The organism is Spirochaetota bacterium (assembly GCA_025061835.1).
Taxonomy (GTDB): domain Bacteria; phylum Spirochaetota; class Brevinematia; order DTOW01; family DTOW01; genus SKYB106.
Window position 1 is genome coordinate 57,672 of record JANXAC010000004.1, and the last position, 55,464, is coordinate 113,135.

Annotated in this window: 48 protein-coding genes, 2 tRNA genes and 1 other RNA gene (1 of these 51 cut by a window edge); 33 read left to right on the top strand and 18 right to left on the bottom strand. The window is 35.3% G+C overall.

Features of this window, described 5'->3' with window-relative positions; all coding sequences use genetic code 11:
• From NZ579_02680 to mnmA, 4 genes are all read left to right on the top strand, one after another.
• Positions 1-194, top strand: partial view of a hemerythrin family protein gene (locus NZ579_02680; protein MCS7298855.1) — the end only. The gene continues 226 nt to the left of window position 1, outside the view; only the last 194 of its 420 coding nucleotides appear in the window; the start codon falls outside the window, past its left edge; the stop codon is at positions 192-194.
• Between the two features lie 72 nt (positions 195-266).
• The gene (locus NZ579_02685; protein ID MCS7298856.1) at positions 267-1,550 is read left to right on the top strand and encodes a dihydroorotase; all 1,284 of its coding nucleotides are present in this window, start codon (positions 267-269) and stop codon (positions 1,548-1,550) included.
• 74 nt (positions 1,551-1,624) lie between these two features.
• Positions 1,625-2,527 (top strand): radical SAM protein, encoded by a 903-nt coding sequence (locus tag NZ579_02690; GenBank protein MCS7298857.1) that lies wholly within the window; start codon positions 1,625-1,627, stop codon positions 2,525-2,527.
• Positions 2,528-2,590: 63 nt separating this feature from the next.
• Positions 2,591-3,643: a tRNA 2-thiouridine(34) synthase MnmA gene (gene mnmA, locus NZ579_02695; protein ID MCS7298858.1), complete on the top strand. Its 1,053-nt coding sequence runs from the start codon at positions 2,591-2,593 to the stop codon at positions 3,641-3,643.
• 49 nt (positions 3,644-3,692) lie between these two features.
• Here mnmA and NZ579_02700 read toward each other — a convergent pair whose 3' ends face one another.
• Positions 3,693-4,568: a flagellin gene (locus tag NZ579_02700; GenBank protein MCS7298859.1), complete on the bottom strand. Its 876-nt coding sequence runs from the start codon at positions 4,566-4,568 to the stop codon at positions 3,693-3,695.
• A gap of 334 nt (positions 4,569-4,902) precedes the next feature.
• On the opposite strand from NZ579_02700, the gene grpE reads away from it, so the two are divergent.
• Together grpE and dnaK are read left to right on the top strand one after the other, a co-directional pair.
• On the top strand, positions 4,903-5,679 hold the full coding sequence (grpE, locus tag NZ579_02705) for a nucleotide exchange factor GrpE (GenBank protein ID MCS7298860.1): 777 nt from the start codon (positions 4,903-4,905) through the stop codon (positions 5,677-5,679).
• Between the two features lie 41 nt (positions 5,680-5,720).
• Positions 5,721-7,652 (top strand): molecular chaperone DnaK, encoded by a 1,932-nt coding sequence (gene dnaK, locus NZ579_02710; protein ID MCS7298861.1) that lies wholly within the window; start codon positions 5,721-5,723, stop codon positions 7,650-7,652.
• 53 nt (positions 7,653-7,705) lie between these two features.
• On the opposite strand, the gene NZ579_02715 is transcribed toward dnaK, so the two are convergent.
• Entirely contained in the window at positions 7,706-8,641 is a 936-nt protein-coding gene (locus tag NZ579_02715) for an aldo/keto reductase (protein ID MCS7298862.1), read from the bottom strand.
• A 154-nt stretch (positions 8,642-8,795) separates the two neighbouring features.
• On the opposite strand from NZ579_02715, the gene NZ579_02720 reads away from it, so the two are divergent.
• Both NZ579_02720 and NZ579_02725 read left to right on the top strand, forming a co-directional pair.
• Entirely contained in the window at positions 8,796-10,007 is a 1,212-nt protein-coding gene (locus NZ579_02720; protein MCS7298863.1) for an argininosuccinate synthase, read from the top strand.
• A gap of 107 nt (positions 10,008-10,114) precedes the next feature.
• Positions 10,115-12,013 (top strand): hypothetical protein, encoded by a 1,899-nt coding sequence (locus tag NZ579_02725; GenBank protein ID MCS7298864.1) that lies wholly within the window; start codon positions 10,115-10,117, stop codon positions 12,011-12,013.
• Here NZ579_02725 and rnc read toward each other — a convergent pair.
• From rnc to NZ579_02740, 3 genes are read right to left on the bottom strand one after another with little or no spacing between them, the layout of a single operon-like run.
• Complete coding sequence (gene rnc, locus NZ579_02730; GenBank protein MCS7298865.1) at positions 12,010-12,750, bottom strand: ribonuclease III; 741 nt, start codon at positions 12,748-12,750, stop codon at positions 12,010-12,012. The genes NZ579_02725 and rnc overlap by 4 nt on opposite strands.
• Positions 12,750-13,781, bottom strand: coding sequence for a UDP-3-O-(3-hydroxymyristoyl)glucosamine N-acyltransferase (gene lpxD, locus NZ579_02735; GenBank protein MCS7298866.1), 1,032 nt, complete (start codon positions 13,779-13,781; stop codon positions 12,750-12,752). The genes rnc and lpxD overlap by 1 nt, the downstream gene beginning before the upstream one ends.
• 8 nt (positions 13,782-13,789) lie before the next feature.
• On the bottom strand, positions 13,790-14,356 hold the full coding sequence (locus NZ579_02740; protein ID MCS7298867.1) for an OmpH family outer membrane protein: 567 nt from the start codon (positions 14,354-14,356) through the stop codon (positions 13,790-13,792).
• A 353-nt stretch (positions 14,357-14,709) separates the two neighbouring features.
• Between NZ579_02740 and NZ579_02745 the strand changes: the two genes are divergently transcribed.
• The 5 genes from NZ579_02745 (at position 14,710) to NZ579_02765 (ending at position 18,356) form a co-directional block, all read left to right on the top strand.
• A complete protein-coding gene (locus NZ579_02745; GenBank protein MCS7298868.1) occupies positions 14,710-15,210 on the top strand; it encodes a phosphatidylglycerophosphatase A in 501 nt (166 codons plus the stop codon).
• Between the two features lie 221 nt (positions 15,211-15,431).
• A complete protein-coding gene (gene murB / locus NZ579_02750; GenBank protein MCS7298869.1) occupies positions 15,432-16,376 on the top strand; it encodes a UDP-N-acetylmuramate dehydrogenase in 945 nt (314 codons plus the stop codon).
• Positions 16,377-16,441: 65 nt separating this feature from the next.
• Positions 16,442-17,464 (top strand): VWA domain-containing protein, encoded by a 1,023-nt coding sequence (locus NZ579_02755; protein MCS7298870.1) that lies wholly within the window; start codon positions 16,442-16,444, stop codon positions 17,462-17,464.
• Positions 17,465-17,505: 41 nt separating this feature from the next.
• Entirely contained in the window at positions 17,506-17,925 is a 420-nt protein-coding gene (locus NZ579_02760; protein ID MCS7298871.1) for a chemotaxis protein CheW, read from the top strand.
• A 44-nt stretch (positions 17,926-17,969) separates the two neighbouring features.
• The gene (locus NZ579_02765) at positions 17,970-18,356 is read left to right on the top strand and encodes a hypothetical protein (protein ID MCS7298872.1); all 387 of its coding nucleotides are present in this window, start codon (positions 17,970-17,972) and stop codon (positions 18,354-18,356) included.
• A gap of 104 nt (positions 18,357-18,460) precedes the next feature.
• On the opposite strand, the gene NZ579_02770 is transcribed toward NZ579_02765, so the two are convergent.
• Complete coding sequence (locus NZ579_02770; protein MCS7298873.1) at positions 18,461-21,064, bottom strand: hypothetical protein; 2,604 nt, start codon at positions 21,062-21,064, stop codon at positions 18,461-18,463.
• Between the two features lie 465 nt (positions 21,065-21,529).
• On the opposite strand from NZ579_02770, the gene NZ579_02775 reads away from it, so the two are divergent.
• On the top strand, positions 21,530-23,017 hold the full coding sequence (locus NZ579_02775) for a UDP-N-acetylmuramoyl-L-alanyl-D-glutamate--2,6-diaminopimelate ligase (protein ID MCS7298874.1): 1,488 nt from the start codon (positions 21,530-21,532) through the stop codon (positions 23,015-23,017).
• A 394-nt stretch (positions 23,018-23,411) separates the two neighbouring features.
• On the opposite strand, the gene NZ579_02780 is transcribed toward NZ579_02775, so the two are convergent.
• Positions 23,412-26,024 (bottom strand): GH116 family glycosyl hydrolase, encoded by a 2,613-nt coding sequence (locus tag NZ579_02780; protein MCS7298875.1) that lies wholly within the window; start codon positions 26,022-26,024, stop codon positions 23,412-23,414.
• 157 nt (positions 26,025-26,181) lie between these two features.
• Here NZ579_02780 and lysS point away from each other — a divergent pair, with 157 nt between their 5' ends.
• From lysS to secG, 4 genes are all read left to right on the top strand, one after another.
• Positions 26,182-27,915, top strand: coding sequence for a lysine--tRNA ligase (gene lysS / locus NZ579_02785; GenBank protein ID MCS7298876.1), 1,734 nt, complete (start codon positions 26,182-26,184; stop codon positions 27,913-27,915).
• A gap of 187 nt (positions 27,916-28,102) precedes the next feature.
• Positions 28,103-28,174, top strand: a tRNA-Gln gene (locus tag NZ579_02790).
• A gap of 2 nt (positions 28,175-28,176) precedes the next feature.
• Positions 28,177-28,249: transfer RNA gene (locus tag NZ579_02795), tRNA-Arg, on the top strand.
• Between the two features lie 13 nt (positions 28,250-28,262).
• Positions 28,263-28,619, top strand: a complete 357-nt coding sequence (gene secG / locus NZ579_02800) for a preprotein translocase subunit SecG (protein MCS7298877.1) — start codon at positions 28,263-28,265, stop codon at positions 28,617-28,619.
• On the opposite strand, the gene NZ579_02805 is transcribed toward secG, so the two are convergent.
• Together NZ579_02805 and NZ579_02810 are read right to left on the bottom strand one after the other, a co-directional pair.
• On the bottom strand, positions 28,606-30,486 hold the full coding sequence (locus NZ579_02805; GenBank protein MCS7298878.1) for a hypothetical protein: 1,881 nt from the start codon (positions 30,484-30,486) through the stop codon (positions 28,606-28,608). The two genes, secG and NZ579_02805, sit on opposite strands and share 14 nt — an antisense overlap.
• Positions 30,449-31,135: a septal ring lytic transglycosylase RlpA family protein gene (locus tag NZ579_02810; protein ID MCS7298879.1), complete on the bottom strand. Its 687-nt coding sequence runs from the start codon at positions 31,133-31,135 to the stop codon at positions 30,449-30,451. Before NZ579_02810 ends, NZ579_02805 begins: the two co-directional genes overlap by 38 nt.
• 337 nt (positions 31,136-31,472) lie before the next feature.
• On the opposite strand from NZ579_02810, the gene NZ579_02815 reads away from it, so the two are divergent.
• Together NZ579_02815 and NZ579_02820 are read left to right on the top strand one after the other, a co-directional pair.
• On the top strand, positions 31,473-32,849 hold the full coding sequence (locus NZ579_02815) for a 2-isopropylmalate synthase (GenBank protein ID MCS7298880.1): 1,377 nt from the start codon (positions 31,473-31,475) through the stop codon (positions 32,847-32,849).
• Between the two features lie 31 nt (positions 32,850-32,880).
• Positions 32,881-33,654: a hypothetical protein gene (locus NZ579_02820; GenBank protein MCS7298881.1), complete on the top strand. Its 774-nt coding sequence runs from the start codon at positions 32,881-32,883 to the stop codon at positions 33,652-33,654.
• Here NZ579_02820 and NZ579_02825 read toward each other — a convergent pair.
• From NZ579_02825 to NZ579_02835, 3 genes are read right to left on the bottom strand one after another with little or no spacing between them, the layout of a single operon-like run.
• A complete protein-coding gene (locus NZ579_02825) occupies positions 33,651-34,496 on the bottom strand; it encodes an ATP-binding protein (GenBank protein ID MCS7298882.1) in 846 nt (281 codons plus the stop codon). The two genes, NZ579_02820 and NZ579_02825, sit on opposite strands and share 4 nt — an antisense overlap.
• Positions 34,489-35,043 carry a CDP-alcohol phosphatidyltransferase family protein gene (locus tag NZ579_02830; GenBank protein MCS7298883.1) on the bottom strand — a complete coding sequence of 185 codons (555 nt, stop codon included), beginning with the start codon at positions 35,041-35,043 and terminating at the stop codon, positions 34,489-34,491. Before NZ579_02830 ends, NZ579_02825 begins: the two co-directional genes overlap by 8 nt.
• Positions 35,040-35,732: a hypothetical protein gene (locus tag NZ579_02835; GenBank protein ID MCS7298884.1), complete on the bottom strand. Its 693-nt coding sequence runs from the start codon at positions 35,730-35,732 to the stop codon at positions 35,040-35,042. The genes NZ579_02830 and NZ579_02835 overlap by 4 nt, the downstream gene beginning before the upstream one ends.
• A gap of 233 nt (positions 35,733-35,965) precedes the next feature.
• On the opposite strand from NZ579_02835, the gene flhB reads away from it, so the two are divergent.
• From flhB to NZ579_02860, 5 genes are all read left to right on the top strand, one after another.
• Positions 35,966-37,084 carry a flagellar biosynthesis protein FlhB gene (gene flhB, locus NZ579_02840; protein ID MCS7298885.1) on the top strand — a complete coding sequence of 373 codons (1,119 nt, stop codon included), beginning with the start codon at positions 35,966-35,968 and terminating at the stop codon, positions 37,082-37,084.
• A gap of 123 nt (positions 37,085-37,207) precedes the next feature.
• Positions 37,208-37,588 (top strand): ParB N-terminal domain-containing protein, encoded by a 381-nt coding sequence (locus tag NZ579_02845; GenBank protein MCS7298886.1) that lies wholly within the window; start codon positions 37,208-37,210, stop codon positions 37,586-37,588.
• On the top strand, positions 37,509-39,341 hold the full coding sequence (locus NZ579_02850; protein ID MCS7298887.1) for a hypothetical protein: 1,833 nt from the start codon (positions 37,509-37,511) through the stop codon (positions 39,339-39,341). The genes NZ579_02845 and NZ579_02850 overlap by 80 nt, the downstream gene beginning before the upstream one ends.
• 576 nt (positions 39,342-39,917) lie before the next feature.
• The gene (locus NZ579_02855) at positions 39,918-40,100 is read left to right on the top strand and encodes a hypothetical protein (GenBank protein ID MCS7298888.1); all 183 of its coding nucleotides are present in this window, start codon (positions 39,918-39,920) and stop codon (positions 40,098-40,100) included.
• 10 nt (positions 40,101-40,110) lie between these two features.
• Positions 40,111-40,509 (top strand): hypothetical protein, encoded by a 399-nt coding sequence (locus tag NZ579_02860; protein ID MCS7298889.1) that lies wholly within the window; start codon positions 40,111-40,113, stop codon positions 40,507-40,509.
• On the opposite strand, the gene NZ579_02865 is transcribed toward NZ579_02860, so the two are convergent.
• Positions 40,506-40,769 carry a hypothetical protein gene (locus NZ579_02865; GenBank protein ID MCS7298890.1) on the bottom strand — a complete coding sequence of 88 codons (264 nt, stop codon included), beginning with the start codon at positions 40,767-40,769 and terminating at the stop codon, positions 40,506-40,508. The two genes, NZ579_02860 and NZ579_02865, sit on opposite strands and share 4 nt — an antisense overlap.
• 202 nt (positions 40,770-40,971) lie before the next feature.
• Entirely contained in the window at positions 40,972-41,424 is a 453-nt protein-coding gene (gene ybeY / locus NZ579_02870; protein ID MCS7298891.1) for an rRNA maturation RNase YbeY, read from the bottom strand.
• Between the two features lie 260 nt (positions 41,425-41,684).
• Between ybeY and sufC the strand changes: the two genes are divergently transcribed.
• The 3 genes from sufC to NZ579_02885 all read left to right on the top strand — a co-directional run bounded on the left by sufC (position 41,685) and on the right by NZ579_02885 (position 45,258).
• Positions 41,685-42,461 (top strand): Fe-S cluster assembly ATPase SufC, encoded by a 777-nt coding sequence (sufC, locus tag NZ579_02875; protein MCS7298892.1) that lies wholly within the window; start codon positions 41,685-41,687, stop codon positions 42,459-42,461.
• Positions 42,462-42,483: 22 nt separating this feature from the next.
• Entirely contained in the window at positions 42,484-43,920 is a 1,437-nt protein-coding gene (sufB, locus tag NZ579_02880; protein MCS7298893.1) for a Fe-S cluster assembly protein SufB, read from the top strand.
• A gap of 63 nt (positions 43,921-43,983) precedes the next feature.
• A complete protein-coding gene (locus tag NZ579_02885; protein MCS7298894.1) occupies positions 43,984-45,258 on the top strand; it encodes a SufD family Fe-S cluster assembly protein in 1,275 nt (424 codons plus the stop codon).
• Between the two features lie 15 nt (positions 45,259-45,273).
• On the opposite strand, the gene NZ579_02890 is transcribed toward NZ579_02885, so the two are convergent.
• Positions 45,274-46,281: a GNAT family N-acetyltransferase gene (locus NZ579_02890; protein MCS7298895.1), complete on the bottom strand. Its 1,008-nt coding sequence runs from the start codon at positions 46,279-46,281 to the stop codon at positions 45,274-45,276.
• Between the two features lie 129 nt (positions 46,282-46,410).
• Between NZ579_02890 and NZ579_02895 the strand changes: the two genes are divergently transcribed.
• Complete coding sequence (locus NZ579_02895) at positions 46,411-47,994, top strand: hypothetical protein (GenBank protein MCS7298896.1); 1,584 nt, start codon at positions 46,411-46,413, stop codon at positions 47,992-47,994.
• Positions 47,995-48,080: 86 nt separating this feature from the next.
• On the opposite strand, the gene NZ579_02900 is transcribed toward NZ579_02895, so the two are convergent.
• Both NZ579_02900 and bcp read right to left on the bottom strand, forming a co-directional pair.
• Positions 48,081-49,367 (bottom strand): adenylosuccinate synthase, encoded by a 1,287-nt coding sequence (locus NZ579_02900; GenBank protein MCS7298897.1) that lies wholly within the window; start codon positions 49,365-49,367, stop codon positions 48,081-48,083.
• Positions 49,368-49,553: 186 nt separating this feature from the next.
• Positions 49,554-50,024: a thioredoxin-dependent thiol peroxidase gene (gene bcp / locus NZ579_02905; protein ID MCS7298898.1), complete on the bottom strand. Its 471-nt coding sequence runs from the start codon at positions 50,022-50,024 to the stop codon at positions 49,554-49,556.
• 130 nt (positions 50,025-50,154) lie between these two features.
• On the opposite strand from bcp, the gene NZ579_02910 reads away from it, so the two are divergent.
• From NZ579_02910 to folE2, 4 genes are all read left to right on the top strand, one after another.
• A complete protein-coding gene (locus NZ579_02910) occupies positions 50,155-52,182 on the top strand; it encodes a hypothetical protein (GenBank protein ID MCS7298899.1) in 2,028 nt (675 codons plus the stop codon).
• A 496-nt stretch (positions 52,183-52,678) separates the two neighbouring features.
• Positions 52,679-53,098, top strand: a complete 420-nt coding sequence (locus NZ579_02915) for a secondary thiamine-phosphate synthase enzyme YjbQ (protein ID MCS7298900.1) — start codon at positions 52,679-52,681, stop codon at positions 53,096-53,098.
• A gap of 1 nt (position 53,099) precedes the next feature.
• Entirely contained in the window at positions 53,100-53,777 is a 678-nt protein-coding gene (locus tag NZ579_02920) for a DUF4159 domain-containing protein (protein MCS7298901.1), read from the top strand.
• Positions 53,778-54,132: 355 nt separating this feature from the next.
• Entirely contained in the window at positions 54,133-54,900 is a 768-nt protein-coding gene (gene folE2 / locus NZ579_02925) for a GTP cyclohydrolase FolE2 (protein ID MCS7298902.1), read from the top strand.
• Here the strand turns inward: folE2 and ssrA are convergent.
• Positions 54,900-55,242: a transfer-messenger RNA gene (gene ssrA / locus NZ579_02930) on the bottom strand. The genes folE2 and ssrA overlap by 1 nt on opposite strands.
• Positions 55,243-55,464: the final 222 nt, after the last annotated feature.

Below are 55,464 nucleotides of genomic sequence, written 5' to 3' on the forward strand. Positions count from 1 at the left end.
TCCTAGATATTCAAAAAATGCAACATCAATTTTTCGTTATGGAAGCCAGAAAACTTAAGTTTGACCTAAAAACAAAAGGTTTGACCAGTGAGCTAATTCAAAAATCTCAAAAGATTCTCGTTGAATGGATAAAATCCCATATATCTGGTATGGATAAAAAGATAAAAGATTGTGTTCATAAATCCAACTCTTGAAGGAATTGACATAGTTTCTATAAGGAACATAAAATGAAAAATCAAGGTATTGTTATTTAGAATGAGATATGTATGGGCGATATTCTGATAAAGGGTGGGAAGGTTTTTTGTTATAAAAATGGTATTGATGGTGAGGAGTTGGATATTTTTATTTCAGACGGTAAGGTTGTTGAGGTGGGTAGAAACCTGAAATGTAAGTATGAGATAGATGCGAGAGGTATGTATGTATTTCCGGGTTTCATTGACTTACATGTTCACTTGAGAGAGCCGGGTGGTGAGAACAAGGAGACGATAGATACTGGCACGAGGGCTGCAGCGAAAGGTGGTATAACGACAGTTGTCGCTATGGCTAACACTACACCTAGAATAGATAGTCCAGAGGTTTATTTTGATGTCATAAGTAGAATATCAAGGAAGGCTGTTGTGAATGTTATACAGTCAGGTAATGCTACTAAGGGTATGGAAGGAAGAGAAATAACAGAGATGGGATTAATGAAAAATTTAGGATGCTATATATTCACTGATGATGGAAAGCCAATATCTGATGCGAAGGTTATGCACAGGGTTCTTACATACGCAAAAAACTTTGACGTTTTGGTCTTTGAACATCCGGAGGAGGTATCTTTATCTGAAAACGGAGTTATAAATCAAGGCAGAAAGTCTCTAGAACTCGGGCTACAAGGAATACCAAATTGTAGTGAGAGTATAGCAGTCGCAAGAAATATACTACTTGTTCAAGAAACAAATTCTTATATTCATCTTCAACACATATCAACGAAGGAATCTGTTGAACTAATTAGATGGGCTAAGAAGGAAGGAATAAATATAACATCAGAGGCTACTCCACATCATCTTATACTTACGGATGATAGTATAACATCACATCTTGACACTAACAAGAAGATGAATCCCCCGCTTAGAAGTGAGGAAGATAGAAGAGCGTTGGTAGAGGCTTTGAAAGATGGAACTATAGATGTTATAGCAACGGATCACGCACCACACACGAAGTTTGAAAAATCTTTAACTATACAGGAAGCACCATTTGGAACGATAGGTCTTGAGACAGCGCTACCTGTGTTATATACCTACCTTGTGAAAACCAATGAGATTAGCTTGCTTCAGCTTGTAAAGTTGTTTTCTTACAATCCTTCAAGAATTCTAAGACTTAAAGATAAAGGACATCTTTCGGTAGGTAGTGATGCGGATATTACTATATTTGACCCAAACAGTGAGAGTATTATAGCAGAAGATTTTTTTGTGTCAAAGAGTAAAAACTCCTGTTTCATAGGTTTGAGAGTGGAGGGTAAAGTAAGATACACAATCTGTTCTGGTAAGTTAGTTTGGAGTGATATTTGAGAGCTTATTTTAGATGTTCCAGAGTTACGTTTTTTAATTTGAAACCTATCTGGTGGTAGGTATTAAATAGTTTTATGGGGTTTGTTCCTTCTTATCTAAACTTGAGTAAGTCCGAGATAGGAGAAAGGATAGATGAGTTATTTGAGTTTTTAAATACTTGTAGAGTTTGTCCTAGAAATTGTGGTGTTGATAGGGTTGGTGGTAAGAAGGGTTTTTGTAAAGTGGGTTATTATCCTATGGTCTCATCTTATTCGCCTCATTTTGGTGAGGAAGATGTGCTCGTTGGAGTAAGAGGGTCTGGGACTATATTCTTTACGGGTTGCAATATAGCATGTGTGTATTGCCAAAATTACCAGATATCTCAACTTATGAGGGGTGTGGAGGTAGATTTTGAAACTCTCGCAAATATGATGATTAAACTGCAAGAATTAGGTTGTCATAACATAAATTTTGTCACTCCTACGCATCAAGTTCCTCAAATAGTTAGGGCAGTTGGTATAGCGATTGAGAAGGGTTTGAGAGTTCCTCTGGTTTATAACTCAAGTGGATACGATTCTGTTGAGGTTTTAAAACTCTTGGAAGGTATATTTGACATCTACATGCCAGATCTGAAATATTCCAACAATAACTTTGCTGTTAAATACTCGTATGCTTCTAACTACTTTGAGGTTGCTAAGTCTGTTGTAAAAGAGATGCACAGACAAGTTGGAGACTTAATAGTAGAAAATGGTATTGCTGTTAGAGGATTGATTATCAGACATTTAGTGTTACCTGAAGGGATAGCAGGTTCTTATGAAATTTTGAGGTTTATTGCTGAGGAAGTATCTTTGAATACTTTCATAAATATAATGGATCAGTATAGACCTCTTTTTAAAGCATACAAGTATGAGGAGTTGAAAAGAAGAATATATCTGGATGAATTCTACGATGTTTTAAATGTGGCTAGGGAGATGGGATTTAAGAGGATATATTTTTAGTGAGATGTGTTTTTGATGGTTAGACTAATGTTTAGCAGGTTAAATTTATTATATTTATAACCTATGTCTATTGTTTATGTAGGAATGAGTGGTGGGGTTGATAGTAGTGTTTCAGCGTTTCTTCTCAAGGAGTGGGGATATGATGTGAGAGGTATAACACTAGTCCTGTCAGGAGTTGAAGGGGAAAGAAAGTGCTGTTCAATTGACGAGGTTAAATACGCCGAGTATGTGTGTAGATATCTAGGGATACCGCACGAAGTCATAAGTGTGAAAGAATTATTCAAGACAAAGATAATAAATCCTTTCATCAGAGAGTACAGTTTAGGTAGGACACCTAATGCTTGTGTAAATTGTAATTTATACTTCAAATTTGGATACATTCTTGAGTATGCATTATCAAAAGGAGCAGATTTCATTGCTACCGGTCATTACGCGAAGGTTGAGAGTATTGATGGTCAGTATGTTCTAAAAGAGGCGAGGGATAAAATCAAGGACCAGTCATACTTTCTAGCAAGGCTTACAAAGTTCCAGCTCTCTAAGGTAATCTTTCCTCTTTCTGACTTAACAAAGGAAGAGGTAAAACTTATAGCAAAAGAGGCCGGATTACCTCTTAAGCCTCACCAAAGGGAAAGTCAAGACTTGTGTTTTGTTCCTGGTGATGATATAAATAGATTTCTGCTAGATCAGGGAATAGTTAAAAATCAAGGTTTGATCCTTGATGATACTGGTAATATTGTTGGTAGTCATGAAGGGATACAATTTTACACGATAGGACAGAGAAGGGGATTAAGGGTTCGTGTTGGTAAAAAAGTTTATGTAAAATACAAGTATCTTGATAGTAATACTTTGGTTGTTTCCGAAAATGCGGATTTTACAGGTCTTATTGGTTCTAAGTTGAATTGGATATGGAATAAACCTGTTCAAGGTGGTTTGTTTAGTGTTAAGATTAGATACAGGAGTAGTGGTGAGTTAGCGAATGTTGAAATACTAGATGGAGAAAGAATTAAAGTTACGTTCAGGGAGAAGCAATTCGGTGTCACACCAGGACAACTTGCCGTTCTTTACTCTGGTGATACCGTTGTTGGAAGTGCTTTTATAGATGAATCTATAGACTAAAATTTACTGGTAGTATCATTTGAAAAGAGGGGGTTATTACCCCCATATATTAACCTCTAAGTAATCCTAGTATAGCTTGTGGTCTAGCATTAGCTTGTGCTAGTAGTGATAGACTTGCGTTAAGTAGTATCTGGTTCTTGGTAAATTCACTTACTTCGTAAGCCATGTCTGTATCTCTAATTCTTGATTCTGCTGCCTGCATGTTTTCGTATCCTGTTAGCAATGATTTTGCTGCGTACATAAGCCTATTCTGATAAGCACCTAGGTCTGCTCTTTGTTTGTTCACTCTTGAAAGTGCTCTGTCAATTAAACCTATTGCTGCGTTTGCTTTATCAGGTGTTGATAGTGCTATGAAAGAAGCGGTTAGAGGGTTACCAACAGGGTTCTTTAGTCCAAGTCCTTGTGAATTCATCGTTCCGATATAGAGTTGAATTCTTTGATCCATGTTGGCTCCAATATGCAACCACATACTTGCAGTTACATTGTTCTCACCAGTGAACTTAGCGAACCTACCTGTTAGTAAGTTCATCCCGTTGAATTGGGCATGAGAAGCAATTCTGTCTATCTCTGCTATAAGAGCTGATACCTCAACCTGAATATAGAGTCTGTCTTCATCGGTGTAAATACCGTTTGATGCTTGAACTGCAAGTTCTCTTAGCCTTTGAAGCACATTGGTTGTTTGCTCAAGATATCCCTCGGCGACTTGGATGAATGAGATACCATCTTCAGCGTTCATTTCGGCTCTTCTAAGCCCTCTAATTTGAGCTCTCATCTTCTCAGACACTGCAAGACCGGCAGCATCATCACCTGCTTTGTTGATTTTCATTCCAGATGACAACTTCTCAATGTTGCCATCTACATCCCAACCTTTGATCTTAACCATTCGGTTGGCAAAAATTGAACTGATGTTATGGTTGATTATCATACACATCCTCCTTGATGTATTTTCACTAGGCGTCCTTGCCTAGCATTTCATTTATATTCTCGTTATCTGACCAAAAACCTTTAGTTTTTCATAAGTGTATATTTTATACACAATAGGTATTTTTTATATACCAAATTTTCACTCACTAGATATAATTTAAGGTTCATAAATTTTTTGACAAGGTTTATATCGTAGAAAATTAGAAAGTCTATTTGTATCTGTAGTTAATAATCCTGGTAGCAAGTTATATTAAAAACAGTATTTATCAATCAAGATTGTCTTTAGCAAATTTGGCACATAGTTTGTATATTTATAGGTGTAGGTGGAGGATTGAATGCAAGAGAGGGAAAGGTTTGAGGAACATCATAATACTGAGGATGCTAGACCTGAAAAATATGTTGAACACGATATAAACAAGGAAACTACAGAGATGAGTTTAGAACAACAGGACCAAAGCGCTATCTCTGATGAGAGTCAAGGAATGTCTTCTTCTGGTGCTGCTGGGAAAGACAGTGCTAGACCGGAAGTTTCTGAGAAGGTTAAGAAAATAAAAGATTTCATAATCTCTCTTAAGAGGGAGATTGATGAGAAGGATAAGAAGATAAAGGAGTATGAAGAACTGATAAAGAGGATTGCTGCAGATTTTGATAACTACAAGAAGAAGGTAAATAAGGAAAAGGTGGAGTATGTGAGATTTGCTACTAAAGATTTGGTTCTTGATTTACTGCCAGTTATTGACAACTTTGATAGAGCTGTTGAGATGATAAACAGTGCGAATATTGATGGAACTGCTAAGGATCTGTTTGTAGGAATACAGCTTATTCACAAGGAACTTTTGAATGTTTTAATGAAATATGGTGTTGTGAAGGTTGATGTTGAAGGAAAGATCCTTGATCCAAACATAAGTGAGGTTATAGAGGTTGAAGAAGTTGAAGTTCAGAATGAGGAGGATAAGGATATTGTTTTGAAGGAGTATCAGAAGGCTTATAAGATGTATGATCAGGTGATAAGGTCTGCTAAGGTTAAGGTTCAGAAGAGAAGGAAAAAGTTAGAAAATAAGTCTCAAGATGAAAAGGAGACTGGGAGTGGGGGTGTATCTTCCTCCTCGTAGTACATACGGGGAGGCGTCTTTTTATTTTTTGGGAGGTATGTATGGCTCAAAAGATTATAGGTATTGACCTTGGAACAACAAACTCTGTTGTTGCGGTGATGGAAGGTGGAAAACCTGTTGTTATACAGAATCAAGAAGGTAGCAGGACTACTCCTTCTATTGTTGGATTTACTCAAAAGAATGAGGTTCTGGTTGGTGCTCCTGCCAAAAATCAGATGATAGTGAATCCTGAGAATACTATCTATTCAATAAAGAGGTTTATGGGTAGAAGATTTGAGGAGACTGAGGAGGAGAGGAGAAGAGTTCCTTACAAAGTTGTTCCGCATGGTGATAGTGTTAGAGTTAGAACTATCGCAGGTGATTTCTCCCCTGAGGAAATATCTGCTAGGATACTGATGAAACTCAAGTCTGCTGCAGAGGATTATCTAGGTGAAAAAGTAGAAAGAGCAGTTATAACCGTTCCTGCATACTTCAACGATGCTCAAAGACAGGCTACCAAAAACGCAGGTATAATAGCGGGTCTCAAAGTTGAAAGGATACTTAATGAGCCTACTGCAGCGGCACTGGCCTACGGTCTTGACAAGGAAGTTTCTAAACGAGGAAAGGAGATGAAGATAGCAGTCTATGATCTAGGTGGAGGAACTTTTGATATATCTATACTTGAGATAGGAGAAGGAGTATTTGAGGTGAGATCAACTAATGGAGATACACATCTAGGTGGAGACGATTTTGACAGAAGAATAATGGATTGGTTGATTGATGAGTTTAGAAAAGAGACAGGTGTTGATTTATCTCAGGATAGAATAGCACTTCAAAGAATAAAGGAAGCAGCAGAAAAAGCAAAGATAGAACTCTCATCAAAGATGGAGACGGAGATTAACCTTCCTTTCATAGCGGTTGTAAATGGTGCTCCGAAAAACTTGATTAAAACACTGACTAGGGCTAAATTTGAGGCTTTGATAAGGGATCTTGCAGAGAGGACACTAAAACCTTGTGAGGATGCGTTGAGAGATGCTGGTCTTTCTGTGAATGATATTGATGAAGTTATATTAGTTGGTGGTTCAACGAGAGTTCCACTTATACAGAGTCTTGTAAAGGACTTTTTCAAGAAGGATCCTAACAAGTCAGTTAATCCCGATGAGGTTGTCGCCGTTGGAGCTGCGATACAAGCAGGAATACTACAGGGTGAGGTCAAGGACATTCTATTACTAGATGTTACACCTTTGTCTCTAGGTGTTGAGACACTTGGTGGGGTTATGACAGTTATCATACCAAGGAATACTACCATACCAGTGAGAAAATCTCAAGTATTCACGACTGCGGAGGACAATCAAACCGCAGTTACAATCCATGTGCTACAGGGTGAGAGACCACTTGCATCGCAGAACAGGAGTCTAGGTAGGTTTGAACTCTATGGTATTCCACCTGCACCAAGAGGTATTCCACAGATAGAGGTTACATTTGACATTGACGCAAACGGTATCCTAACAGTCTATGCAAAAGACCTGGGAACTGGAAAAGAACAGAGTATCAGAATTACTAATTCTACTAACCTAACCGAAGAGGAAATAAAACGAATGGTGGATGAAGCACAGAAGCATGCTGAGGAGGATAGAAAGAGGAAAGAACTCATAGAACTTAGAAATCAAGCTGATGGTATAGCGTATTCTTCGGAAAAACTACTGAAGGAACAGGGTGATAAGATGAGTCAGCAAGATAGACTTGACCTTGAGAGAGCAATAAGCAAACTAAGAGAAAGTATGAATTCAGATGATGCCAATACCATAAAGAGAGCTATGGAAGAAGTCACAAATGTAACATACAGGATAAGTCAAGAACTATACAGGCATGCGGGTCCTACATCGTCAGGAGGATCATCTTCATACACTTCATCTTCAACAGGTTCTTCACAACAAAATGATGAGAAGGTTGTTGATACTGACTATAAGGTAGTTGATGAAGAGAAAAAATGATATGTTAGTCATCTTTTCAGGATCCTGACTAGTTTCAGGGTCCTGTTAATGTATCAGTAGAATAACTCAGGGTCATTGAGTATATCGTCTATTTTGTTAATAATGTTATCGTCTAATTTAATAATCTTAATGTTTTCATGTAGATGATCAACTTTAGTAGTTCCTACAAGAGCAGACGAGATAGATTTATGTCTTAAAACCCAACTTAACGCTAGTGTAGATGGCTTGATATTGATCTCTCTGGATAACTCAATAATTTTTTTAGACATCTTAACATTTTTTACATATCTCTCTTTTCTACCAAAACTAGGATTAAGCAATCTGTTATCATCTTGAGAAAAGTTAGTTTTTTCATCGTAAATACCTAATGCTAATCCTTGACATAATGGACTGTAGGCGATTATAGAGATCTCTTTGCTTTCACAGTATCCTATCAATTCTCTTTCTATGCCTCTTTGAAAATAGTTATAGACAATTTGGTTTGAGATTATAGGACAGTAGTTGAGTGCTTCTTCAATCATATTGGGGCCGAAGTTTGATACTCCTACATAGGAGATAACACCATCATCAAGAAGGTCTCTTAATGTTGAGAAAGTCTCCTTCAGTGGAGTGTTTGGGTCGGGCCAGTGGACTTGGTATAGGTCTATTCTATCAGTACCTAGTCTTTTTAAACTCATATCAATCTCATACATTATTGAATCTCTTTTAAGGTTATTAGATATATTACCATTATCATCCCATCTCAAACCAACCTTGGTAGCAATTATTACCTTATCTCTGAAAGGTTTGAGTATATTCCCTAAGATTTCTTCTGACTTGCCAAAACCGTAAACAGGGGCAGTATCAAAAAGGTTTATGCCCAATCGTATTGCTTCAATAATTGTATGTTCAAGTTGAGATAAGTCGTATCCCTTCCATCCTATTTCCCATCCACCGTATCCTATAACAGAGACTTTAATATCTGATTTGCCTAATTGCCTATACTCCATAACTTTACTTTGTAATTATAATGATAACTTACTTTTATATTTGAACTTGTATATTATTTTAGGATAAAGTCTAAAATTCAAAATTAGGTATCTTAGGAGCAGGGAAGTTGAAAAAATGGCATAACATTATTTAGTTTTAGGCAGGACTTGTGGTATGAAGATAGTTTTGGCTTATTCTGGTGGTTTGGATACTTCTGTGATACTGAAATACTTGATAGAGAGATACAATGCTGATGTTATAGCGTTCGTTGCTAATCTGGGACAAAATGAGGACCTTGAGGAAATTAAAAATAAGGCACTAAAGACTGGTGCTAGCAAAGTTTATGTTGAAGATTTGAGGAGTGAGTTTGTTGAGGAGGTTGTTTGGAAAGTATTGAAGGCAGAAGCGAGGTATGAGAACTACCTTCTTGGAACATCAATGGCTAGACCTATCATAGCTAAAAAGCAGGTAGAAATTGCTATCAAGGAGTCTGCTCAAGCAGTTGCTCACGGTGCGACAGGTAAAGGGAACGATCAAGTGAGGTTTGAACTTGCTTACAAGGCACTAGCACCAGAACTTAACATTATATCTCCTTGGAAGGATGATGATTTTCTTAAAAGGTTCAAAGGCAGAAGTGATATGATAAAATATGCTCAAGAAAATGGAATACCAGTTGATGTAACATTGAAGAAACCATATAGTATGGACCCAAACCTAGTGCATATTAGTTATGAAGGAGGAATACTAGAAGATCCTTCTAGACCTTACGATGAAGAGATGTTTAAGATGACCAAGTCTCCAGAGGAAGCACCAGACCATCCAGAAGAGGTTGAAATAGAATTTCAAAATGGAGTGCCTATCTCTGTTAATGGGCAAAGACTAGAGTCTTACCAGATTATTGATAAACTTAATGACATAGGGGGTAGGAATGGTATTGGAAGGATTGATATAGTTGAGAATAGGCTGGTTGGTATAAAATCAAGGGGAGTGTATGAAACTCCAGGATTTACCATCTTAATGAACGCTCACAACATTCTGTCTCAACTTGTCTGGGATAGAGATGTTGTTTCAATGAAAGAGATGTTGTCTGTAAGGTATGGAGAGATTGTCTATTATGGCAAATGGTTCCATCCGTTGAGGTATGCTCTTGATAATTTCTTTGATGAGATAAACAAGTTTGTATCTGGAAAAGTGAGGCTTAAATTATACAAAGGTAATATTACACCTATCTCTAGAGAAAGTAAATATTCAATATACGATCCAGAGGTATCATCATTTGAGGGTGTTGAATTATATAATCACACTGATGCAAAAGGTTTTATAAATCTCTACGGCTTACCTACCAAGATGATGTCAATAAAATCAATAATTTCTAGGTTATCATAGTGCAATTTAGAGATTATAGTTTGGGGTTGTGTTAGAGGTTGAGGTCTCTAAACGAAAAGTTCAGGTAAATTGATAAACGGTTGAGGCTCTTTAATAATAATTATGAGATGGTTGGAGTGATTGTTAAAATCAATATATTTCTATCAGTAATTCCTATTCTTCTTCTTTTGACTTCGGTGTATGAGACAGTAGTAAAGGCTGTCTTGTTTATGTCAACTTTGTTTCCTATATTGTCTATTTTTTTATCATTGAGGTCTTTAGGAGTAATTGGAAAAGTATCTCTGAGAAGTTTGAAGAAAAGTCAAAAGTTTATACTAGTGTTAGCTTTATCACTTCCATCAACAATTTTGTCTTACTTTATCGTATTGAGTGCATTTACAACTGCTGAGGCTTTAGTAGCAGTTTTGGTATCATCACTTCAAATATCATCCAACCTACTTTTGCTTTTTTTGATAATTACAAAGCATAGAAAACTCAAACTTAAGTTAATACTTTTTTCTTTGCTTTCTTTGGTGGTAACTTCTGTATTACTGTGGGTAGTAGGAGACAGCTTGATGATGTGGTATTCTGTGTTTGTTCTGGGGTTAGGGTTTTTCCTTTTGATACCAAAGCTAGTTAGAGACCAATTCCAAAATATGGGACAAATATTACAGATGTTGGGTACTTTCTTGATATTAGTCACTAATTTAGGGTTTATCTTTATAAAGGATAAGATAATTTCTGTAGTATTGTTGTCTCTAACTAACTTTCTTATTTCCACAATAGTATCATTTGAGATCAAGAATTTCAGAACTGTATCAGTGGTATTGTGTGGTTGGAGTTTGCTTTTGTTCCTCAGCAGTATAGTTTTTTGGATGAATATACCATACCACATTATACAGTCAAACATAATATCATCACTGGTTGTGGTTGTGCCAGTAATTCTTAGGTGGTATTTGGATAGGATTATCATAAGATCTTCGGACATACTTAGGGATATAGATACATTTGTAAGGAGGTTTAGGGAGTATAGGTATCAGGAATTGGATAATCCAAAGGAAGTTATTCCTAGAATCTTCAACAAAGACGCCAGATATATCAAGATATCAATTCTATCGCAAAATCAAATACCTCTCTATGTTCTTAACAAGCTGGTTTATAAAAAGAGTCTTTCAATAAGTGATGTTATGAACTCAGATAGGGAAACAGTAAGTTTTTTCTATTCAAACAGAATAGTTCTAATATCAAGGCTCTCAAACCAAGTGTCTGAGACGGATTACCTTATACTGAAGATACCAATGATGTTTTCGGACATATCACTCTCTAACAATATTCAAAGACTTAAGGATTTCCATCACATATTTCTAGAACTAGAAAGAACTATATCAAACTTCCTTATTCTACCTTTGAAGTATGAACTTGAGAAGAAGAGGGAACTACATGTTAGAGAGATTGAATCGTTTGAAAGAGTGAAATATTTCCTAGTCAAGGATATGGACTATTTTGTATATCTTGATAAGATAATTGCTTACAAGTATGTTGAAGATGTTGATAGAAAGAGAGGATATTACTTTGACGTGTCTATAAGTTCTGATAAGTTAGTAGGTTTCCTATTCTTTATTCCGGATATGTTGATGTTATCAAACTTTGTGCTTCTTGCTATGAAGGGTATAGTGAAAAGTTGTCAAACAGAGGAGATAACTCAAAGCAAACTAGAAGATATTGCTAGAAACTTTCTACAAGAAAGAGACTTACCTTTACAGATCAGTATAACTTCATTTGAAGTCTCTGATAGTAAGATAGTTATTAAACCTTCTGATAAAGTAAAGGTTTATAGCGTCAAGGATAATGTTGTTGATAGTATAACATATACAACAGAGTTAGAAACTAGTCAGTATTTGATAATTTCTACTACAGATATTGATATTAGTCTGATACCTAAGGGGGTAAGTGATAAAAAAGAATTTATTAGTAGTTTTTTCAGTAACATATCATCTCCAGATACATTCGTTGCTGTTTGTGTTTAGATATTTTCTTCCTTTTTGATCTTTTCCAGAGCATTTCGTGCTGCGTTTTGTTCTGCTTCTTTCTTTGAAGAACCTTTCCCTTCCGCAAGTAAGGTGTTATTTATGAAGACTCTAACAACAAATTCTTTCCTGTGTTCTGGTCCTGTCTCTTCAACAACGGTATATACTGGGTAGGTAGATAGGTTGGATACCGAGTATGTCTGGAGAAGACTTTTGTAGTCTTTAGTGCCATCCTTAATTCTTGACTCAATTATGTCCTTAAATAATCTTAGCACAACTTGTCTTGTTACTTCTAGTCCGCTGGATATGAATATCGCTCCTATAACCGCTTCAAGTGAGTTAGAGATAATAGTTCTTAAACCTCTTTCATCAAACTCATTCACAGGAGGATAGGTCAGAATAACCTTATCTAGACCAAGGTCAATTCCAATTCCATACATAGACTTTCTACTGACAACATCAGCTCTTATCATTGAGAGACCACCTTCGTCAAGATTAGGATAATTTCTGTATAAGTATTCGCTTATAATTAGTGATATTACTGCATCTCCAATAAATTCGAGTCTCTCGTTTGAGTGTTCTATGGACATTGAGTTATTTCTAGTAAATGAAGAATGAGTCAAACTTTTATTTAGTAGTTTTACATCTCTAAACTTCACACCTAGTTTTTCTTCAAGTTCCTTCAGCTTCTCAAGCCTTTCTTTTGAAATGTTGTTGTGATGCATTTCAAAAATCATCACTTATTACCTTTGATGCTCTGGACTTCGTCTTCTAGTTGCTTCACTCTCTTTACTAATTCTGGTAGTTTTACCTCGGCAGCAAAAATTCTCCTCTGTTCTAATGCTTCTCTTGCTGGTGAGCCTAGAAGAACCTTGTTTGGAGGAACTTCTCTATCATCTACACCTGCTTGTGCCATAATAACTACATTATCTCCTATTTTAGCGTGATCAACTACGCCAGCCTGTCCAGCGATAACAACATTATTACCAATATTGGCACTACCTGCTATTCCTGCTTGAGAGACTATTACACAATTACTACCTATCTTGACATTGTGTGCTATTTGGACTAGGTTATCTATTTTGGTTCCTTTGCCTATCACAGTCTCACCTATGAATGCTCTATCAATACAAGTATTAGCACCAATTTCAACGTTATCTTCAATTACAACTTTTCCTAGGTGAGGTATTTTGTAGTATTCCCCTTTATGGAAAGCATAGCCAAATCCATCAGCTCCTATTACTGCGCCAGAATGTATGATAACATTGTTACCTATTACACTACCAGGGTATATTACTACATTAGGTCTTATAATGACATTATTTCCGATCTTGACATCATATCCTATGAATACTCCCGAATAGATGACCACTTTGTTGCCTATGGTGACGTTGTCCTGAATAGTAACAAATGGCATTATAGTAACATTACTTCCAATTTTGGCACTTTTGGATATGTAAGCTAAGTCAGATATACCTTCAAATCCTACATTCTCGTAAGGATAGAAAAGTTCTGCTATTTTGGCTATGGCAAATCTAGGGTCCTCAACTTTTATGAGTGTCTTGCCTTGATACTCAAACTCATAGGGAGTTATTATGGCTGATACCTCACTCTTAAGTGCTTCCAGATACTTTTTCTTATCAACAACGAATGTTATGTAACCTTTCTTGCCGTCAGTGTATTCACATATTCCGTATATATCCTCGTTGTGATCACCTTCAACGATACCGTTGACAAAATTCGCTAGCGCTTGAATATTATACTTCATATTTATCCTCAATATTTCTTTTTAGCGTCTTCTTGGACCTTTATCCATTTGCTCAAGTCTGAAGTTATGTCATTACCTTTGGAATAATAAATCACATTACCTCTTGTATCAAGTATCATTGTAAAGCCGTTCTTGTCTCCGTAAGATCTTATGTAGTTTATTATGTCTCTATATACATACTGCCTTAAACTATCTCTATATCTGTTGAGATTTTCTTCAACCTTTTTTACCTCGTTTAGATATTCGTTTAGTTTTTTATCGTACTCTTCTACAATTTTCTTGTAGTCATTTGAAAGTTGATAATCTACATTAGTGCCTGCTGAAACAATCTTGTTTGATAACTCTATTACTCTATTTCTCAAAGTACCAAGTTCCTTACTCATACTATCTAATCTGTCTTTTGAGGTCTTCCGATAATCGTTAAACTCTTTTGCTATTTCCTTGTCTTCAACAAACTTGTCAAATACCTCAATAAGGTCAACTACTCCTATTTTTTCAACTTTGCTGTATCCGTATAGGGTATAACAGAGAACCAAAGATAGTATAGAAGTAGTAAATACACTCAAAATACGCATAATAGTCCTCCATTACTACAAATGTATGATAAATCAATAGTAGATAAAATAACAAACTCTAAAAATTGTAGAATTTACCGAAAGTTATGTTATCCATACTCGCTTCTAATAAGTTCTAGATGAATAGGTAAGTTCAGGTCTTTGCTTGCTGACTACTTTTAATTATATACAATGTTTGTTGGTTCTAGAGTTTTTGCTTCTTACAACTTCTCTTTTATGTTCTAGAAGAGTGTTTATTTTGGTTCAGAGGTTGATGTATATAGAAAGAAATCTAGACTAGTTATAAATTTTAGATTTTTCATTTCTTTCTACATTGCAAGATAGTTTAGGTCTTTTTGATAATCTGTTGTGGTATGAGTAGGATAGTTGAGTTAGTAGTTAAGTTTCTTGCTACTGGAGGTTTGGTTGGTTATTTACCAGTTGCTAGAGGAACTTTTGGAACTTTGATAGGAGTTGCTATCTTCATATTATTAAGTGGTTATACAGTTGTATTTTATGCCCTTATTGTCATACTAACAGTAATAGCATTTCCTGTTAGTAATTATGCAGAGAAAGAAATATTTAAAACTAAAGATAGCAGTTATATAGTGATTGATGAAGTTGTAGGTTATCTGGTCTCAACAGTTGGCTTTACATTCAGCTTCAATCCTCAAGGTATAACTATACTTGTCCTAACATTCATCATATTTAGAATATTTGATATATTCAAACCTTATCCTATTGTTCATATCCAGTCGCTAGGTGGAGGAGTGGGAATTGTACTTGATGACATATTTGCGGGTGTAATGACTAATATTCTAGTTAGAATACTTATGTCATTTGAAATATCAAGGATCTTTATGCCACTGTTCTAACTTACAGAGGTAAGGTATTCTTAAGGATTCTTCAAATTCAATAAGGTTTTTTGTCTGTTGGTCTGAATTTTTGTTTAATTCTTTGTTATTACATTTGTGTCCTGATGCTTTGATTTTGAGATGATACAATATGAGGTTTGATGAAGTTTTTGGTTTCATTGTTCAAATAATCTAGTATGTAGTAGTGCTATTGGTGAGCGTATTTGTAAGATGGTTTTCTGATGATTATAATGATGCTAAATGTTATGTTAATGTTGGGTACTATACTTAAGGGACAGGAGCGCAACTTTGAAGTTGTGGAAGATTTCAATATTAAGCCACTGACTACCTTCAGGATAGGTGGAATTGTTAGGTATTTTGTGCGAGTTTATAATGAGGAAGGTTTAGTTCGTATTTTGGGTATTTTGAATGAAGAGAGTATTCCATTCTTTTTACTTGGAGGTGGATCTAATCTACTGGTTTCTGATGGGGTAATAGACGGACTTGTTGTAATTAAGCTTGAAGGAACTTTTAAAGAAGTGGAGGTCCTAAGGGGTACCGATGATGAAGTTTTTGTTAAGGTTGGTGCTGGGTATTCGCTACCTTCGTTTTCTAAATTTGCGCTTGATAATGGTCTTTCTGGTGTGGAGTTTTGTATTGCTATACCGGGTAGTTTTGGTGGGGGACTTATAATGAATGCGGGAGCACACGGTGGAGAACTTAAAGATGTAGTAAAAAGAATTCGTTGTATAACAAGGTTTGGAGAGATAGTTGAACTCTCAAACGAAGAAGCAGGTTTCTCATATAGGAGTAGCAAACTTTCTGATTACATTGTTTTATCAGCAGTTTTGTCTCTTAAAAAAGGTGATAAGCATAGAATAAAAGAGAAGATGGATGAAAACCTTATATACAGGGCTAATACTCAACCAAAGGGTTTCTCTGCTGGTTCTGTATTCAAAAACCCACCTAATAACAAGGCTTGGAGACTGATAAGAGAGGTTGGGCTTGCTGGATATAGGATAGGTGATGTTATGTTTTCTGACAAACACGCAAATTTCATAATAAACCTTGGTAATGGTAGATCTGGAGATGTAATTAGCTTGATGAGGATTGCTTACGATAGAGTGAAGAGTAATTTTGGTATAACTCTAGAACCAGAGATAAAATTTTTAGGTTTACATTTCTAGTATCAAGTTTAGTTTGTTGAAACAAGAAAGTATTTCTGTTAGTATAACTGGTGAGGAGTTGTATTATGAGATTTGTGCTAGTATTTTGTTTAATTTTCATTCTAGGACTTGTAGGTTTCTCGGATACATACGTAATTGTTATAGACACTTCGTTGAGTATGGTTAGAAAGTTGCCTGACGGTAGAAGGATATACGATGTTGCCTTGATGTCTCTGTCTAATTCAGTTTTCTCTCTCAAAAGTGGAGATGTAGTTTATATCGTTGATTTTAATGAGAATGTTTATATAAGACCACCAATAAGAGTTGAGGGAGAGCATACTAAGGAAGTCATATACAAAATAATGACAGGGACACAACCGTATGGAAAATGGACATTTACCTACCGAATGCTTGAGGAGATAGCAACGCTAATAAAGGTTAGTAATATCCCCCCAGATAGGTCAAAGGTTATAATAATATCGGATGGAATTGACGACCCGCCTATAAAAACGAAGAAATACTCCGTTCAACTTGAGAAGTTATCTACACTTTTTGACAAGAATCAACTTATATACTACATCTCTTTGGAGAAACTCATATCTAGCAAAACTGTGTCTCCAAAATCAGAGTTAGCAAAACAACTTAGGGAGACAGAGCAGATAAGAGTTATAGAAGTCTCTGATACTAATCAGGTGTCTTATGCAGTTGAGACTGCTTTTACTGGTGGGGATAATATTCTTGACATAGTATTGTATATCTCGGTGACTACGATACTAGTTGTGTTGATAGGTTTCATAGTTTTCAGCAACTTTGTAATTCCTAGTGTAGCAAGTAAGAAATCAGGTATAACCAATCTTATCTGTTCATCTGCGAAGGTTAAGAAGACTATTCCTATCAAGGGGCACAAGATATCTATATCTGGTTCCAAAGGTAAGTTTGTTCTACCTGGTTGGACCTACCCCGGAGAGATGACGATAAAGGCTACTATGAAGGGATATATGATTTTGTTTTCTACTACATCTGGTTTGTTAATATCAATACCAGATAAGTCTATTTTGAGTAGGGGTATGTCCTTTGATGTTGGTAATTACCATTTTGAGGTCTCTTAGGTTGATTGAATGTATAGGTTTTTATTATATTTTTAGCGGTTATGAAGTTTGTTACATTTTCGGTTTATAACCAGAAGTATGCAGTGGATATAGCATACACTGAAGAAGTTATGGTTATGCTACCTTACCTTGAAGTTCCGCATTCTTACGAGTTTGTTGAGGGAGTAGTTGATATAAGAGGTGAAATAGTTCCTGTGATAAGTTTAAGAAAGCGCTTTGGAGTTTTTGAGGAGAATAAGGGTAAAACCTACCTCGTTGTTGTAACTGTTGATGGCAAGAAATATGGTCTAAGAGTTGATTCAGTTGAAGGAGTAATTGATGCTAATGAGACAGAGATGTCTTCATCAAGCGAGCTAGGTGAAATAAGTAGTGAGTTTATAACATCAGTGGTCAGAAAGAATACGGAACTTTTTATAGTTTTGGATGTCAAAAAACTCATAGAGATAAAGCAAGTAGTATAAGATACCGATAGATTTGGAAGAGATCTGCTTCTAGGGGTAGTATTATGACTGACAAGGAGAGAGTGGAACTTATAAGGAAGGGTAATCAACTCTTTAATGAGGGTAAGATAGAGGATGCAAGTAAGATATTCCTTGCCACAAACTACAAGGACGGTCTTGTTAGGGTAGGGGATCATTATCTTTATCAGGAAAAGAAATTCTTCAAAGCGTTTTTCTACTATAAGAAAGCAAATTACTCTAAAAGACTAGATGAGATATACAAAAAGTGGGCTGAAGTTATACACTTTTTATTGGAGGAGGATAAGAAAATATCATCGGATGAACAGAAACTTGAGACCTTTGATAGAGAGGAGTCTTACAATCAAGGACAAGAAAACCAGCAGAGTAGTTTAATCAAAGAATACAATTTCCCAAAACTTGAACATAGGTAAGTCTTAAAGCCATCGTTAAAATTTCTTCTTTCTCTATATAGAAATTCAAATTATTCTGGGTGTGTTGTTATTTTTTGAGATTACTTATCTCATATCTGTTTCTACTATCTAGATACGAAGATTGGTAAGTAATTGCCTTTGTAGGAATATGATATTATGTATCCTTTCTGTGAAACTAGTCTTCCGTTTGAAAACTTTGCGTTCATTCTACTCGCTATAGATGATAGCGTCTCGCTTTGTCCAAGTTCTTTCATAATCCACCATTCTATTATGGATGATAGAGTTTCAAAGACAGACAGATCACCTGTCTTGATCAGAATATCCATCAGTCTTTTATTAGGTGCAATTAGGTATCCTTTTTCTGAAACTAATCTAGAAATACTAGTGTTCCTAAGAAGGTAGTAGAAATACACAGAGTAGCTTTCCGATCCGTATAACCGTTTTGAAACTCTAGCAAAATTATCAAATGCTGGGTTGTATTGCACTCTAATGATAGAAGGTATGTTGTCAATGCTTTCATCCTTTATTATTACTCTTGTAGTGACTTTCCCTTCGGAAAGAGATTTGATCATCTCTTCAAGTTCGGATACTCTCTTCCTTAACTCTTCGTTCTCTTTTTTGAGTTTGTCAATTTCATCTCTGAAATTTCCGCTATCAACTGTAGTTTGAGGTGATGTTGTAGTTTCGGCTACTTGGAAGGTTCTTATATACTCAACTACTGCGGATGTATTCACAACCTGTCCGTTTGCTAGGTATCCTTCAATTCTTATAAGGTTTCTACCACTTTCTAGTTGAATATTAGTTGATATTGATTGAGGAGGTTTTTCTATTGAAGCTATGGGTATTCCCTGTCTGTAGATTAAGACTCTTCTGAAATCGCCTTTCATTTCAAAAGATAATGGTATATTGGGGTCTCTTGTTTGTTGGGGGAGGCTTGATAAGACTATCTCACCTTTAAGTTCGGAGAATTGGACATCAAACTCCCTTGAACTTGAGTTGCCAGCCTTGTCGTAAGCAACTATTCTAATTTTCTTTGTGTTCCTATTTGGTATGAACATAGAATAGATTACTCCATCACTCTGTTGTGTTTCAACGAGATTGGATACGGTTTCAGAGAAAACTACTCTATCGTGGTAGGTATCTACTACTCTGAAGGTAAATCTTCCGTTCTTCTCAACTATCCTATTACCATCTTCTGAAATGATGTTTGGTGCTACGGTATCAACTATAACTGATAGGAAATTCGTTGATTGATTGTTGAAACTGTCCTTTTGGACGAGTTGAATGTTGTTTGTTCCTTCAAGTAGGTTTAGTTGAACGAGTATTCTGTTTTGTGTTCTAGATATACCTAATGTTTCTTTTCTTCCATTTATGAATGCTTGAATATCTACATCTAGTGCTACTGTCCTTCCGACAATTTCAATACTTCGTTGATTGTAAAATAGAGGAATAGGTGAGAATGATATGGTTGGGGGCTTACTCCTTACTATTAGTGTGTCCTTTATAGTTTCCTTGTTCCCTTCGTAGTAGTAATCAATGTTGAGGACGTAGATGTCATCAAGAAGTTCAGATGTATTAAATACTATTTCCATACCTTCGGATAATCTTTTTACTTGAGGTTTTACATTGAAAACTCTACCGAGGTTTAGGGATACTAATGAAACATCTAGGCTTGATATTGAATTTACCTTGTTACCATAAAGGGATACTAGAACATTAGTTCTTGAGAGGTATTTTATGTCTTGGATTTTTAGAAATGGTTTCTGATACTCAAGGATAGCAAAAGTTCCTTGTCTGTTATCAAATCCTACAAAGACCTTATCCTTTAGGATAGAGATAGTGCTTGCTATTGGTTTTCGTAGTAGTTCGTTTTGCTGAAACTCATAACTTCCTGTTTCAGTATCAAAGACTATAAGACCGTCATAAGTTGCCATAATTATGTTTTTACCTATCATATTCACAGAGAAAACTGCTGAAGAGTAAGATAATCTTCTTAACTGTTCAGTCCTTCTGTTGAAGGATAGTAATCCTAGAGATGTCCCTATGAATATTGTATCACCGTAAGGTATCACAGACATAACTGCACCAGATAGTATTGGATACTCTGATGATGAATAACTTGTGTATAAGTAAGATAGATAGTCAAATGAAGAGAAACCTTCAGATGAAGCAACAACCTTGTCAAATACGGAGAACTTGATATCCCTAATAAAGTTATCAACGAGACCATTGACTACCGTTGTAGGAGAGTCTCCGAGTGAATTGTTTAGGTAGTCGTAATTGTAAAAACCCCACGACCTGGTTCCTATATATAGATATTTAGCATCAGAGAAGAGAAATGTTATATTTTGATCTTTCAAACCTCTCTCTTGTGTTATTTCACGAACTACTGAAAACCTATCGTTTAGAATAATCACACCCCTACTAGTGCCTACAAACACATAAGACTGTGAAGCAGAAAGAGAAGTTATAACCCTATCAACTAATCTAGTCTCTATTTCCTTGACCTCAGTTAGTTTCTTTGTAGTAATTTCAAAGTAGTAGAGTTTTTTAGGAGTTGAGAATACAAAGCCATCCTTGAAAGGTGCGGATGATTTTATAAAATCGTTTATCTGTGATATATGATATTCTTTTAGCAAACTTTGTGCTTCGGAAATTAAGGTTAAAAGAAGTATGAAAAGTGTGATTGGTAGTATTCTGTTTAGCATACATTAATATAATATATTTCGGATTTATGGACTATACAAACTTAACTAGATTTTGAACAACAGATTCTAATCTACACTGTAAGTAAGGTAAGATATAGATTTTTTGCTTACACACTACTTTTGTTTCTATACAGTGCTAGTTAATCTTAAATTTTCACTTCAAACTAAACCTGCTAGGTGTTCGTTTAAGAGTATTTAACTAATGCTTGAAGAAGATTGGTATAATAGTGAATTTTAGATTTTATTAGGTCTTGGGTTTGTGTTTTTTACGAGTGTTTAGTTTTTTGGTATATTAACTTTTTACACTAGATGTTGATATTACTCTTGAGAGAGTTTAAAATGTTTTTAGAATGCTCTTAATAAAATCTTTTAGAATGTTATGAAGGTGAATACAGAAGTTTTGAATTATTCCGACTATGTTATTGAGGTGTAGTATTGAGTTATTCTAGTTTGGGGATATGTTCTATGAAGTTATCTAGAATCCTGGAACTTGTGAAAGATTATGTAGTCAAAAGTAATTTGACCATTGACATTGATATAAGCAGTATTTCGGAGGATTCAAGGGATGAGATAATTGACAGTAATACCTTGTTCTTTGCGATAGAAGGGAGTAAGGTAGATGCTACGAAGTTTATTCCAAGTCTAATAGAGAGGGGGTGTAAAACATTCATAACTAGCAAAGATGTTGGATATTATGAGGGTGTGAATATAATACAGGTTAAGAGTATAAGGCGAGTTGAAGCGATTGTGTCAAAAGCATTCTACAACAGACCTGATGATAGACTTAAGGTTTTTGGTGTAACGGGGACTAAGGGAAAAACAACGGTATCCTATATGATGTTCAATGGTTTGAGGGCACTCGGAATGAAAGGAGGGCTTATTGGAACTATAGAGTATAGAATAAACGACTATTCAATGAACGCAGAAAACACTACTCCGGGACCTCTTCATATTTTCACTCTTCTTGACGAGATAGTTAAGAACAGTTGTGAGTTCGTATCTATGGAGGTGTCATCTCATGGTCTTGAGACTGATAGAGTTTATGGTCTTAAGTTTGATGCGGGAATATTCACAAACCTATCAAGAGAACACCTAGATTTTCATCAAACGATGGAAAACTACTTCAACGCAAAGATGAAACTATTTCACTTGATAAAAGAATTCAATCCGGATGGTATTGCTGTTATCAACATTGACAACGAATGGGGACGGAAAGCGTACGAGATAACTAAATCTCTAGGTATCAAAACGCTTACTTGTTCTACGGTTGTAGACGCTGACATCAGAGCAAAGAATATAACTGTATCTCTTGATGGAAACTTATTTACTGTGTCATACAGAGGTAAAGAATTCTCTACTCATACTAAAATGGTTGGATTACACAACATACACAATGCTATATGTAGTCTAGGTGCTATTGTTGGTGTTATTGGCGATGATAATATAGAATTGGTATTGAATGGTATATCTGAAACTACTGTTAAGGGTAGGTTTGAGATCTTGAGGAGTAGTAGAGGTTTTTATGTTGTAATAGACTATGCACACACTCCTGATGCGTTGGAGAAAACACTTGAAACTGCGAGGGCTTTCTCACCAACGAGGCTTACGGTAGTGTTTGGTGCAGGGGGCGATAGAGATAAGGGGAAAAGACCTATTATGGGACAAATTTCGGCTAATATAGCAGACAAGGTGATAGTAACAAGTGATAATCCAAGAACAGAGAATCCTTTTTCAATAATCAATGATATAATTAAAGGTATTCCATCAGACAGAATTCAGAAAACGAAAGTTATAGCCGATAGAAGGAAAGCCATACAGGTTGCTCTTAAGGAAGCAGTGGAAGGTGAGATAATAGTCATAGCAGGTAAAGGGCATGAAACTTACCAGATAATAGGCGAAGAAAAGATACACTTCTCTGACTACGAAGAAGTTGTTGGGAGTAGTTATTTTTGATTCATTCTTGAAGGTTCATTCTTGCTTCAAAGAATTCAATTTCTTCAGGCTTATGAATATCCTAAACGATTTCAAATTTTTTGCTACTAGGGAGTCTTTGGAATTAGTCTTCTAACTACACTATTCTTTACTAGTGCTCTATTTAGATTGAAATTGTGTCAAGTTTTCAATCCTGAATAACTACTGTGCTTTTGATCTAGTTAGTGTGAAAATACGTTAAAGTCTTATTATCAGAGTTCGCTAGGCTAGAAGTCAGATGACTTAAAGTTTATGTTTTTTGGATTGCTTTCTTGGTAGTTTTTGCTAATCTAGGGATTGCTGGAGTGTAGGTTTTATGGTTAATCCTTTGAATGAGTTCTAGATTAGTCGTTTTTCAGTTTGGGAGTTAGGTTGCTTAATATACTTCTTTATTCAATATCTTATTCTTCAGATAGTCTTTTTCCTTTGATACTCTGTTGCTTTCAGGGATTTTTGGGACTACGAATTTTAGTTCTCCTATTATGTCTTTGTATCCTTTCAAAACCGAAGGTTTTGCGAGTTTATTGTTCAAAGTTATACTACTTTTCTTCCTATCAACTTTTATCTCTGCTTTACTATCCAGTGTGAATGAAACAACATACCTATTACCCTTGTCGTCTGTGTGAATGAAATCTATATCTGGTGTTCGTTTTGAGTTTTGAAGCGAGAGTTTGTAGATTTCAGTGTCATTGGTAACTTTGACTTCCATAACAAGGTATTCTTCATTACCAAACTTTAGTGAGGCTTTTAAATCCTTAAGTTCGTTTGGTAGGTTAGGGGATAGTATAATTTTGTTCTGACTTAACATTGGCCTAAAGCCAATGAATCCTTGATACCATGCTCTACTCAATTCGGCAACACTCCAAGCCTGTGAGTAAGTACCTGATAGTTTTATCCTGCCGTTTGGTTGTGGTATTGCGTCAATGAGTTCGCTCAAAGTTCCTACATATCCTTCATTTATAACTTGATTTAGAGTATTTGTAAAGAGAGAGTAAGCAAGTTCCTTGTATCCAAACTTGAGAAGAGATAGTATTGTAAATCCAGTATTCCAGACCCATACAGTGCCGTTATGGTAAGCAGAATCTTTGTGGTATAGTTCCCACTTCTCGTGCCAAGGGTGGAAGAGTTCATCGTTTTGCGAGAGTGATGCTATACCGTAGGGATAGAGTAGTTCATTAACAGCATTTTTAAGGATATATGCTTCTCTTTCCTCTCCTATAATACTACCACTAAAAGGAACAGTTATAGTCATAAGCATATTAGGTCTTACTTTAAAATCCTTAAACCCATCCCTCCTCACTCTATCGGCAATCCTCTTGTTTTGCTCATCAAAGAATATCTTTACAAAATTTTCTTTTGCTTTCTTTAGGATTTCCTCCCATCTTTTAGCAGAATCTTTGTCTTTCATATAGTTAGCCGTAAAAATACCGACTTCCAGAGATGTAATCCAAAGTGCTTGGATTTCAACTGCTCTATTTCCTCTCGGAGACCATGCTTCCTTTCCTTCAATCCTTGCGTCCATCCAGGTATCGGCGTCATCGTGTGTGAGTAGTCCGTCAGCGTCAATGAAGTTTTCAATCGCTCCATCAATTGCAGTTTTAATAACAGGGTATATCTCTTTTATGAACTCAAGGTCACCAGAGTAATTTATGTAATCCATAACCTCTCTTATAAACCAAGGTGTTCCGTCGGTAGTATTGTATTGAACAGAAGTCTCGCTAGATACAAGATTTGGCACTCTGCCGAAGGTTTTTGACTTTGAGAGTGTTTCTTTTATCTCATACTTTCCTTGACTTTCCTTGAGTGTTTTTGATTTTGATATAAGTTCTTCCTTTGATGAGAAGGATTTTGAGAAGAGAAAGGATGGAACTGAAACGAATAGTTTATTACCTGACTTCCTTACACCTACAGACTTGTTTATTGACCTTATGTCTTGAATAACTTGTTTGAGTAGTTCTTCATCTTCTGATGTGATCTCAATTGATAGTGTTCCTCTGTCTTGGAATTTTGCGAAGTTGAGAATAATTTCTTTTGCATCCTTGAAGTTTCCATTTACTAATGCGCATCCTGGAAGCGAGATGAAGGTGTCTCTTCCCCAGATGTTCTTAAACCAAGGTAACCCAGCCCAGATTCCCCTTCCAAACTCTTCAACTACAAACCCATCGCTTGAGTATAAGTTCCAGTACATAGGTTTATCAATGATTTCTTTTAGGTTTGTCTCAAACGTGCTACCTAGCACTCTTCCTGCAAGTTCTTTTTTATAGCCTTCTAGAAAACTTTTCAAGTTCTTTGAGATGCTTTCTGCTTCTTTAATTCCAACTTCCTCATTGGTTGAGAATACTACAACAAATGATATTTCTTTAACTTCACTCTTGCTTACAATCATTCCAGAGTTTCCAAAGTTTGGAGATATCCTTACCTCTTTGAGTTGGTTTGTTGGATCTTGGATAAACTCAACTTCTTTGTCTGAAGATATGACTGTGTAGGATGGGACAGTAGAAGATTTTATCTTTGTGTTTTCTATAACTATGGTTGTAGTGTTAATAGGTTTTATCTGGATATCCTTTCTAAACCAGTTTAGTATTGCTATGATACCAAGTTTTGAAGGTGTTTGTGTTTCCAGTTGGACTATGACATACTGTTTGTGTTGAATTATGAACATTCTTTCAGTTGTTTGATTGTATAGTGCTTCAAAGAATGAGGGGTAGAGTATTGTTTTTGGTGCTTCTCTTCTGTTGAGGGGTTTATCGTTTAGTATGGAGACGAAGTCTCTGAAGATGACAGTGTTTCTAACCTTATATCCTTCACCACTAGCATAAGAAAATGTTTTACCCTCATAATATCCATCAAGCCTGTCTTTAAATACAAAACTTCTAATATCACCTTTCTGTAATTCTACCTTTGATGTGTTGAAGAATTCATTCCCAAACAAATTATTACTTACGATTAGCATAGAAACGATAGTAAATGTTAGAACAAGTTTTTTCATAATTAAGCCCCCGACTACCGATAGTCTTTTAAGAAAAGGTTAAATGAGTTGTCAATGGTTTTTCTAGATAAAAGTATGGAATTATTTCTTTTCCTGCTTTAGAAGGTAGTTATTGTAATTATTTAAAATACATTCTTCTGTAAGTTGTGGAGGTTGTATGAGTGAAGATACAAAGAAGGTTAGAATAGACAAGGTCAGAGATCTTGAGAAGATGGGTATTAATCCTTATCCTTACAAGTTTGAATCAAAAAACACGATAAGGGCGATTAGAGAGAAATTTGAACTTGATACAAAGGATCTTCCTGTTAGCACTAAGGGTATCATAAAAAGGATATCAAACACTGATGATGGAATAATGATAAGACTTGAAGATGAAGAAAAGCAGATTGTTTGCTACATTTCAAACGAGCATAAGAGTGAATTTTCTACCAATAAAGTTGGTGATGAAATTTTGGTGAAAGGTTTTCTTAAGAGGATAAACGATAGTTTGAGTATAATCTATTCACCTGATGCTAATCCGTCAATGATGACAACGATAAGAGAGATAACAAACGCTTTTGACCTTGACCCAAAGTATGAGAAGGTTTCTATCGCAGGTAGGCTTATAACTATAAGAGACCAAGGAAAAGCAGTTTTTGGACATATCAGGGATATTCAGGGTAGGATACAGGTATATTTCAAGAAAGATATACTCGGTGATGAGAAGTTTAACTTGTTTAAGGATTTTGTTGATGTTGGGGATATTCTTGGAGTTGAAGGTAGGCTTTTTAGAACTAAGACAGGAGAATTGACTGTTGAAGTTGAGAAGTTTGAAATACTCTCAAAGTGTCTGAATGAAATGCCAGAAAAGTGGCATGGTTTGAGAGATCCGGAGGTAAGGTACAGACACAGATACCTTGACCTTATTGCAAATACAGAAGTTGGAGAGATATTTATGAAACGTAGCAAGATAATAAGTAAGATTAGAGACTTCTTCAACTCAAGAGGTTTTTACGAAGTTGAGACACCGATTCTACACCAGATTGCCAGTGGTGCTTCCGCAAAGCCTTTTACTACATATCACAATGCTCTAGACGAGAACCTATACTTGAGGATTGCTCCTGAACTCTTTTTGAAGAAACTCATAGTAGGTGGCTTTGATAGAGTATATGAGATTGGTAAAAATTTCAGAAACGAAGGTATTGATGTGCAGCATAATCCTGAATTTACGATGATGGAGTTTTATGTAGCGTATTGGGACTACTTTGACCTTATGAAATTTACCGAAGAACTCTTAAGTTTTATTGCTTACGAAGTGAACGGTAGTTATAAAGTTAAGTATGGGGAGAATGATATTGATTTCACCCCTCCCTATCGGAGAGTGAAGTATTTTGAATTTTTGAAGGAAGCAACGGGAAAGGATAAGGAATTCTTCTTAAACGAGGCTAGTGTTAGAAGCCTTGCTAGAGAACTTGGTATACACGAGGAGAAACTTTCACATCCGAAAGTGATAGATAAAGTATTTGAACATTTTTCAGGTGATAGGTTTATACAACCGACGTTTGTTATTGACTTTCCAAAGATACTCTCACCGCTTGCGAAGACACACAGGGATGATCCTGACCTTGTTGAAAGGTTTGAGCTTTTTGTTGGAGGATTTGAGATTGCTAATGCTTATACAGAGTTGAACGACCCTATTGACCAGAGGAACCGTTTTGAGGAGCAGTTGAAAAGAAGAGAACAAGGTGATGAAGAAGCATTGATGGTTGATGAGGATTTTATAACTGCACTTGAATATGGGCTTCCACCGACTGCCGGTGAAGGTATCGGAATAGATAGACTCGTTATGCTACTCACAAACTCGCACTCCATTAGAGAGGTTATACTCTTCCCAACATTGAGACAAAAGTGATCCTAACGAATAAATGCTTATTTTCATTTAATCGTTAGACAAGACTAGGTCTTTTACATTATGTTTCTTAAGTGAAAGGTTAGGTAAGAACCTTCATCCTAGTTGTGAATTTTAGGGTTTGTTGGGGGCTTGATGTCTTTTTGACAGGAGAGTATATTTATATATAAAATAATCTTTGCTATTGTTTTGCGAGGTCGTCTAATTGGCAGGACATGGGACTTTGGATCCCACAGTGGAGGTTCGAGTCCTCCCCTCGCAGATGGGCCTATAGCTCAGGTGGACAGAGCACCGGTTTCCTAAACCGGGTGGGCTGGTTCGAGTCCAGCTAGGCCCAAGGAGTTGATGAAATGGTTCTCATAACTATCCTTTCGGTTCTTTTTGTAATAAATTCAATACTTCTAATAATAGTTGTTCTTCTTCAAAGTAGAGGAGGAGCAGAGATTGGTATTTTCGGCGGCAGCAACCTTATGAACCCATTCGGGTCAAGGGCAGGAGATGTATTATCAAACATTACAAGGGTGCTTGGTATATCCTTTATGGTTTTAGCGTTCCTGATATCCTTTGCTATCTCAAAATCAACCATAAAGACACCTATTCAGAAGCCACAGTCTGTTGAGCAACTACCACAGCAACCTACAGGAACACCTCAACAACCTCTAGAGTCTCCTCAACAACTACCACAACAAACACCTACAACCCAATGAGCCTTCTGATACTTCCAGTGTTTTCGTAAAACACTGGGATGAAAATGTTTATCTGTTGATCAGCAATTGATATGCTACAATCCTTCCAAGAAGCGTATGTATACAGAGTGTAAGGTAATAGTTGGTCTCTTAATATACTTACACCTCTAAACTCAACTAGTCTTACTCTATCTTCTGTGCTTGGGGTTCTCTCAACTACGCAAAATATGCTACTTTCATTCCTTCTATCAACACACAGATCAACAAATCTTCCACTGAATGAATAATTGGTGATGTAAGAGAAGTTTGAAAAGATGATAATGTGAATTCTGTTGGTTTCGCCTACACCTAGGTAGGAGAAACCATTATTAAGACTGGTTATAACTAGTTTGCTAACGTCGTTAAAGTTAGTAGTAAAAGTTATTCTGTTGTTTGTAAACAGCATAACTGTGTTGTCTTTGGATACGGAATATAGTAGTCTGTCAATAGGGTATTTATCTACTCCAATCAAAGAACCACCTAGAAGGTTAGTTATAAAGTTGGTAGTCCTGTTTGATACATCAGTTATAACAAGATGACCACTTTGAGTTAGTCTCAAAACGAATACTTTATTCGTTATTGAACAAAACTCAAAGTCCCTTACTAATCCTAGGTTAGCAAGTTGGTAATAGTTTGTTATTTGGTAGTTGGTTCTTATTATTAGATTTTCATCGTCTCTGATATGACCTAGTATAATTTTGCTTCCATCATGGATTGTTCTTAACTTACCGCTTGGAGATGTAGTTATGGTTTGTTTTATTGTCTCTCTTTGAAAGTTATTTTCTTCTCTAGATATATGTGCTGTTGAGAAATTGTTTCTTATGAAGACTAGGTAGATACCGTTTGATACAACTTCGGAATTGACAAAATAGTAATAGTAGTTGTTTATGATATTTATGTCTTGCGAGTAGAAATTTGCTACAACGAATGGTATAACAACGATAGAAGAAGTATTACCAGCTTCGTCTTTGCTATAAAACACTATATTGTTAGTTCCATTGTTTATTAGAAAAGTGTCCAACACAAGGAAATTAGTCCCATTCGTAGTGGTAAATGTATTTGTGAGCCCGCCGTAAGCCAGGTAAGTTTGTGTAGCATTTGTATCAATCACTACCACGGGTATTGTGAATTGAGAGCCGTATGCGTAGGAGTTGCTACTTAAAAGAACGGTTATGTTTGGAGGTGTTAGGTCAAAAACGAATTGTAAAGTATTCGTTATCTCATCTACTACGACTGTTAGTGTGTTAGTTGTGAATTCGTCAAATCTAGTTGTCTCAAGTTCTAAAACGATGTTTCTAACAGAATTAGTGTTGAGATAAAGATGATTATTGGTGTATATTTTGAGAGATGAGTAGTTTGTTGAAGTTATTTGTATAGAGACTAGAAAATTAGTGTTTGTTGTGACTATACCTCTGTGAGACACTATAACTTGTAAAGAGTTTGATATGTAATATCTATAGGTTTTGTTTTCTGACTTATTTTTTAGGCTATCTTCAGCATAGACTATTATGTTGAGAGGTCCGTTAGTTAAGTCGTAAGTGTTCACTTCAAACCCCCAGTCTGATGAGTTTGAGAATATGAGGTTAGTTAATCCAAAACTTACATAAGTTATCGTGCTACTGTCATCTTCTGTTCTACCGATGAATGAGACTCTTCCGCTGATTACTGAGAGACTAATTGGTGAGATTATGTATGGGTTTGGAGGGTTGTTATCAAAATATATGCTTGAGTTAGTTTCTAGTTCTTTATAGTTTTCAATTCTGAAGTTACAACTATGAATTAGTAGTGTTAGAAGTAATATTAAGTATGTTTTATCTCTCAACGAATGTTGAGACGAAGTAGGTTTCATAGCCTTTTTGTTTCAAGGTATCCCGCACTTTCATAGCAGTATCTTTGTCTGAATAGTCTCCAACCCTTACTCTGTTGAAGATTATGTTTCCAACAACTTTTTCAGTTATGTAGGAATTATTGAAACCATCTTTTCTGAGTTTATCAAGCAAGTTCTGTGCTAGTGTTCTGTTGGTAAAAGCGCCAACCTGCACGGCGAACTCGTATGCTTTTTTAGTATCAAACGAGTAGTATTCACCTATCATTTTGTTGTATTCGTCTTCTGAAAATTTACCATCTCCAAGTTTAATAATCTTAACTCTGGCGAAGGTAATACCATCTCTTATCATATCCAGTTCTTGTGCTGATTTCTTTGAAATGTCAAGTATTCTACCTTCTACAAAAGGACCTCTGTCATTAACCATCACAACAACATACTTACCATTTTTAGTATTCATAATCTCAAGTATTGTCCCAAACGGTAGCGTTCTGCTAGCACAGGTGTATTTGTTTGGGTCAAAGATTGCACCACTTGCAGTTTTTCTACCTGCGAATTCTTCCCCGTAGTAGGAGATATTGCCATAGAAATATTCTTCCTGACCAAAACTGATCAGTGACAGCATGAGAAAAGAAATGAAACCTGAGATGAATATTGACCCATAGAATTTCATAAAGACAATAATAAATATCGGGTAGAATGAATTTCAACACCATTCAACGAATAAATCCAAACTCTAAAATTTGCAACTAGGATGAGTTTTCTTCTTTCTTTCGCAGTATCTATTAGGACTGATTAAATGCTCTTTCTTAATAAGCGCTTAAGTCTGGTGTGAAGTGAAACTTTTGGATTAGCAAATAATGTATAGAACCTAAGTAATTGAATAAGTAAAGAGCCTAGGGTTTTACCTACTCTCCTAGTGTAGATAGGAATTTATTGGTTCTAATTCCCTTGTAGTTGAAAAATTTTTTGTGTATCATAAAACATTGAGTACTATTAGGAGATTCTTTATGGACAAGAAAGTTAAATGGAGTCAGTTTTCAGGTTTGAGGTTGAGAAAAGAATATGAGACAGACTATACAAAACAAGAATACTATAAGGATATTTTCCCGTATAATGAACCTCCAATAATAGAGTTTGACAATCTCATTCCACCTCAACACATTCCCGATGAGATTTGGGTAACAGATACAACATTTAGAGATGGGCAACAGGCGCGAGACCCATATACTGTCAAGCAGACTGTTGATATATACAATCTTCTGGTTAGGTTAGATAATGGTAGTGGTATAATAAAGGAGACTGAGTTCTTCCTATACACACACAAGGATAAGGAAGCGGTTTCAAAGTGTATGGAACTTAATGCTAGTTATCCTAGGATTACGGGGTGGGTTAGGGCTAATGAAAAAGAGATACATATTCCTATAGGTATGGGTATAAAGAAGACTGGTATTCTTACATCAGTCTCTGATTATCATATATATAGAAAACTGAACCTTGACAGGAAGAAAGCGGAAGAGATGTATCTTTCTGTTGTTAGGAAGGCTGCTGAGATTGGGTATTCTGAAGTTAGATGCCATTTTGAGGATATAACTAGGGCGGACATATTTGGTTTTGTGATACCTTTCGCGCAGAAACTTATGAAGATAATGGATGATAGTGGTATGAAGATAACGATAAGGATTTGTGATACGATGGGGTATGGCGTTCCGTTTCCGACTGCTTCTTTGCCTAGAGGTATTCCTAAGTTGATCTACTACTTAAGAGAGGAAGCGGGAGTTCCTTCGGAGCTACTGGAGATGCATATGCATAACGATTTTGGGGTTGTTATTGCTAACTCGGTAGCAGGATGGCTTTATGGTGCTTCCTCAATAAACGCGTCACTTCTGGGGACTGGGGAGCGAACAGGCAATACTCCTCTTGAACAGACAATATTCTGGTATTACGCCATAAAAGGTAATGTTAAAAAAATGAATTTGAGAGTTATAACCGAGATAAAAGAATACTACGAAAAAGAGATAGGTGAGAAGATTGACGCTCAAAAGCCGTTCGTAGGTGAATACTTTAATGTGACGAGAGCAGGGATACACGCAGATGGTCTTATGAAAGATCCTGAGATCTACAATATATTTGACACTGAAAAAATTCTTGGTAGAAAACCTCAAGTAATAATAACCGACAAATCTGGTAGTGCCGGTGTTGCCTACTGGATCAATGCTTTCTTCAATCTGGAGAATAGTAATAGACTTTCAAAGGATCACAAAGGTGTAAAAGCCATCTATGAGGAGATAGTAAAGATGTATGAAGAAGGCAAGACAGGTTCTGTCAAGACCGAAGAGATGATCAGACTAGTCAAAAAATACCTTCCAGAACTTGTAAAGGAATAGATATGTTATCTTCTAACATACTTACCAGTTTATGCTTTCTGTTGTAGGTGTTAACGAAATATCCCTAGAAGTTATTAAAAGACTCAATGTATCTTACATAGTGGGGCCCTATGTTTATACTATATCGGATAAACATATAAACGAAGGAATAAGCTACTTAAATCTACCTTACATCATTCCGAAGCAAACAAATATAGTTATTGATCTAACGCTAAACAGGATTTCATCGCTTATGATAAGTGACTTCGCTATAAAGGAGAATAAAGCATTGGTTTCTTTGATACTATATCAGGATAGTGTCATCGTTAAAAATGTTCGAAAGAATAGCTGTGTTCGCTGTTTAAGTGAGAATACTAACTCAATTTCAAACTATCTCTTAATCAAGGATAGAATACCTAGTAATGATGTTGTTTCTGAACTTATTTCAAAGTCAATAGAGACAGGTAAAAGCTATTTGATAACTGGAGGTGATATTGAAGAGTTTGTTTTTGAAAAGGGCTGTGGATCCTGTAGGGATAGAGATTATGTGTTTCTAAGTGGTGAATATGGTGAAATGGTCAATGAGAACTGTAATGATAACTCTTCAATTGTCTTCCCAATAGATGATAGAGATATTGATATACGGTATCTATCGCAACTTTTTGTTAAAAACGGGATTAAGATACTTGAAGAAACAGATGACTATGTAAGTTTCGCATTTGAAGACAAGAATATGTTCCTTTTTAGGAATGGTAGGTTGATGATATCAAACGTTAAATCCAAGCAGGAAGCAGAATATATTTACAGAATATATGTGGGTAGTTAAGCAATGAAAGGTATGTACTGAGACTTTTCTCTGTTTATGAAAACACCAGTTGTCCTACCTTTGTCTTTTATCATAAACATATCAGAGAGAGTTTTTATCATCATTATACCTCTGCCAGTTGGTTTATCATGACTGAAAGATATATTAACCTGTGATAAGTTAAATCCTTCACCTTGGTCTGATACTATCACGTGAAGACCGTTGTTGCTAATCAAAGTTTCTACTTTTATGACTTTATTTCCAGAAAACTTGCTTCCGTGTTCAAGTGAGTTATCAAAAACTTCATAAAGAACTGTTTTTGTCCTCCAAAAATCTTCTTCGGAGAAATCGATCATTTTGTCAAGGATTCTGGAAATATATAACTCAACATTCTTAACATCAGATCTCAAGAAGGAAACTTCCTGGAAGTAGTAAAAGTCTCTTTTTGAAAGTACTGTGATGTTTCTAGGTCCCAAGATTTTGGTCAGTGAGCTTATAAGGTCCTGTGGTTTTATTGTATCGGAAATGAAAGATATGCGTTTTATTAATATTCTGGAAAGTTTTGTATCCTCAATCAGTATCAGTTTATCAAAGTTCGGGAATAGATCTAGAATTCCTAGGGATCTGCCGACATAAACCTTACCTTTTGAAACGAGAGCAAATGAGAATGGTTTTGACCTCAACAGGTCAAGGTGTATTGAATCGTCGTCCAGTTTTATGTCAAAAACTATGCTACCAGAGAAGACTAGAATGTTTTGAGAAGGGCGAAATGTTACTTTGAAGTCTGATGTTGTAGTGATCCAATACTTCATATTTTTCAAAACTTTTGATAAAGGTATTGAAAAAACATTTGTCTTATACATTTTCTACTCTACCTAGAGTTTTAAAGTATATGATTAGGTAATATATCCCTGATATAAACACACTTATTATGATGAATATTTCAATCTTCATTATTATTCTTGTGTCAATCATTCCTATAAGTGATATTAGAGATAGAGTATAAAACACGAATAGCATCAGAGTAACAATCTTGCCTACAACAGATGCTTGTCTAATTGTTTTTGTGTTTCTTATCATTTTTGTAGAGAATAATGATATTAGTAGGTCTCTTGTAATTACAACAATGGGAAAGAATATAGATACGACATCCTGCTGATAGAATGTTATTGCAAGAGCGGTTGATAGTATCTTATCACCGAGAGGGTCCAGTATCTTTCCCCAATCTGATACTTGGTTGAACATTCTTGCGATTATACCGTCAACGGCATCGGAAACATAGGCAATGATAAGTATTATCAGAGCATATAGGTAGTAGTTTTCACCTAACCATATCAGATACACTATTGGTATCGTTGAGTAAATTCTTAATATTGATATTATGTTTGGTATGGTGAAAAAATTGTTCATACAACGTTTTCTAGAATCTTATTAACATTGGTTTTACTACACGAGCATACATGCTTGCCATTCTTATACAGATCGGACTCATACGATAGACAGCAGAGTAGCTTTCCGCAAGGACCTATCGTTTTAGCGTTAATTTCAGATAAGTTTTGTTCTCGGACCATACTTGCTGTTATATGTTGCTTGAGATGGTAAAAACTTGAACAGCAACATTCTCTACCGCATATTCCTATCCCCCCCTTCAGTTTAAAACCTTCTCTTGAGGAGATTTGTCTCATCTCTATCCTAGTTTTATAAATACTTGCTAACTCTTTGACTGTTTCCCTAAAGTCAATTCTAGTGTCTGAAATGTAGTTTATAATCAGTTTTGTTCCGTCTAGCATAAAGTAGCATCCGATAAAATGGATATCAGGGTGATATTTTTTTAGGATACCTTTTATCTTTGGGTCTTCTAACTGGTCTTTCTTTCTGTTTGCGTTAAAAGTTTGGATGTCTTTTTCAGTCGCTTTTGATAGAACCTTCATCGTTTCGTTTGCTTTCAGTTCAACTCTGTTGGATAAGACTTTTCCCATATCATTACCATACTTTGTCTCTACTATTACATAATCTCCAAACTTAACATCAAGTTCGTTGCTTAAATAGAAAGGCATAACAGTGTTGTTAAAAAACAGTTTTACAAAAACATGGTTCATAATTATCTAAATTTAAGTATCAGAAACATATCGTTCCTGTTTCAAATTAAAAAGGAATATGGATAATGGCTTAAATATATTATCTTAAATGGATTTTGTAAGATCTATAATTAACGGAACTATTTATGTTTTGAATTTCTGGTGAGGAAAAATGTTTTTATCTACTGAGTTTGAGTATTTTATCTTGCGAAGTAGCTTGATGCTTTTAGATAATTCAAATTAAGGAGGGGAACTTGTTTAGGGATAATGGTCTGATCCTTTTGTCTATTGATCTTCAGATATTTGCTGAAGAGGATGAAGGCAGGACATTGGAACCTACTGAATATCGTTTGCGAAAAGCAAGGGAAGAAGGTAACATTCCTCAATCGCAGGACCTTGCGAGTGGTATAGTCTTGCTACTTATGTTCTGGGCTATATCGTTTATGGCAATGAATATATTTCGTGGAGTGTATGAGTTATTCAATGTAGCGATTGAAACCATTGGTTCAAAGGAAATCAGCGTAAGTAGTATAAATAATCTGATTTTCATATCGGGTAGGGTTGTTTTGGGTTTCTTGCTACCATTACTACTCCTAGCAGTTTTTGCGAGTATCCTAAGTCATGGGCTTCAAACGAGGTTTAGTTTCTCTTGGAAGAAGATTATGCCTGAATTTAGAAGAGTCTTTGATATACCTAGAAACTTCAAAAGGGTTTTCTTCTCAAGAGATGCTTTCTTTAACCTAATAAAAACGATTGTGAAGATGGTTGTTATTAGTGTCGCACTGTATTTTGTAATATCTTCAGAAATAGAGAATTTCAAGAGAATTATGTTTAATGAACCTATGCAGGGATTTTTTTATGTCGCCTCGTTTTCATTCAAAGTTGCTAATGTAGCAGTTGTAGCGTTGTTGATATTCAGTATATTTGACTATCTATATCAGAGATGGAGTTTTAGAAGATCCTTAAGGATGACACCTAGAGAGTTGAAGCAGGAGATAAAGGAATTTGAGGGAGACCCACAGATTAGAGCGAGAATAAGGGAGCTTGAGCAGCAGATTCTACAAAGAAGGTCGTTGAGAGAAGTTCCTACATCAGATGTTGTAATAACAAACCCGACTCACTACTCGGTAGCACTCAAATACGACGCTTCTTATATGAACGCACCTACAGTAGTAGCCAAAGGTATTGATGCTCTAGCATTACAGATAAGAAAGATAGCAGAGGAAAATGGGGTTGAGATTGTTGAAAATAGACCACTTGCTAGAGCACTCTACTATTCTGTTGATATAGGTGAGGAGATACCGCCAGAATATTATTCAATAGTTGCTAATATACTGTCGGTAGTCTATAAGAAGAAAGGAAAGGTCATCTGAAGCGTTTTTTAAGACTGGTTTGTTAGGATCAGGAAAGGATGTTAATTTTTAGGACTTTCAACAGTTTTTTGGTAGTTTGAAAAAAAATTACTATTTTATTGATAATTAGGTTAAAAGCATTATATGGATTTTGAGATACGGGAGATAGAGATAGACAAAATAAAGGTTAGGGACAGGCAAAGGAAGTATATAGGAGATATAACACCTCTTAAGAAAAGTATGAAGGAATTAGGTCTTATAAACCCCATAATAGTTTCTGATGATAATGTTTTGATAGCAGGTTACAGAAGACTACTTTCTGCTAAAGAGTTAGGTTGGAAGAAAATACCTGCTAGGATAGTAAGTTCCGAGAAAAAACATCTTTTTGAAGATATAGAATTTGATGAGAACTACGCAAGGAAAAACTTGTTTCAGGAAGAAGTTGATGAAATTATCAAGAAACAAAACTCTCGTAAAAAGGGATTATTTGGAAAAATCTTCAGTTGGTTCAGGAGAAGGTTTTAACAACACTATGCCAAAGATACTTTTGTCTCTTGTCTTATCAATTTTCTTCCTACCACTAGCGTTTTCTGATATTATTGAGTCAAAAGTAATCTTATCAATCACAAAGAATCAGATCTCTTACACGGTGTCATTTACTTCAGAAGACCGTGTAATTGAAGTTCTATCTGAGAGAGAAATACAAAACATAAGAATTAACAAATCAAGAGCAACATTCAGAAGGAAAGTAGAAGGTAGTTTAATAACATATTATATTGAACTACCTAAAAGTGAAAGGTTTGAGATTGAATTCGTATATGAGTATCCTTTCACAAGAGAGTATAGGAGTAGAGGTATAGTAGTTCTTTCGGAAGTTATGAGGAACTTGCCCTACATAGTTGATCTTGAAGGTATAGCTAATTCGTCCCAACTTGTTATAGAAGCGGATGACAGTGATGAAATTGATATAGTAGTTGACGGGAAGGTTGTAAAGAGACAAAATGGTAGTTATATTACAAGAACCAAAAATTCGTTGGTAGTGCTTGGATACCTTGATGTTTTTGAAGTGTCCCTTAATGGCAGTAAGGTTACAATAGTTCTTCCTAAAGGGAACGAAAGTGTAGGATTAGAGATAGTGTCTTTTATTGACAGAATATTGAAAACTATAGAGACAAAATTTGAACTTGAGACACCAAGAGATATCAAAGTAATATATTATCCTTACGCAACATTCTCTGAAAACATTGGTGATACGATAATAATAAGCAAACTTCTTGACCAAAGGAGAGATTATTTCTCAAACATTGAGCGTATTGAAGACTTTGTGCTTCTATCTCACGAGATACTACATATGTCAATAAAACAAAGGATAATGCCCGATGCGATTGACCTAGTGGAAGGACTTATACAGTATATTTCCATTGAATGTCTTTCGGAAGTCCTAAACTCAACTTATATAAGAGATGTAGTATTTAGAAATTATCTATCACAGATGAAATACCTATCACTCGTCAAGGATAAGGAAATTCTAGTGAGATACAGAAAGTATCCCTTGATATATAGATACATATCTGGGATAGTTGGTGAGTTTCAAGTTGTGTCGTTTTTCAAGTATTTAACGAAGATAAGCGAAGAGATAAGTTTGGATGTTATCAGGAGGTCTTTTAGGAGTATAACTGGTGTTAGTCTTGATACATTCTTACCTCTTTTTGATGGATTGGCTACACTACCGAATTTAGAGATAGTAAAAAATCAGAGAAGTATAACTGTTTATTCAACAGCACCTACGAAAGTGAATACGTATCTAAAAGTTGTGTTTGAAGATTCTGAAACCAATATTTCTATTGAAGTGCCTAGGAATTCTTCTGTGAGTATAACTTTTGAGCAATCTATCAAGAACGCTTCCGTGAACTTTGATGGATACTTTCCTGAATTATTCTATTATGACAACTCACTAGAGAGCGATGCGCCTAGTGTTGTGAAGCAGGTTGTTTCTGAAGTTTTGTATATTCTAAATACTCAAGATATTTCACAAGCGAGGAATAGAAAGTTAATAATCTCAAAGTCTTTGGAGAATAGGATAAAAGATTACTTGTCCCAGAAGAGAAAAATTTTTGATTCGGATGAGGTTAGAATGGGTGTTGAAAATGTAGTAATCTACGGAGGTCAGGTTATAGTTGAAGTTGTGATCTACTCATCAACGAAATATAGACAAGGTTTTATAACTATAAGCTACAGAAAGTCATACTATATATCCGATTTTGTAATTATGCTGTGAGATTAAGTGTCTTCAAAAAGTCATCCGAAATTACTTGTGTGGTGTAGAAACTATAACATTTAAGAGTAATTCTCTTTTATTGGAGTAGGTTTGACTTATAGGTTTGGTTTTACTATATTTCTATTAAAAGAATTTTTTGCTTCATTTTTCTGGTTGGGAACTTGATAGATGAATTAGAAGGTGATTGGCTAATTGTGATAAGCAAGAATTAACAGAAGTTCAAAACTATAAGTAGTGGTCTCAAACAGCATAATATAGCACCTGAAGATGTTAGGTCAAGAATAATCACAGAAGAAGGTGTTTATAGAGTTCTCCAGAATGAGTTTTTTGATGGAATTGGGAAAATATCTTTTTGTAGAAGTGGATAATGTATCCCAAAACACAATCATTCTTAGTAATTAACTGAAGAGTGACTGGAACTGACCTTAAAAATACCTTTTAGAAAATTTGTTGAGATTTTTGATGGGGTTGTAGGATAGTCTTCTTGTATGGTTTTTATGATTTTGGGATATTGCTTTTTGTTTGTGGTAGAAGAATTAGTAGAACAGGGTAATAGAGTTTTTTGGAGGTTTATCTATGCTTGAAGTGAAGCTATATTTTAAACAAGAATTTTACCGAGAGTTTATCTGCTCCAAAGATGAGCACCTAAAGGATTGTCATTTGAATGTTTTTTCAAACATACAACTAGCGAAAGTTTCTAAACTAGATAGCGCTGTAATTACAATCACAAATCAACAAAAGTTGTTATCCTTACAATAAGGAGATGTTTATGGATGAGTTTATGGACGAGGAGATGAAAAACCTAGTAGAATACAAAGACAAAATACAGAATAAGATTTTTCTGTTTATGAGAGTATTTGAATACAGGAGAAAGATAGGGTATTGGTCTCTTGATGTAACAAGTTATGAAGATAAAAAGGTAGCGTTCATTACAATATACGAAATTGAAGGATACAAACCATTTAAAGTTTTCTCGGATATCATTATAGGAGATAACGATAATGAAGAATCTGAAAAACTAACTATTTATGAAGGGGAAAAGCCAATTTCAACCAGAGATTTTATAGAAAAGTGTGATTATCTAATCAAAGAAGGTCTAGCGATAAGAAACCTAGGTGAATACTTAAAAAGAAAGTATGTTGAAGATAATGCTTATATTTTGAATTAACAAGGCTCTGTGAGAGGATTATCAACTGAAATACCAGGAAACTCTCTTGATAAGACAGATAGACTAGTATAGTTGGAAATGTGAATAACAGAGTTTATACCACCAGAGGTATTGTTCGTTAAAACTGAATTTGAGATAAATATAGGTAAATTACCATATTCACTGAGTATGTATATTCCACCTCCGCCACCACTATTGGCTCTATTATTGTAAATACGGGATGAGATAGTGTTAGCAGAACTTGAATGAAATGGTTCCATTCAATGTATTGTTTCTACTCCTATCAGCGTATATAGCACCACCTTCGTATCCAGAATTATTGCTTATGGCATTCACATATTGAGTTTTGATGCTTATACTATTTGGAACCAGTAGAATGGTGAGTGAAAAGTCTGGAACTTTGTCTAATAAACTAAGTGTAAAGTTGTAGTATTTGCTTAACTACATATCCAATCAGTTTCTCTAACTATCCTTTCTTTTAAGTAAGTTCATAACATCTGTGATAAGATTGTCTTGTATGGACATCATAACCTTTTCATCGTCTTCCGATGTCTCGTGGTCGTAACCAAGTAGATGTAGAATTCCATGAACCAATAACCTTACAAACTCTTCAATAGGTTCTACTCCGAATTCTTTACTCTGGGCAAAAACCCTATCTATTGATATTATTATATCTCCAAGATAAATATATCTTCCAACAATATCGCCATCAGGAAAGGATAGAACATCAGTAGCATAATCTTTGTTGCGGTAGTTTCTATTATACTCTCTTATCGTTTCATCATCACACAAAACAACACTTAACTCAACATTATCTCTGTTCATCTTCTCAAGGGTAAAAGTAGTGATCTTCTTCAGTGTCTTGATGCTTATAAACCTACTTTTATAGTTGTCTATAACATTAACTTTTATCATCCACCCTCCGAAGAAAGTCGTTTTGAATCATCACTTAATTGATCTTGTAAAATTAAGTAGTAAGACTTTGTATCCAAATTTATGTATGTAGTATAATCAATTTTCTTCTCCAAATACCATTATGTTATGCTTTTCTAATTGTTTATGTTGTTTAATAAATTTAGTATTGTTTAACTTTATTAGAAATTGAAAATATTCTCTTGACAATCTAATTGCTTTTGTATAGATTTATAGAAACTCTACAAGTTGAGGAGGTATTTATGAGTGAGTTTTTTAAGGTTGTTAACTTGAGGGCAAGGATAGAGGAGAGGGAGATTCTCAAGGGGCTTAACCTTGAGGTGAATAGAGGTGAGATACACGCTATTATGGGACCTAACGGTTCTGGTAAGACAACACTTTCAAGTGTTATTATGGGTAGTCCTACTCATGAAGTGGAAGGAGGAGATATTTTATTCAAAGGCGAAAGTATTTTGGAACTACCGCCAGATGAGAGAGCAAAGAGAGGGATATTCCTAGCGTTCCAGCATCCTGAAGAGATTCCCGGTGTAAGTTTCATAAATTTCTTGAGGATTGCTTATAATGCGGTATTCTCAAGCAGACTTGGTGATAAGTTTGTTCCACCGAAGCCTATGGAGTTTAGAAACCTTGTTAAGTCAAAAATTGACCTTCTGGGTATGGATGATTACTTCTTAACGAGATATCTGAATGAAGGTTTTTCTGGAGGTGAGAAAAAGAGAGCAGAGATGGTTCAGATGCTTCTTCTTGAGCCTGAGTTGGTTATCATGGATGAGACAGACTCGGGTCTTGATATTGATGCGCTCAAATTAGTTGCTAATGCAGTGATGAATTATAGAAGTTCTAACAATTCATTCGTTGTTATCACTCACTACTCCAGAGTGTTGAAATACATAAAACCAGACTTCGTTCATGTGATGTTTGATGGTAGGATTGTTAAGACTGGTGATTACTCGTTATCTGAGATGATAGAAGAAAAAGGTTATGACTGGGTTGTTAAGCAAGCAACCACAAATGCATAACCTTAATTTTTGGAGGTGATTTATGGCAAGAGAAGAGATCAAACAAATGGATATAAACCTTTCAAAGTATGACTTTAAAGACCCTGAACTTTATGTGTATAAATCCCAAAAAGGTATAAGTGAAGAGGTCGTAAAACAGATTTCAAAGATGAAGGGAGAGCCTGACTGGATGACGGAGTTTAGGGTCAAAGCATACAGAATATTTGAGAAGAAGGCCATGCCAACATGGGGTGAGAGATGGCTTTTGGATCAGATTAACTTTGATGAGATTTACTATTATGTTCGTCCAACTGATACCAAGGGTAATAGTTGGGATGAAGTTCCTGAATACATAAAGAAAACATTTGATAGATTGGGAATACCAGAAGCAGAGAGAAAATATCTAGCAGGTGTTACGGCACAGTATGAGTCTGAAGTGGTTTATCATAGTGTAAAATCTCAATGGGAAAGTAAAGGAGTAATATTTACAGATATGGACACTGCAGTTAGAGAATATCCAGACATTGTTAAGAGGTATTTTGGAACGGTTGTGCCACCAAATGATAATAAGTTTGCTTCACTGAACAGTGCTGTTTGGAGTGGTGGTAGTTTTGTATATGTTCCAAAGGGTGTTCATGTAGATATACCACTCCAGGCTTATTTCAGAATAAACACTCAGAATATGGGGCAGTTTGAGAGAACACTGATAATAGCTGAGGAAGGTGCTAGCGTTCATTATATAGAAGGCTGTACTGCTCCAATGTATTCAACAAACTCACTACACGCAGCGGTTGTTGAAATTATCGCACACAAAGGTGCTTATGTTAGATATACTACAGTTCAAAACTGGTCAAAGAATATATACAACCTTGTTACCAAAAGAGCGTTTGCTTATGAAGATGCTAGAGTTGAGTGGGTTGATGGTAATCTTGGAAGTAAATTGACTATGAAGTATCCCGCAGTTTTTATGCTTGGGAAAGGTGCTCAAGCAGAGATACTATCTATAGCACTCGCAGGAGCAGGACAAGTTCAAGATGCAGGAGCGAAAGTAGTTCATGCGGCACCATATACAAGTTCAAAAATAACGAACAAGTCTATAAGCATCGGTGGGGGTAAGACGATATACAGGGGTCTTGTTAAGGTAATGAAAGGAGCAGTCGGTTCAAAGAACCATACTTCCTGTAACGCACTTTTGATAGATGAGTTGTCAAAATCAGACACTATACCGCATATTGACATAAGTGAAGATAAAGTATCATTAGGTCATGAAGCAACTGCTGGTAGGATAAGCGAAGAACAACTATTCTACCTTATGAGTAGAGGGCTTAACGAACACGAAGCACTAGTTACGATTGTAAATGGTTTCATTGAACCTTTCACGAAAGCACTACCCCTAGAATACGCAGTTGAACTTAATAGGTTAATTGAACTGGAACTTGAGGACTCAATTGATGTAGGTGCAAGGAAGGTTAAATACTAAACTATAGCCTTGCTTTATCTTTTGAAGTTGAGTTTGTAGTCCAAAATATATAAGGAGGATTGTATGAATTTCACTAATTTTGGAACTTTAAACGAGAGACTTTCAAAGTTGGTTGATGATGCTAGAAATGATATAAGTAGTTGGGGGAGTTTTAAGCTCCCAATAATTGACAAGTCAAATCCAAAGTACAATATTGAATTCTCTAATAGACTACCAAGCGATTCCAAACTTATGTACACCAAGATAAGTCTTGAGGTTGTGTTTGACCCTATAGTTGATATACACTTTAACATATCAGAAGAACCAAGTATTAGAGTTAGGGTTGGAGAGGATCTTGTAAAGAAAGGTTTCTTTGCTAAAGATTTATACCTAAGCCTTGTAGGAGAGGATAAATTCACATCTGAATACTTCTTGAGCACTTTCAAGACACTTGATAACATATTCTTTTCTTATGCTATATCGTTTATTAAGTATGGAGTTATGATTTACATTCCAAATGATTTGGATGAGGTTGTGGTTAATATAAACAAAAACATAAAGAGTGATGTTTTAGGTTCGGTTTATACTATGTTATACATAGGTGAAGATAGTAATGTTAAGGTGTATGAAAGTATACTATCTGATACTGATGAAAGTATGTTTGCGTTTGAATTATCTGAGACTATACTTGGTAGGAACTCAAACTTGTGGTATAACATCATTCAAAATGTAAATCCTAATTCAGAATACTTCTCAAGTAGAAGGGTTGAAACTCTAGGTAGTAACAATGTGGAATTCAATGATATTCTTGTAGGTTCTAGATATACTAGAACAGATGACAAAATATTGATGGTAGGAGATAATGTAGAATCAAAGTATACGGGTATATACTTTACTAATGGAGATCAGAAGTATGATATTCTAGCAACTGCCAGACACAAGGGGTCAAACCAAGGTGCTGATGTTATTGTGAAAGGTGTTCTTGATGGTAGGTCAAAAGTTTATTTTTACGGAACGCTAAAAGTTGAGGAAAATCTGAAAGGGATAAACTCTCATTTAGGAGGGCATTCCTTACACCTTTCGCCTGAGTGTAAGTCTGACAGTATTCCGGCACTTGAGGTAGACTCGTTTGATGTAAAGACAGGACATGCTGCTTCACTTACTCAGTTGGATGAAGAGAAGTTGTTTTACATGATGTCAAGAGGACTTTCAGAGTATGAAGCTAAAAAGGCAATAGTTCAAGGATTTATTGAAGGTGCAGTTAGAAGAATCTCCGATAAGGATCTAGGTATAAAGGTTAAAAAACTTCTAAAGGAGAAAGGACTTGATGTGATAGAAACAGAACTAGAACTAATATAACTAAGTAAATATTCACTACTTGCTGAAGTTTATCATACTGTGTGAAAATGAGAAATCTACTTTTTTGAGAGTATTTATCATACCATAGTTGTGAATGGGAACTATTGTTTCAACAAAATTATAGTCTTTAGGTATATCACTCAACATAAAGTCTAGAATCTCTGAACCAATTCCTTGTCTTCTTTGTTCTTCAACAACAAAGAGGTCGAAGATTCTATAGACGGTTATATTTCTTTCTGATATTCTAGATAGAAGAGATGATAATGAAAAATCTTCCTTAACGACACCGTATCCAACGGGTATTCCACTATGATATGCTACATACATCCTAAAAATACTTGGAGAAGCTTCTATTAATTTGTGATAGTTGTATATGATATCTTGTTTTACTTTATCCTCAAACCTTCTGTCAAATATGCATTGTATAGGATATACATATACATCGTTATTTCTACTCCTAACTTTTACAAAATCATCCATTTCTCTTTGTGAAGATACTTTTACGACATTTATGTTAGAGGTTAAACTTTTTGAGTTGTTAATACCAGAAAAGTATCTAAAAATTCCGAATGATGATGTGTATAGAAATCCAAACTTTAGGTATAGGTTTGAGGCTGCTGTGTTATTAGCATCGGTGCTAACTTCTATTATGTCTCCTTTCTGTTTCTTAACAAAATCAATGAAGTATTTGAGTAGTATAGATCCTATACCTTTTCTTTGGAATTCTTTATCTACTCCAAGGAGTTTTATTCTGTAGTATCCTTTTGAGGTTAATCTTGTTAAGTTTCTATCGAAAGCCCACGATAGGAAGCCTAGTATTCTACCACCACTTACTGCTAGGAATATACCTGTTGAACTTTCAAGTATTCCATATATGACCTTGTGAATATTGTCTCTGCCTACTAATTTTACTACTTTATCATCAACTCTAAAGGATGAATACTCAAAGAGGTCTCTTGAGAGTTCAACTATTTTGTCGTGGTCTGTTGTTCTTGCTTCAGTTATGTAAATCTTTGAAAACACATTGAAATTTTAAATAGGTTTTCTTTTTCATTTCATCTTGTCCTTGATTAGTTTTCTTGAAGTGGATTGATATGAAAAATAATAATAATATAGGTTAATAGTCCTACTATGAGGATGAGCAACATCTGTATGTTTATTTTGATGTTTTTAGTGTTTGCTTTTATCTTCACTTTTGATGCTTTATCTCAAAAAACTCTTGTTAAGGTATCACAGATACATGAGATAGCAATCTTGGCATCATATTATGAGGAGGATTACAGTAGAGTAGTAGCAACAAGTCTTGATGAGATGTTATTTTTAGTTTTTCAAGAGATGAAGCGTTTCAGTGCTAGAAGATATAATTTCGGTCTTTCTGATGTGAATTTCAAGAAGTTTGTTGATAGGGTAAGGAGGTCTTTAGTTGAGAAGATAACGAAGAGCGAAGAGTATATTGACCCTAAATGGGGAACGGTTACAATAACACCAAAAGTGCTTGATGAACTTGTGAATTCTTTCACAATCGTAGCACCTAATTTGAAAATTTTTGAAGCACAAAAAAGGATAGATATGGATAGTTTCCTTGATATTATAAATCCTTTGAGATGGTTTCTAATACCTAGAGAATACTATGTTGTTACAATAAGCATCTCAATTAATTTTCTTGATCCAAACACTGGTAATGTTCTTCATACTACTGAACTCACAAAAACATTTTCAGGTCAAGATGGTAATATTTTTAGATTGCTAACAGGTAAGAATCGTAATCTAACATTTCAAGAAACCGTTGAGTCTACTCTCAAGGAGCTGATGAACGATTTGAGATTATCTTTGAGAAGTATTGACAAATTCAAACTATACTCTACTATCTTTGAAGTATCAGGTGGAAAGAATTATATGGAACTTGGCAGAAGTTATGATATAAATACTGGTATGGAATTAGAAGTTTTTCTTATCACTGAAACAAACCTGGGTGGTAGAAAGAAGGTGTTCAGGGAAGAGGTAGGACTTGCTAGGGTTGTCAAGGTACATGAGGATTTCAGTGAAGTTATACCAGTGATCGGGGATTTGAAGGTTGGTTATCAACTTGTTGATGGGTTAAGGAGTGGCTTCATAGTTGAGCCTTTCATTAGTATTCAGACTTTCATTAGTATTCAGACTTTTGAGTATCACCAGCCTTCACAGACAAATTTAATATCGTATATACAGAATGAGTGGGTTATATTGAGGAATAATTTTACTCCATTATTAGGTGTGTCAATAACTTATGATCAGCTAGATGCTCTCTTTGAGCCACAGATAAGTTTAGGTATTCAGATAACAGAACCTAATGGAGTGCTAGTAGAAACTTATGGAAACTACTCGTTCTACCTTTTTAGTAGAGTGAAGTTTAAGCCAAGGATTGGTGTAGGACTTATATCCTTCGGTTCAACTTTAGATGATGTAAGAATAGGTTTGACAAACTATACATACTCTTATGATTATGTTGATGTCAATGTTAGTTTTTTATCGCTTACTGCCTCAGTAGGAATATGTATTGAAATCATGTTCTCAAAGCAAAATTCAATATCACTCAATATGGGTTATAGGTATAGTATCCCTGTTAGAAAAGATATTACGGTTTTCAAAAGCAATGTTGTGTATGAGGAATACAATAGTTATTTTAACTTATCAATGTTGCCGGACTTGATTCATACTGGAATCAATGGCTCAGTGTCATGGGGATTTAGATTTTAAAAGGATAGTGTTAAAAAGAATTTTATATTACATAATATGACCAGATCCCCTTATAACTTTAGGTTTTGAAAGTAGAGTATATTAAACTAGTTGTTGAGAATTATGGTTTGATTTCTTCCGGGTCCCACTGATATATAATTTATGGGTATGTTTAAGGATTCCTGTATGAAGTCAATGTATTCTCTTGCTTCTTTTGGCAGTTTTTTAATGTTATCAATCTTATCAATACTTTGGCTCCATCCCTTGAAGGATTTGTAAATAGGTTCAACACTATAAAGTGTTGTGGGATCCATAAAAGGTGGTATCTTGAATAATTTACCGTTGATCTTATATTCAGTGCAGACTTTAATTTCATCAAATCCTGATAGAACATCTATTTTTGTTAGGAATATCTCTGTAGTTCCACTTAGGATGGATGAGTATCTTAGCATTGGTAAATCAAGCCATCCGCATCTTCTAGGTCTTCCTGTTGTTGCACCAAACTCTCCACCTTTTTGTCTTATCTGGTCTCCAATCTGGTCTTTTTGTTCAGTTGGAAATGGTCCTTCACCAACTCTGGTTGTGTAAGCCTTCACAATACCTATTACATTATCAATGCCTCTTGGGAATACGCCAGTTCCGGTAGCAACACCATTACTTGAAGCATTTGAGGATGTGACATAAGGATAGGTTCCGAAGTCAATGTCTAGCAATACACCCTGTGCTCCTTCAAAGAGTATATTCTTGCCGTTTTTTATCTCTTCGTTAAGAAGTATCTCAACATTTTGAACTTTCAGGTTCAGTTCCTGAAACTTCTTTTTGTAATTCTCTGCTAATTTGTAAGTATCAAAGTTGTAATCGTAGTTGTAAAAGTTTTTTATTAGAAATATCTTTTCAGATGAGAACATCTTTATCTTTTCCGAAAGCTGTTCAAGAGATAAGTTGATAATATCACTCACTCTTATTCCTCTTCTTGCTATCTTGTCTTCATAGCAAGGTCCTATACCTCTTGATGTTGTGCCTATTTTTTTAGGAGATGCGCTTTCTCTTAATGCATCTATCAACTTATGATATTCCATAACTATGTGTGCTTTATCACTGATTATTAGTCTATCAACTACTGGAAATCCCATGCTCTCAAGACTATGTATCTCATCGCAAAGCTGTTCAACATCTATTACAACTCCATTACCTATTATCACTTTAGCGTTAGGGTTCATTAGTCCAGAAGGTAGTAGATGAAATATGAATTTCTTATCATCTACTACAACCGTATGTCCTGCGTTTGCACCTCCCTGATACCTAACAACATAGTCGTATTTGCTCGCCAGTAGGTCAATTACCTTTGCCTTTCCCTCATCACCCCATTGTAGTCCAACTACAAGAGTAGTCATAATCTTACTCCAATACTGAATTATTTATGAACTAGTAATGTTTATCAATAAAAATGAGTAAAGGTACTATTTGAATTTCTTTTGTGTAGATTAAAATTTTTCTAGTAAATAAACCAAAAAATTTCAGTTTTTAAAGGTCTAATCTAGTCTTGCTACTCAGACAACAACTCAAAAATTACATTGGTATTAGTTACTGCTAGGTTTTTGGGAGAGACTAGCAAGTTTCTCTAGTATATCCTCTGCGTGCCTATTGACATCTACATTATCAAATATGTGTATTATTTTACCATCCTTGTCTATTAGAAATGTTACTCTTTTGGAAAGACCTGCAAAGCCTGAGACTCCGTATAAACTTGTTATTTTTCTGTCCTTATCCGAAATAAGGGTAAAATTCAGATTATACTTTGACTTGAACTTCTTGTGAGACTCAACAGTATCAGTGCTAACACCTAAAACAACTATATCATTAGAAGCAAGTTTTGACATATTATCTCTTATGTTACAAGCCTGCTTCGTACAACCTGGTGTATCGTCTTTTGGATAGAAGTAAAGCACTACATACTTGCCTCTAAAGTCAGATAATCTTATTTGCTTACCTTCATCGGTTATACCAACAAAATCCGGAGCTAGCATACCTACTGCTAAAAGTACATCCATAAAATATCCTCCTGAATTAGTGTTTATTATAAATTTAAAAATTTCAGATGATTTTTCAAGCCTTGTTTCTTCAAGTGTAGATAGATAAAAACTTGTTAAGCGAGTCAAAAAACGATTACACTCATAGGGTATGAAGTTTAAGATACTTGTATATATATTGATTTCAGTTTTTATCGTAGTTTTAGTTTTAATAACATACCTTACACTATTCCTTGACCCGAACCTGATAATCTCTCAACTCATACCATATCTAGAAGAAACGTACAAACTAAAAGTTGAGTATGTTTTCAAGGGTAAGAATTTACTATCACTGATAAATGGGATAGAGATAAACGATGTTCAGGTGCGTGCGAATACAAAGAAAAACAAGAAGTTGTTAGCATCAACAAAAAGTCTATTCATTCAGTTTGACTTGCTTAAAGTGTTGAGTTCTTTTGAAGTCAGTAGAATAAGAGTTGTTGATTCTCAAGTTTTTTTGGAAAATTTGATTGACTACATAAACTCCAAGGAGTTTAAAGAAGCAATTTCAGCAACGAATACAAATGCTACTACTGTATCACTCAAGACTCTGTCGTTTGAAAGAGCAAAGGTTAATTATAATAGGAATAGGTTTGATTTTGATAAAGTCATTATAAACACTTCAGACTTTAGAGTAGAGGGTTATCTAACTACTACGAGAAGTAGGTTTTGGTTTGATGGTAGGAACTTCTTTATTGACAGTCTTGAAGGAAAGGAAGTTATTGGAGATGTTGCTGTTAAGGAAGTGAGGGGATTTTTAACTAATGAACTTGTGGAATTTAAGATTTCTTCTGTTAAGTATTCTAACATTGTGGAGTTTAGTAATGTTGTTGTGAAAGGTAGGACTGACAAACTTATTTTCCTTGGGAGTGTTGATGAAGCAGTCTTAAGATTCGGGGGTATTGATACAAAAATATTTGATCCAAGTTTTACACTGAACTTGAGTAAAGGAATTGAAGGAAGTTTTGAAATTCTTGGTTCTATCAAAGGGGAGTTTAGGGTAGGGGATAGAGAGACAACGATTGAGGCTCAAGTTTCGTCTCTTGGCTTAAAGAAACTGCCTAGGGAGATTTCTAATCTGGTAGCAGGTGTGTTTGATGATATTATGCTATCTGGTAAGATCAGGCTTATTGTCAGTTCAGACGAAACATATATTTATGTAAAATCCATTTCTAAAGTTCGGACTAAACTAGATATTCCACTTTTCAAGAATTTTGATATTAACCTTGATGTAGAAAATGACACAATAGAGTTTAAGGTGTCATCAAAGACTACTAGGTCAGATATTGATATTGTAGGGTCAATCATTCAGTCAAGGCTAGGGAAGTTAGAGTTAAGGGATTTGAGAGTTAAATCTAAAAGGTTAGATAGTGAGGATTTTTTCACTGCTAGTAGTGATGGTGAGAAAAGGGTAAGTTTTGATGCTTTTCCAATACTCGTCAAAGATGCTCCAGTTATTGTAACGGTTGATGAAGTTAATCTAGGAAATAATGCTTTTAGACTTAATGGTATTCAAATTGAAGGGAGAGTAAGTATTGGTGAGAGACTGAATTCAATATTTGAAATAAAGAGAGTCAAATTTGCTGATATTAACATATCAGGTAGTGGTGAATTATCATTTTTTACTAACCTAGTATTGACATTGAAGTTCATTCCAATACAGGTAGATATAACTAAATTGTATTCAAACTTTGGTTTGTCATCTTTCGGTGGAAGAGTGTATGGTAGGGGTATTCTTAGGGATTTTGAGATAGTTCTAGATGACAATCTTCTTACTAGAGGAACTATATATATGACGAATATAGAACTTATTGGAGTTAATATACAAAATCAGGTAACAAAACTTCTAAATCTGAACCTTGAGCATATTTTTGTTGATCGCTGTGTTGCTTTCTTTAGGTTGAGTAGTAATATTTTTATTATTGACGCTACACTTGAGGGAGATATTATATCAAAGTTTAGTATATCTCACAATATAGACAAGGGGGACTCAAAGGTTAAGTTTGAGTATCTTAAGATCAGTAGGAGTATCGTTGAGAATATTCCTAGAGTCTTGTTTCTTGGACGTGAGATAAATGGTATCAAGTATAGTATTGATGATAACTATCTTAGTTTTGGGGAGTTTGAAATAAACATATAAAGTGACATTGTTTGAAGAAGCAAGAGTTGATGTTGGCTGAGACTTAGGTTGTTTTCAAAGTAATGAATTATAAAAATCTTCTTGATTTACTTTCAGGTATGCAAGGTTTATCAAGATTTGTATAATAAATTCCAAAATTTGAGAGTTATTTGGGTATAGTTAATGCTTTTAGTGTCTATCAAGTGTTGCTCTAGCAAATGACTACAAGTCTGTTTTCATATGTTCTCTAGATACCTGTTAAGGTATTTCACAAACTTCTTGTCCTCTTGTATATGTTGCATATCATCTCTCCTCACATCATATCACCTCCTTTTGGTGTTGTTTTGAAAAGAAAGAAAGAAAACAGAGGAGCCAGAAAAATATCCATTTCCATAACCTTAAATTATTTTATGAATCATCTCACAAAAAATTTTAGACTTTATTGAACTACATCTTGGGAGTTTGAAAACTGCTTTGTTAGGTTCTAGAATATAATTAGTATCCTTGGAGTAGTTTTATGAAGATTATTCTTGATGAGTTGTCAATAAACACGAAAGGTAGGGGTGATATTATTGACTTGACTAAGGAGATAGAGGATATTGTTAGGAGAAGTAATATCAAGAGTGGTATAATTAACGTGTTTTCACCTGGTTCAACGATAGGTATAACGAGTATGGAGTACGAACCGGGACTTAGGAAAGATTTAAACCTTCTTTTTGATAAGATAGCACCGAGGGAGACCTATTACTATCATCACGAGACATGGGGTGATGATAATGGTAGTTCTCATATTTTAAGTAGTATATTCAAGCCTTTCTATCTTTTGCCGGTTGTTGATGGGAAATTGGTGAGAGGGACTTGGCAACAGGTTGTTCTTGTAGAGTTTGATACAAGACCTAGAAATAGAAAAGTTGTCATTCAGGTTATAGGAGAGTAGAATGTTTTTGAGATTTTTGCTATTGGTAGTGATACTTTTTTCATATCTTGGGAATTCTTATAGTTATCAATTCAGGATAGGTATAGTCAAGTATCGCGGAGGGGATTGGTATAACAACATTGATGGTGTTAAGAACCTTCTTAGAGAGGTTGAGAGAAGGACGAAGATAAAGGTTGTTCTTGAACCGGGTCTTGTTGAACTGAGTTCTAGAGAGATATTTGACTACGACTTTCTTTACATTAGTGGTCATACACCTATAAATTTCAATGAAAGGGAGATTAAGAATTTGAGAGATTACTTAATACTGTATGGTGGTTTTGTTTTCGTGAATGATGACTATGGAATGGATAAGAGTTTTAGAGAGGAGATAAAGAAAGTTTTTCCGGAATACCAACTTACTCCAGTTCCTTACGAGCATCCGATATACAATATATTTTACAAGTTTCCTAGAGGTCTTCCAAAGATACACGAGCATGATGGTGGTCCTCCTGAAGGTTTTGGAATATTCATAAATGGTGAGTTAAGGTTATTCTACGCATACAATACTGACATAGGTGATGGCTGGGACTCTTTTGAGGTTCATAACAATCCTGAAGAAGTAAGAGAGAGTGCGATAAGGATGGGTATAAATATAGTTTTGTATTCTATTACAAGAAGTAAGCTTGGTAATTTGAATTAGTAAAGGACTTGTGAAAGCATAACTTTAGTAGGGTAATGAGTAGATAAATTCTTGATAAGAAATTAATAGGTTAACATCAGGAATTGTTGTATCAACAACAGAAAAGGGATCTTGAAGATAAGCAAAGTTATAACTACAAAAAGAAGATAGGAAGATATAAGGAGGGTTTGAAGTAAAGGAAAACTTTATCCTAATTAGATTTCTTGACTTCACTGGTATAGTTTTTTGCTAAAGTTGAAAGATGGATAAGTTGAAGTGAAAAATATGGAAGCAAGTTTTAGAAAGTTTTCTGAACTCTAATATTTTGTAATGGTCTGAAGAACTTCACTTGAGGTTGAACCTTCTGGAGGTAGTGATGAAAGATGTTCAATCTGAACTGGACACAAGAGGTAAAGATATTGACAAAGTTGGTATAAAGGGGCTTAAGTATCCAATAGTTCTTCTGGACAAGAATAACAAAACACAACATACGATAGCAGAGATTGATATGTATGTTTTTCTACCAAAGGATTACAGAGGAACGCACATGAGCAGGTTTGTTGAGGTGATAAACCAACACAGAAGAGAAATATCTGTTGAAAGACTTGAACCAATATTGAGACAACTGAAGACTAGGCTTAACTCAAAGAAAGCAGAGATTTCTCTCAAATTTCCATACTTCATTGAAAAGAACTCTCCTGTAAGCAAGAATTATGGACTTAATTACTATGACATCATATTTGATGCTGTTTGTGAAGACAAGTATGAATTTACTCTTACCGTCTCTGCAATTGGTATGTCATTATGCCCTTGTTCAAAGGAGATAAGCAAACATAACGCTCATAATCAAAGGGTTTTAGTATCTGTCTCTCTGAAGATGAAGGGGATTGTATGGATAGAGGAAGTGGTTGATATAATTGAAAAGAATGTATCCTCGCCAGTTTTTGTGCTTCTCAAAAGGGAGGATGAAAAATTCGTTACAGAACATTCTTACGACAACCCAAAGTTTGTTGAAGACATTGTAAGAGATGTAGCACTTGAGTTAGACAAGAACCCAAAGGTGACGTGGTATAGCGTAGAAGCAGAGAGTTTTGAAAGCATTCATCCTTTCAATGCTTATGCATACATTGAGAAAAGCACCTGATGTGGAGGCGAGGGGAATCGAACCCCTGTCCGAAGGTTATCACAACTAAAGGTTTCTACATGCTTATCCCATCTTTTGAATTTCGGATATACTCAAGGGATGGGCACCTCTTGTATATCCTACACCTCTTCAATTTCAGATGCTTCTAGAGGTATTGAAGCATCCTAGCCTTTCTAACCGACTTCAACTTACCTAGAAAGGCGTTCAGTAAGTTGAAGCTCGCAGGTATTAGGCTGCGAGAGCGAGTTCTTCGTTGGCACTTATTCGTGCTAACCCCTTAACGCGGGAATACGGCATGACCTTTAGAAGCGACCTAACCCCCGTCGAGCCCAAATCGCCCCCATTTGCAAATAATAGTATAATCAAAACTATCGTTACTGTCAAGTAAAAACTTGACTACTTAATAAATTCCAAAATTTGAGAGTTATTTGGGTATAGTTAATACTTTTAGTGTCTATCAAGTGTTGCTCTAGCAAATAACTACAAGCCTGTTTTCATTGTTCTCTAGATACCTGTTAAGGTATTTCACAATCTTCTTGTCTTCTTGTATATGTTGCATATCAT

Bases quoted from the DNA above. Each gene is read 5' to 3' on its own strand.
- bcp (MCS7298898.1), bottom strand. From the start codon at position 50,024: ATGGATGTACTTTTAGCAGTAGGTATGCTAGCTCCGGATTTTGTTGGT.
- NZ579_02775 (MCS7298874.1), top strand. From the start codon at position 21,530: ATGAAGTTATCTAGAATCCTGGAACTTGTGAAAGATTATGTAGTCAAA.
- dnaK (MCS7298861.1), top strand. From the start codon at position 5,721: ATGGCTCAAAAGATTATAGGTATTGACCTTGGAACAACAAACTCTGTT.
- NZ579_02855 (MCS7298888.1), top strand. From the start codon at position 39,918: ATGCTTGAAGTGAAGCTATATTTTAAACAAGAATTTTACCGAGAGTTT.
- NZ579_02745 (MCS7298868.1), top strand. From the start codon at position 14,710: ATGAGTAGGATAGTTGAGTTAGTAGTTAAGTTTCTTGCTACTGGAGGT.
- NZ579_02725 (MCS7298864.1), top strand. From the start codon at position 10,115: ATGGTTGGAGTGATTGTTAAAATCAATATATTTCTATCAGTAATTCCT.
- NZ579_02865 (MCS7298890.1), bottom strand. From the start codon at position 40,769: ATGGAACCATTTCATTCAAGTTCTGCTAACACTATCTCATCCCGTATT.
- NZ579_02780 (MCS7298875.1), bottom strand. From the start codon at position 26,024: ATGAAAAAACTTGTTCTAACATTTACTATCGTTTCTATGCTAATCGTA.
- NZ579_02720 (MCS7298863.1), top strand. From the start codon at position 8,796: ATGAAGATAGTTTTGGCTTATTCTGGTGGTTTGGATACTTCTGTGATA.
- NZ579_02760 (MCS7298871.1), top strand. From the start codon at position 17,506: ATGAAGTTTGTTACATTTTCGGTTTATAACCAGAAGTATGCAGTGGAT.
- grpE (MCS7298860.1), top strand. From the start codon at position 4,903: ATGCAAGAGAGGGAAAGGTTTGAGGAACATCATAATACTGAGGATGCT.
- lysS (MCS7298876.1), top strand. From the start codon at position 26,182: ATGAGTGAAGATACAAAGAAGGTTAGAATAGACAAGGTCAGAGATCTT.
- sufB (MCS7298893.1), top strand. From the start codon at position 42,484: ATGGCAAGAGAAGAGATCAAACAAATGGATATAAACCTTTCAAAGTAT.
- NZ579_02920 (MCS7298901.1), top strand. From the start codon at position 53,100: ATGTTTTTGAGATTTTTGCTATTGGTAGTGATACTTTTTTCATATCTT.
- murB (MCS7298869.1), top strand. From the start codon at position 15,432: ATGATTATAATGATGCTAAATGTTATGTTAATGTTGGGTACTATACTT.
- NZ579_02740 (MCS7298867.1), bottom strand. From the start codon at position 14,356: ATGCGTATTTTGAGTGTATTTACTACTTCTATACTATCTTTGGTTCTC.
- NZ579_02765 (MCS7298872.1), top strand. From the start codon at position 17,970: ATGACTGACAAGGAGAGAGTGGAACTTATAAGGAAGGGTAATCAACTC.
- NZ579_02715 (MCS7298862.1), bottom strand. From the start codon at position 8,641: ATGGAGTATAGGCAATTAGGCAAATCAGATATTAAAGTCTCTGTTATA.
- NZ579_02850 (MCS7298887.1), top strand. From the start codon at position 37,509: ATGAAATTATCAAGAAACAAAACTCTCGTAAAAAGGGATTATTTGGAA.
- rnc (MCS7298865.1), bottom strand. From the start codon at position 12,750: ATGATTTTTGAAATGCATCACAACAACATTTCAAAAGAAAGGCTTGAG.
- NZ579_02860 (MCS7298889.1), top strand. From the start codon at position 40,111: ATGGATGAGTTTATGGACGAGGAGATGAAAAACCTAGTAGAATACAAA.
- NZ579_02805 (MCS7298878.1), bottom strand. From the start codon at position 30,486: ATGAAACCTACTTCGTCTCAACATTCGTTGAGAGATAAAACATACTTA.
- NZ579_02770 (MCS7298873.1), bottom strand. From the start codon at position 21,064: ATGCTAAACAGAATACTACCAATCACACTTTTCATACTTCTTTTAACC.
- NZ579_02900 (MCS7298897.1), bottom strand. From the start codon at position 49,367: ATGACTACTCTTGTAGTTGGACTACAATGGGGTGATGAGGGAAAGGCA.
- NZ579_02690 (MCS7298857.1), top strand. From the start codon at position 1,625: ATGGGGTTTGTTCCTTCTTATCTAAACTTGAGTAAGTCCGAGATAGGA.
- NZ579_02885 (MCS7298894.1), top strand. From the start codon at position 43,984: ATGAATTTCACTAATTTTGGAACTTTAAACGAGAGACTTTCAAAGTTG.
- NZ579_02895 (MCS7298896.1), top strand. From the start codon at position 46,411: ATGTTTATTTTGATGTTTTTAGTGTTTGCTTTTATCTTCACTTTTGAT.
- NZ579_02910 (MCS7298899.1), top strand. From the start codon at position 50,155: ATGAAGTTTAAGATACTTGTATATATATTGATTTCAGTTTTTATCGTA.
- NZ579_02820 (MCS7298881.1), top strand. From the start codon at position 32,881: ATGCTTTCTGTTGTAGGTGTTAACGAAATATCCCTAGAAGTTATTAAA.
- NZ579_02825 (MCS7298882.1), bottom strand. From the start codon at position 34,496: ATGTATAAGACAAATGTTTTTTCAATACCTTTATCAAAAGTTTTGAAA.
- NZ579_02830 (MCS7298883.1), bottom strand. From the start codon at position 35,043: ATGAACAATTTTTTCACCATACCAAACATAATATCAATATTAAGAATT.
- mnmA (MCS7298858.1), top strand. From the start codon at position 2,591: ATGTCTATTGTTTATGTAGGAATGAGTGGTGGGGTTGATAGTAGTGTT.
- lpxD (MCS7298866.1), bottom strand. From the start codon at position 13,781: ATGAAGTATAATATTCAAGCGCTAGCGAATTTTGTCAACGGTATCGTT.
- secG (MCS7298877.1), top strand. From the start codon at position 28,263: ATGGTTCTCATAACTATCCTTTCGGTTCTTTTTGTAATAAATTCAATA.
- NZ579_02915 (MCS7298900.1), top strand. From the start codon at position 52,679: ATGAAGATTATTCTTGATGAGTTGTCAATAAACACGAAAGGTAGGGGT.
- NZ579_02755 (MCS7298870.1), top strand. From the start codon at position 16,442: ATGAGATTTGTGCTAGTATTTTGTTTAATTTTCATTCTAGGACTTGTA.
- NZ579_02685 (MCS7298856.1), top strand. From the start codon at position 267: ATGGGCGATATTCTGATAAAGGGTGGGAAGGTTTTTTGTTATAAAAAT.
- folE2 (MCS7298902.1), top strand. From the start codon at position 54,133: ATGAAAGATGTTCAATCTGAACTGGACACAAGAGGTAAAGATATTGAC.
- NZ579_02835 (MCS7298884.1), bottom strand. From the start codon at position 35,732: ATGAACCATGTTTTTGTAAAACTGTTTTTTAACAACACTGTTATGCCT.
- sufC (MCS7298892.1), top strand. From the start codon at position 41,685: ATGAGTGAGTTTTTTAAGGTTGTTAACTTGAGGGCAAGGATAGAGGAG.
- NZ579_02845 (MCS7298886.1), top strand. From the start codon at position 37,208: ATGGATTTTGAGATACGGGAGATAGAGATAGACAAAATAAAGGTTAGG.
- ybeY (MCS7298891.1), bottom strand. From the start codon at position 41,424: ATGATAAAAGTTAATGTTATAGACAACTATAAAAGTAGGTTTATAAGC.
- NZ579_02815 (MCS7298880.1), top strand. From the start codon at position 31,473: ATGGACAAGAAAGTTAAATGGAGTCAGTTTTCAGGTTTGAGGTTGAGA.
- NZ579_02700 (MCS7298859.1), bottom strand. From the start codon at position 4,568: ATGATAATCAACCATAACATCAGTTCAATTTTTGCCAACCGAATGGTT.
- NZ579_02810 (MCS7298879.1), bottom strand. From the start codon at position 31,135: ATGAAATTCTATGGGTCAATATTCATCTCAGGTTTCATTTCTTTTCTC.